Here is a 56,075-nt window from a genome sequence, read left to right as displayed (position 1 = left end):
GGTGATCGACCGCATGATCGCGTAGAGGTACAGCGACCCCATCCGCTCGCCGCTGTTGGGGTGGCGTTCCCGCACCAGCTTCTTGATCCGCCGGGAGATCAGCACCGAGTCGATCACCACGCCGAGCGCGAGCGCACCCCACACCACGTTGGAGGCGAGCCGGATCACCTGCGGCATCGCCGCGTTCGAGCCGATCAGCACGATCAACGCGCCGCCGAAGAACCAGGTGCCGATGGTCCGCCGGGAGTCGACCACGTTGCGGGCGAGCAGCCGTTCCGGCCCCCGGTCCCGGGGGCCACCCTCGCGGCGGAACTCGGCGGCGGCCTCGGTGCGCGCCTTGCGACGCTGCTCCCGGGCCTCCTCCTTGGTCAGCGGCCGGGTCGGGCCGGCCGGCCGGCGGCCGGCGACCGGCCGCTTCGGGGTCTCGACGCCCAGTTCCTTCTTGCTCGGGGTGTAGCCCCGGGGGCGCGCGGCGGGTGGCTCCTCGGTCACCACCGGGGCGGTGGCGGAGGAGTCGGAGTCGGCGGACTTGCGGCGAAACAGCGACGGCACGAGGTGAAGGGTAGCCATACGACGGCGCCCGGTGCACATCACGGGTGCACCGGGCGCTCGGTGGAGCGGGTCGGCCGGGCCGACGGCAGGGGTCGGGGCCCGTCGGGGGACGCGGCTGGTTACGGCCGCTCGACGTGCGCGCCGAGGTTGGCCAGCTTGGCCTCGAAGTCCTCGTAGCCCCGGTTGATCAGGTCGACGCCGTACACCCGGGAGGTGCCCTCGGCGGCGAGTGCCGCGATCAGGTGGCTGAACCCGGCCCGCAGGTCCGGGATGACCAGGTCGGCGGCGTGCAGCTTGCTCGGGCCGGCGATCACCGCGGAGTGCTTGAAGTTGCGTCGGCCGAACCGGCAGGGGGTGCCGCCGAGGCAGTCGCGGTAGACCTGGATGTTGGCGCCCATGGTGTTCAGCGCCTCGGTGTAGCCCAGGCGCTGCTCGTAGACCGTCTCGTGGACGATCGACAGCCCCCGGGCCTGGGTCAGCGCCACCACGAGGGGCTGCTGCCAGTCGGTCATGAAACCGGGGTGCACGTCGGTCTCCAGGGCCACCGCGTTCAGTTCGCCGCCCGGGTGCCAGAAGCGGATGCCGCCCTCCTGGCCCGGGTCGCCGAGCTTCGGCGGGCGGGCGTCGGTGACCTCGTACTCGCCGCCGACGGAGCGGAAGACGTTCAGGAAGGTCATCATGTCGGCCTGCTGCGCGCCGAGCACCTCGACGTGGCCCCGGGTGGCCAGCGCCGCCGCCGCCCAGCTCGCCGCCTCGATCCGGTCGGGGATCGGCCGGTGGGTGTAGCCGTGCAGCTTCTTGACGCCCTGGATCTCGATCACCCGGTCGGTGTGCACCTTGATGATCGCGCCCATCTTCTGCAGGATGCAGATCAGGTCGATGATCTCGGGCTCGACGGCGGCGTTGCGCAGCTCGGTGACGCCCTCGGCCATCACCGCGGTCAGCAGCACCTGCTCGGTCGCGCCGACGCTCGGGTACGGCAGGGCGAACTTGGTGCCGTGCAGCCCGTTCGGCGCGGACAGGTGCAGACCCTCGGGGGTCTTGTCGACCGTCGCGCCGAACTCGCGCAGCGCCTGCAGGTGGAAGTCGATCGGGCGGGGGCCGATGTGGCAGCCGCCCAGGTCGGGGATGAAGGCGTGGCCGAGGCGGTGCAGCAGCGGGCCGCAGAACAGGATCGGGATCCGGCTGGACCCGGCGTGCACGTTGATCTGGTCGGTGCTGGCGCTCTCGACGTTGGACGGGTCGAAGACCAGCTCGCCGTCCTCGGTGCCGTCGGTCACCTTCACGCCGTGCAGGCCGAGCAGCCCGCGGACCACCTCGACGTCACGGATCTTGGGGACGTCGAACAGCCGGCTGGGCGAGTCGCCCAGCAGGGCCGCGACCATCGCCTTGGAGACCAGGTTCTTCGCGCCGCGCACGCGGATCCGCCCTTCGAGCGGGGTACCTCCGTGTACGACCAGGACGTCGTCCGTCAACGCAAACCTCCAGCGCGCGTCGGGTGGTGCGGGGTGAGTCGATGATGGGGCATGCTGTCCAGCTGTCCGGTACGAGCTGTCCAGGTACCCGGAGCGGGGCCGGCCCAAAACGGTCCCCGCGGTACGTCGCCCCGGCAGCATAGCCCTCCGTGACGAAATGCCAATTGGTCACCGCGCCGGTACGGGAACGAACCGGTGAATCCGGTACGTTCCCGTACTTCGACGGTGACTTCGGGTAATCAGGCGGTGGCGGGCGGCGGGGTGTCGGCCCCCGGCAGCGCGAGCATCTGGTCCAGCGCCACCCGGGCGTGGTGCGCGGTGTCCGCGTCGACCGTGATCTGGTTGACCACCCGGCCGGCGACCAGCTCCTCCAGCGCCCAGACCAGGTGCGGCAGGTCGATCCGGTTCATCGTGGAGCAGTAGCAGACCGCCTTGTCCAGGAACATGATCTGCTTGTCCGGGTGGGCCAGCGCCAGCCGGCGTACCAGGTTCAACTCGGTGCCGACCGCCCACGCCGAGCCGGCCGGGGCCGCCTCGATCGCCTTGATGATGTATTCCGTCGAACCGACCTGGTCGGCGGCGGTGACCACCTCGTGCCGGCACTCCGGGTGCACCAGCACGGTCACCCCGGGCACCCGGGCCCGGACGTCCTGCACGCTGTCCAGGGTGAACCGGCCGTGCACCGAGCAGTGCCCCCGCCAGAGGATCATCTTCGCGTCGCGGACCTGCTCGGCGGTGAGCCCGCCGTTCGGCTTGTGCGGGTCGTAGAGCACACAGTCGTCGAGCGAGTAGCCCAGCTCCAGCACGGCGGTGTTGCGGCCGAGGTGCTGGTCGGGCAGGAACAGCACCTTCGAACCCTGCGCGTACGCCCAGTCCAGCGCCCGCTTCGCGTTCGACGAGGTGCAGACCACGCCGCCGTTGCGGCCGACGAAGCCCTTGATGTCGGCCGAGGAGTTCATGTACGTCACCGGGACGGTGTCCGCCGCGACACCCAGGTCGGTCAGCACCTCCCAGGCCCGCTCGACCTGCGACAGCACCGCCATGTCCGCCATCGAACAACCGGCCGCCAGGTCGGGCAGGATGACCCGCTGCGCGTCGGTGGTGAGGATGTCGGCGCTCTCGGCCATGAAGTGCACGCCGCAGAAGACGATGTACTCCGCGTCCGGGCGGGCCGCCGCCTCCCGGGCCAGCTTGAACGAGTCGCCGGTGACGTCGGCGAACTGGATCACCTCGTCGCGCTGGTAGTGGTGGCCGAGGACGAACACCTTCGTGCCCAGGGCGGCCTTCGCCGCCGTCGCCCGGGCCACCAGGTCCGGGTCGCTCGGCGCCGGCAGGTCTCCCGGACACTCCACGCCACGCTCGGTGGCGGGGTCGCTGCCGCGGCCGAGGAGCAGCAGCGCGGTCGCCGTGTTGGAGGGTTCCACCCAGGTCGAAGTCACGTCCTCATGGTCCCACAACGGGGCGTTCGCACGACCGCTGCCGGTGTGGGCTGCCACACTGCCCCGCGCCGATGTGTCCTGCCACACTCGGGGCATGCGCGTGCTGCTCTGTCCGGACAAGTTCGCCGGCACCCTGGAGGCCCCGGAGGTGGCCGCCGCTGTCGCCGCCGGGTGGCGCGAGGTCGACGACGCCGTCGAGCTGCTCATCCGTCCCCTCGCTGACGGGGGACCGGGCTTCGTCACGGTGCTCGCGGGCGCGCTCGACGGCCGCCGGGTGGCGGTGCCTACCGTCGACCCGCTGGGCCGGCCCGTCACCGGTGAGATCCTGCTCACCGCCGACGGCGTCGGCTACCTGGAGAGCGCCCAGGCGTGCGGGCTGCACCTGCTGTCCGCCGCCGAACGCGACCCGAAGGCCACCACCTCGTACGGTCTCGGCGCGCTGGTCGCCGCCGCTGTCGAGCACGGAGCCCGCACGGTGGTGGTCGGGCTGGGCGGTTCCGGCACCAACGACGGCGGGGCCGGCCTGTTCGCCGCGCTCGGCGCGACCCCGCTCGACGACGCCGGCCGGGCCCTGCCGTACGGCGGGGCGGCGCTGGCCGCCGTCGCGGCCCTCGACGGGACGCCCCGGCTGCGCGACGCCACCCTGGTCGCCGCCACCGACGTGGACAACCCGCTGCTCGGCCTGCACGGCGCGAGCAGCGTCTACGGCCCGCAGAAGGGCGCCGACCGGGCCGACGTGCTGCTGCTCGACGCCGCACTGGAGCGCTGGGCGGCGGTGCTGGAACGGGACCTGCCCGGCTGCCCGCCCGGCCTGGGCACGCTGCCCGGGGGCGGCGCGGCCGGCGGCCTCGGCGCGGCGATCCTCGCCCTCGGCGGGCGCTGCGAATCCGGCATCGACCTGGTCGGCCGGGCGATCGGGCTGGAGGCCGCACTTGACGACTGCGATCTGGTGATCACCGGGGAGGGCTCGTTCGACCACCAGTCGCTGCGCGGCAAGGTGGTCGCCGGGGTGGCCGGGGCGGCCCGCGACCGGGGGGTGCCCTGCGTGGTGCTGGCGGGGCGGGTGAGCACCGGCCGGCGGGAGGCCGCCTCCGCCGGGGTGACCGAGGCGTACAGCCTGGTGGAGCACTTCGGCGGTGAGGAACGTGGCGGGGTGGCGGCGGCGATGGGCCGGCCCGCCGAGGGGCTGCGGGCGCTCGGCGCGCGGCTGGCCCGGCAGTGGAGCCGCTGAGCTGCCGGGGCGGCTCCGCCGGTGGTCCGGTGGCCGGGCCACCGCGGGCGGCGGGCGGTGGCGATCGCGCCGGCCGGGTGGGTTCCGCCGGGGCGGCGTACCATCGGAGCTGGACCACACCGGGAATCACTGGGCGACGCGTGCTGTTGGCCAGGGTGTCCGGACCCATACCGCGCAGGGAGATTTCCACGTGACCACGCCAGCGCAGACCGACTCGACCGAGGCCCAGGCCCCTACTTCCGTCGTCCTCACCGACGTCGCGGCGCAGAAGGTCAAGGCCCTGATCGAGCAGGAAGGCCGCGACGACCTGCGGCTCCGGGTCGCGGTGCAGCCGGGTGGCTGCTCCGGCCTGCGGTACCAGCTCTTCTTCGACGAGCGCTCGCTCGACGGTGACGTCGTCACCGACTTCGACGGCGTCGGCGTCGTCGTCGACCGGATGAGCGCCCCCTACCTGGCCGGGGCGACCATCGATTTCGCCGACCGGATCGACGCCCAGGGCTTCACCATCGACAACCCCAACGCGGGCAGCTCCTGCGCCTGCGGCGACTCGTTCAGCTGAGTCCCGGTCCGTCCGAGGGGGCCGTCCCGCGCCGGGACGGCCCCCTCGTCGTTCCGCCCGGACCGGTAGGCTGACCCGCGCCGTGCTCCCGACCCCGAGGGTTGACATGAAGATCGCCGTGACCGGCTCGATCGCGACCGACCACCTGATGAGCTTCCCGGGTCGCTTCGCCGACCAGCTCATCGCCGACCAGCTGCACAAGGTGTCGCTCTCCTTCCTGGTGGACGACCTGGTGCTGCGTCGGGGCGGGGTGGCCGCCAACATCGCCTTCGGCATGGGGCAGCTCGGGCTGAGTCCGATCCTGCTCGGCGCGGTCGGCGCCGACTTCGCCGACTACCGCTCCTGGCTGGAGCGGCACGGCGTCGACTGCGACTCGGTGCACGTCAGTGAAGTGGCGCACACCGCCCGCTTCGTCTGCACCACCGACACCGACATGTGCCAGATCGCCTCGTTCTACGCGGGCGCGATGAGTGAGGCCCGCAACATCGAGCTGGGCCCCGTCGCGGACCGGCTCGGCGGCCTCGACCTGGTCCTGGTCAGCGCCAACGACCCGGAGGCGATGATCCGGCACTCGGCCGAGTGCCGGGACCGGGGCTACGCCTTCGTCGCCGACCCGTCCCAGCAGCTCGCCCGGATGGACGGCGCGGACGTGGTCTCGCTGATCGACGGTGCCGAGTACCTGATGACCAACGACTACGAGAAGTCGCTGCTGCAGAGCAAGGCCGGCCTCACCGACGCCCAGCTCCTGGAGCGGGTGAAGGTCCGGGTCACCACCCTCGGCAAGGACGGCGTCGAGATCGCCACCCGGGACGGGGAGTCGTTGCGGGTGCCGATCGTCCGGGACGCGCGGGCCGTCGACCCGACCGGGGTCGGCGACGGCTTCCGGGCCGGTTTCTTCGCCGCCCTGTCCTGGGGTCTCGGCCTGGAACGCGCCGCCCAGGTCGGCTCGCTGCTGGCCGCCCTGGTGCTGGAGACCGTCGGCACCCAGGAGTACGACGTGCGCCGCGACGTGTTCGTCAAGCGGCTGGCCGACTCGTACGGGGACGCCGCCGCCGAGGACGTCCGGTCGCACCTGGTGCCATGACGCAGCTCCTGGTCGTCTTCGCCGGCCTGCCGGGGGTAGGCAAGAGCACCCTCGCCGGGCAGGTCGGCGTGGCGCTGGGCGCGGCGGTGCTGACGGTCGACCCGATCGAGCGGGCGCTGGCCCGGCACGGGCTGACCGGCCCCGGGTCGGGCCAGGCCGGCTACGACGCGCTGGCCGGGCTGGCCGAGGTGCAGCTGGGGCTGGGCACCAGCGTGGTGGTCGACGCGGCCAACCCGGCAGCCGGCACCCGGGGGCTCTGGTTCGAGCTGGCCGAGCGGGCCGGGGTGCCGCTGCGGCTGATCGAGGTGTACTGCGGCGACGAGGCGGAACTGCGCCGCCGGGTCGAGGCCCGGCACGCCGCCGACCCGCTCGCCCCGACCTGGGAGCAGACCCGGCAGCGCGGCACGGGGTACGAACCGCTGATCGGCCCCCGCCTGGTGGTCGACACCACCATCCCGATCGACCCCCTCCCGGCGATCCTCCGCTACCTCACCTGATCCCGGCCCGACTGGCGGTCCCGGTCCGGGCACCTGGCGTGCGGCCGGTTCGGCCGGCGGTCGGTTTCGGGGAAGGCGGCCCGCGTCGGGCGAGGTCAGCCGGCCTGACCGGGGGAGCGGGCCGGGGTGGCGGCGGCGAACGCCGCCCACTGACGGGCGGGGAAGATCAGCACCGGGCCGGAGGGGTCCTTGCTGTCCCGCACCGCCACCCCGTCGGGCAGGACGGCACACTCGACGCAGTCGCCGTTGTTGGCGCTGCGGCTGCTGGTGAACCAGCGGGCGGTGGTGAGGTCGGGGGTGCGCACGGTGGCCTCCGAGGGGCGCTAGGCCGCGCCGGCCAACTCCCTGATCAACGCGCGCGACTCGGCGGGCGAGAGGGCGACCTGGCGCAGGTTGTCTGCCACCATGCTATAGGTGCGTACCCCGTCCGGGTCCTGCACGTACATCGCCCCGTCCAGCACCTCGGTGTAGGCGATCGGTCGGACCTGCGCGAACTCCAGCAGGACGAACTTGCCCAGTGGTGTCGCCGCGTGCGGGCCGTCCTCGGGGCGGAGCACCTGCCTGGTGACGTTCGGCAGCTCGGACATGGTGGCCAGGTGGGCGAGCTGGGCCCGTCGGGTCTCGTCGCCGTTGACCCGTAGCCGCAGCGCCGCCTCGCCGATCACCGCGTGCAGGGTGAGCGGGTCGTCGTCGGTGAGCCGCCGGGCCCGGGTCTGCCGGAACGACACGAAACGCTCGGCGTGGTCGGGGCGGACGAACCCGGTGCCCAGGGTCAGCGCCTGGGCGTACTCCTCGGTCTGGAGCAGACCGGGGATGACCATCGACTCGAACACGAACGCCCCGTCGGCCAACCCTTCCAGCCCGACGTACGTCTTGAACCAGTCCGGCATCACCGCGGCCCAGGGTGCCCACCAGGTTTTGGCGTCGGAGCGGCCGGCCAGCGTGGTCAGCCGGTCGATCGCGGGCTGGTCGGCCCCGCAGGCGCGGAGCACGGCCGCGATGTCCTCGGGAAACTGCTGGTAACGGCCGGTCTCCATGTGGCCGAGCTTCGGCTTGCCGATCCCGGTGCTGGCCGACAGCTCGGTCAGCGTCATCGGTGCCTCGCGGCGGTACCGACCCAGCTCGGCACCGATCAGCCAACGCAGCGCCGAAGGATCTGTTCGCCTGCCCATGTATCGCCTCCACCACTCGTACCGACGAAGAACATCATGCCGTCGAGTCTTCCGAAGAGCAAGGATAGGAGCTATACGTATAGCAACGACTCTTGGAGGTGGTCATGCCTGACCCCGCGCCGCTCGGCACGCCCGAGGAGTTCCACCTGATGCTCGTCGACCTGGCGAACGAGTTCGCCCCACGCCGGTTCGCGCTCTGCGAGGAGTACGGCGACCGCCTCGACGGCGGGGTCTTCGCCTGGGGCCTGGCCTTCCCCGACAGCGCCCTGCTGCGCCACGACGGGAGAACGTCGACCGGGCACTTCGCCACCGCCGAGAGCGCGCTGCGGCTCTTCACCCGCACCGGCCGCCGCCTCCACCTGATCTGGATCGACACGCCCACCCCCGCCCGTGTCGATCATGGAGTTGTGGTGCCTTCGAACCGGCAGTAATGCCGCATATCGACCACCACAACTCCATGATCGACGGAGTGGGGCGGGGTGGGGCGGGGCGGGGCTGGGTGAGGCGGGGTGGGGCGGGGTGGGTCAGTGGGTGCGGCGGATGTCGTAGCCCGGGCCCTCGGGGGTGGTGGCGACGAACTCCTGGGCGCGCATCCGGCACCAGGCGGGGATGTCGACGGCGGCGGCCGGGTCGTCGGCGAGGACCCGCAGGACCGTGCCGACGGGCAGCTCGGGCAGCCGGCGGGCCAGCGCGATCACCGGCAGCGGGCAGCGCTGCCCCCGACAGTCCAGCACCTCCACCGGCCCGGCCCCGTCACCGCCCGGTCCCGCCTCGCCGCCGCCCGGCCCGGTCGGGAGGCCGTCCGCGCCGGTTCGGCGGCCGTCCGGCCCTGGCGGGGTGGTCACAGGCCGACCACGCCGGCGTCGGCGCGCAGATCGGCGACGATCCCGGGCAGCTCGGCGAGGAACCGCCGCACATCGGCCTCGGTGGTCTCCCGGTGCAGCGACACCCGGACGTTGCCGTGCGACAGCACCCCCATCGCCTCCAGCACGTGCGACGGGCGCAGTGTGGAGGAGGTGCAGGAGGAGCCGGAGGAGACGGCGAAGCCGCGCCGGTCCAGCGCGTGCAGCAGCACCTCGCCGTCGACGTAGAGGCAGGAGAACGTCACCAGGTGGGGGAGCCGGTCGACCGGGTCGCCGACCACCTCCACGTCCGGCACCTCGGCGGCGACCCGGGACCGGATCAGGTCCACCAGGGGCGTCAGCCGGGCCGCCTCGGCCGCCGCGTCGGCCGCCGCCGCGCGCAGGCTCGCCGCCGCCGCCACCGCCGCCGGCAGGTTCACCACCCCGGGGGTACGCCCGAACTCCCGTTCGTCGGCCGGCCACGGCGACTCCCAGCGGGTGCCCTTGCGGACCACCAGCAGCCCGACCCCCGGCGGACCGCCCCACTTGTGCGCGCTGGCGGTCAGCACCGACCAGCCGGCGGGCACCGGCACCCGGCCGACGAGCTGGGCCGCGTCGACGTACAGCGGCACCCCGGCGGCGGCGCAGGCGTCGGCCGCCCTGGTGACCGGCTGCACGGTGCCCACCTCGTGACTGGCCCCGATCAGCGTCGCCAGCGCCACCCCGGGGGAGCGCACCGCCGCCGACCAGGCATCCAGGTCGAGCCGTCCGAGCCGGTCCACCGGTACGGAGGTGGCGGTCCCACCGGCCGCCACGTGCCGCTGCGCGGCGTGCAGCACCGCGGAGTGCTCGATCGCCGAGTGCACCAGCGTCGCCCCGGCCCGCTGTCGTCCGACCAGGCCACCGAGCACGGCGGAGTGCGCGGCGTGCGTACCGCTGGGGGTGAAGGAGACCTCGTCGGGGCGGACGCCGAGGGTGGCGGCGGTGGCCTCGCGGGCGGCGTCGAGGAGTTGCCCGGCGCGGCGGGCCCGGCTGTAGAGGCGGGCGGGGTCGGCCCAGCCGTCGTCGAGGGCGGCCAGCAGCGCCTGCCGGGCCACCGGGTGCAGCGGCGCGGCGGTGGCCGCGTCCAGGTAGACCGGGTGGGCACTCACGACCGCAGACGCTATCGCGTCGAAGGCGGACGGCACCCCCCGATGGGGGCGGACACTGACCCCAAGACCGTCGAGCCCGCCATGGTCGAGTAATCTGCGACCGTCGGTGACGCCTTTGCCGTCGGTGCTGATGGAATACCCCACCGCGGCGCGCTAGGGAGGCAGGACCAGGTGGTCGCAAGGAGTTCGGAGGTACGGCCGTCGGCCGTACGGCACGGTGCTTCCCCCGGAGCCGGTGTGCGTCGGCGGCGTGGTGCTGGCCGGCTCGCCGGGCTCGGTCTCGGCGGAGCTGCGCTGCTGGTTCTGCTCACCGGGTGTGACGTCGGCCGCTCGGTCGACGGCTTCGGCTGGCCGCAGGGCGGCATCACCCCCGAGTCGCACCGGATGTACGACCTGTGGATCGCCTCCTGCATCGCCGCCCTGGCGGTCGGTGTCTTCGTCTGGGGCCTGATCTTCTGGTGCGTCGTGCGTTACCGCAAGCGCGGCAACGAGCTGCCGGTGCAGACCCGCTACAACCTGCCGATGGAGTTCCTCTACACCATCGCGCCGATCCTGATCGTCTCCGTGCTCTTCTACTACACGGCGGTGGTGCAGACCGACGTGGTGCGCACGACGAAGAACCCCGACGTCACCGTCGAGGTCGTCGCCTTCAAGTGGAACTGGCAGTTCAACTACCGCGACGGCCAGGGCACCGAGGCCAACACCGTGGCGTCGGTGCTGGGCACCAGCGAGGTCATCCCGGTGCTGGTGCTGCCGACCAACCGGTCCATCCGGTTCGAGGAGACCAGCCGCGACGTCATCCACTCCTTCTGGGTTCCGGAGCTGCTGTTCAAGCGCGACGTGATGCCCGGCAAGATCCGTAACGTGTTCGAGGTCTCCAAGCTGGAGTCCGAGGGCGCGTACGTGGGTCGCTGCGCCGAGCTGTGCGGCAGCTACCACGCCTTCATGAACTTCGAGCTGCGGGTGGTCTCCCCGGAGGCGTACGACCAGTTCCTCGCGGCCAAGCGGGACGGCAAGTCGACGCAGGAGGCGCTGACCGCCATCGGTCAGGACCCGTACGCGAAGACCACGCAGCCCTTCGACACCCGTCGTACGAAGGACAACTTCAACCCGGACGACGCGTCCGCGAGCGCGGGAAACTGAGGTATCCGGCATGAAGACCGAGTGGCGTATCTTCCTGATCATCGCCGTGTTCCTGCTCGGCGCGACGGCCCTCTACGGCGCGTGGACGTACGGCGACGGCGGCCAGGTCGAGTGGGTCGGCACGGTGGCCCTGCTGCTGTCCTTCCTGCTCTGCGCGATGTGCGGCGGCTTCTTCTGGTTCGTCTCCCGCCGCATCGACCTGCGTCCGGAGGACCGGCCGGACGGTGAGATCGCCGACGGCGCGGGCGAGATCGGCTTCTTCAGCCCCGGCAGCTACTGGCCGTTCGGGCTGGCGCTGGCCGCCGCGGTCGCCGGTCTCGGCCTGGTGTTCTGGCAGTTCTGGCTGCTCGGCCTGGGCCTGGTGATGGTCATCTTCGCCGCCTGCGGCCTGCTCTTCGAGTACTACTCCGGCACCCGGCGTACCGCCGAGCACTGATCCGACGACGACGGGCCCGTCTCCCCACCCGGGAGGCGGGCCCGTCGTCGTCGGGTGATCGACTCCAGCGGGCCGAAGTAGCGGTATCGCCGCGACCTGATACCGCTGTTTCGGCTCGATGGTGGATCACGTGGGCCGGGGGATCAGGCTGGCTCGGGCCAGACGGGTCCCTGGTCGGTCCAGGTGACACCCCGGTTGCGGCAGAGGCAGAAGGGGTGGCCGACGGGGTCGGTGTAGACCCGCCATCCGTAGCCTTCGGGGCCGACGAAGTCCTGCGCCAGGGTCGCGCCGAGGGCCAGGACGCGGCGCTGTTCGGCCTCGATGTCGTCGACCTCGAAGTCGAGGTGGAACTGCTTGGGGTGCTCGCCGTCGGGCCACCGTGGGGCGCGGTAATCCGCCACCCTGATGAAGGCCAGCTCGATGTCGCCGAACCGGATGCCGGCCCACTCCTCGTCGCTGCCCTCCTTGACCGGGCGACCCGTCACCGCGGCGTAGAAGGCCGCCAGCCGCATCGTGTCCGGGCAGTCGATGATGAAATCCGTGAGTCGGAGCATCGGGTGATCCTGTCATGCCGCTCAGCGGGCCGGATCCCGCGACGGGACCTCCGGGCGGCGTCCCGCAGAGGTCAGGCCGCGTGACGGTCGGCTGACGGACGGCGGCGACGGTCGGCCAGGCGGGTGGGCTGGAAGGCGAAGGTCGCGATCAGCACCGCCGCGCCGCAGCCGGTGCAGAGCAGCTCGGGGCAGTCGGCACCGTGGCCGTCGGCGCACGGTGGCACCTCGAACGGCCGAACGCCCTCGCAGGTGTCGCAGTAGAGCTCGCGGTCCGACACGGGCGTCTCCTCTCGCTCCGGAACCCGCCGATGGACATCGCCGCCATCGTCGGAAACGGAAGAACTACTCCCGTGTAGTTTCCCACGCCCCTCCGACACCAGCCCACCAGCCCCGCCAGTCCACCAGCCCCGTCAGCAGTCCATGCCCGGCGCGCCGCCCGGCCCGGGGGGCGGGTCAGAGCGGCCGGGCGGAACGGCGGGTCAGAGGGAGCGGGCGACGTCGACCCAGCGGTCCAGGACGGCCGCCGCCGCCCCCGAGTCGACGGACTCGGCGGCCCGGGCCAGGCCGGCGCGCACCGCCTCGGTGAGGTCACCGTCCAGCGGGGTCTGGGTGGCCAGGGCGACGGCCGCGTTGACCAGGACGGCGTCGCGGACCGGACCGGTCTCGCCGGCCAGCAGCCGGTGGGCCACGGCGGCGTTGTGGGCCGCGTCGCCGCCCCGCAGGTCGGCCAGGGTGGACCGGGGTACCCCGAGGTCGGCCGCGTCCAGCAGTGCCTCGCGTACGGTGCCCTGCTGGGCCACCCAGACCCGGGTCGGCGCGGCGGTGGTGAACTCGTCCAGGCCGTCCTCGCCGCGCATCACGATCACCGAGTCGCCCCGACGGGCGAAGACCTCGGCCATCACGGAGGCCATCCGGGCATCGAAGCAGCCGACCGCGCCGGCGTGCGGCCGGGCCGGGTTGGTCAGCGGGCCGAGGAAGTTGAACGCGGTCGGCACGCCGATCTCCCGGCGGACCGGGCCGGCGTGGCGCATCCCCGGGTGGAACCGGGGCGCGAAGCAGAAGCCGATCCCCGCCTCGGCCACGCACCGGGCCACCTGCTCCGGGCCCAGATCCAGCGGTACGCCGAAGAACTCCAGCAGGTCGGCGGTGCCGCACAGCGAGGACGCGGCCCGGTTGCCGTGCTTGACCACCCGGACCCCGGCACCGGCCACCACCAGCGCGGTCATCGTGGAGATGTTGACCGTGTGGGCGAGGTCACCCCCGGTGCCCACCACGTCGACCGAGGTGCGCCGCAGCTCCTCCGGCAGGGGCACCGGCACCGCGTTGCCGAGCATCGCCTCGACCAGGCCGGCCAGTTCGGCCGGGGTCTCGCCCTTGGCGCGCAGCGCGACCGCGAAGCCGGCGATCTGCGCCGGGCCGGCGGCACCCGCCATGATCTCGTTCATCGCCCAGGCGGTGTCGGCGGTGGACAGCTCGTCGCCGCGCAGCAGCGCGTTGAGCAGGTGCGGCCAGGTCCGTTCGCCCATGGTGGGCCTCCCGAGCGGGCGTGGGGTGCGGGTGGACGGGTGCGCCCGTCACCCCGGGCGCCAGGGACGCCGCCGAGTGCGTCCGACTCAGGCGGCGGCGTGCGTACGCAGCAGCTCGGCGACCGTGGTGCCGGTGGTCACCGGGTCGAGCGGGTGCATCAGCACGCCGTCGACCTGCGCGTACGAGGCGAGCCATCGGTCGGCGGCGCGGGCGATGACCACGCACGTCGGCGGGGCGTCGTCCCGGTCGTCCTTGATCTGGCGGGCGATGCCGAGGCCGCCGCCGGGGCTGGCCTCGCCGTCGAGCAGCATCAGGTCGATCTCGTAGTCGTCGACCAGCCGGACGCAGCCGAAGTAGTCGGACGCCTCGACGAACTCGATCTGGATGCCCGGCGCGGGACGGGTGCCGACGGCCAGTCGCATCCGGTCCCGGACCTGCGCGTCGTCGCTGTAGAGCAGGACGGTGCAGAGACGCTCGCTCATGCCGACACTCCGCTTCGCTCCGTGCCGTGATGAGGCACCGTCGCACTGAGCCTGACTCGCTCGCTGCGCTCACTCATGGGCTGTACTCCTCGTTGCTGCCCGTTGATCGTACCGGGCGGTGTGGCGTACCCGACATCCCGCCCGCCGGCCCCCGTCAGGGCGGGTGTCGCGGCAGCTCAGGACGGGGTTCCGGGGGCTGCGGCGGGGGTGGCGGGCGGACCTGCGGGGGCGGTGGCCGCGGCGTCGGAGGCGGGGACAGCGGCGGCCTCGGCGGCGCGGTCGCGGGCCTCCTGCCGGTCCAGCTCGCGGTCCACCCGGCGGGCCTCCCGCTCGGACTGCTTGATCCACTGGACCACCAGTACCGCGATCATCGTCACGCTGACGAACTCGCCACCGGCCCACAGGATGCCGCCGGCGACCACCTGGTCGTTCCATGGGTCGGACCAGGCCAGGTTGAGCGAGGGGTACCAGTCGCCGCCGAACAGCGTGGTGCTCTGCATGACGGTGAGCCCGAGCACGGTGTGGAACGGCACCGACAGCAGCATCAGCAGCGCCCGTGCCGGGTACGGCCAGCGGCCGGGCAACGGGTCGAGCCCGAGCAGCGGCCAGAAGAACACGCAGCCGGTCATGATGAAGTGCGCGTGCACCAGCTCGTGCGCCCAGGCGTGTTCGAGTGTGTAGCGGTAGAGGTCGGTGAAGTAGAGCACGAACGGGTTGACCACGAAGATGGCGAACGCCACCAGCGGAAAGCTGTAGATCCGGGCGATCCGGCTGTGCACGACGGCCAGCAGCCGCCGGCGCGGGTCGACCGGCAGGGTGCGTAGCGCCAGGGTGACCGGCGCGCCCAGGGCCAGGAAGATCGGGGAGATCATCGACAGCACCATGTGCTGCACCATGTGCACCGAGAGCAGGGCGGTGTCGTAGGCGTGCAGGCCGCTGACCGTGACCGCGGCGATACCGCCCAGGCCGGGCCCGAGGAAGCAGACCGTACGGATCACCGGCCAGCGGTCCCCGCGTAGCCGCAGCCGGTGGACCCCGTAGAGGTAGAGGCCGGCGGCGAGGACCAGGCCCAGGGCGAGCCAGCTGTCCAGCCGGGTCTCGGTGAAGACCCGGGTGATGTCGAACGGCGGTGGTACCTCGACGCCGCCGGCCGCCAGGCCGGTGGGCGGGGCCCCCGAGGTGGCGGCGAAGATCGAATCGACGTGCAGCACGCTTTTCAGGCTAGGCCAGGCGAACCGGACCGCCACGATCGGGCCATCCCCGCCCCGGGTTTGGCACCCCGCTGATCGCCCGCCCCGGTCAAGGGCAATAATGACCGCGTGACTGCGGCCCCAGCCATTGACAAGAGCCGGATCCACTCTCTGACGCGGCCCAACATGGTCAGCGTCGGGACGATCGTGTGGCTCTCCAGCGAACTCATGTTCTTCGCGGCGCTGTTCGCGATGTACTTCTCGATCCGCGCGGCGGCGCCGGAGCAGTGGGAGAAGCACACCGAGGTCCTCAACATCCCCTATGCGACCACCTTCACGGTGATCCTGGTGCTGTCCTCGGTGACCTGCCAGCTCGGTGTGTTCGCGGCCGAGAAGGGTGACGTCCACGCCCTGCGGCGCTGGTTCACGATCACCTTCGTGATGGGCCTGATCTTCGTGCTCGGCCAGGCGAACGAGTACCTGACCCTGGTGCACGAGGGCGTGAAGATCAACGAAGACGGTTACGGGTCGATGTTCTACCTGACCACCGGCTTCCACGGCCTGCACGTGACCGGCGGTCTCATCGCCTTCATCATCTTCATGATCCGCACCACCATGGGTCGGTTCACCCCGGCCCAGGCCACGTCGGCGATCGTCGTGTCGTACTACTGGCACTTCGTCGACGTCGTGTGGATCGGGCTGTACGGCATGATCTACTGGCTTCAGTGATCTTGGCGTGTCAGGTTCCGCGCCGCTGCTCCGTCCCCTGAGACAAGGTCCAACCGGTTAAGGACACAGGTCATGACTTCTGACAACGACCGCCGACGCGGTCTGCTCGCGCGCCTGCGCGGGCGGCCCGCGGCGCGCAGCAGGGGCCGCCGCCGGCTGGGCGCGGCGTTCCGGCTGATCGCCGCGTTGACGCTGGCCGGCGGCGCCTACACCGTCTTCGCCCCCGGCGTGCAGGCGCAGGAAAACCCGCCGCTCACCGGCGCCGCGGCCGAGGGCAAGGCGCTGTTCGACGTGAGCTGCGTGACCTGCCACGGCCGCAACGCCCAGGGCGTCGAGGGTCGTGGCCCGAGCCTGATCGGGGTCGGCTCCGCGTCGGTCGAGTTCCAGGTCGGCAGCGGTCGGATGCCGATGGCCCGGCAGGAGGCGCAGGCCATGCGCAAGCCGCCGGTCTTCACCGACGAGCAGGTGCGTCAGCTCGGCCAGTACATCCAGGAGCTCGGCGGGGGCCCGCAGGTCCCGCAGGGCAACCTCCGCGAGGGCGCCAACCTCGCCACCGGTGGCGAGCTGTTCCGGATCAACTGCTCGCAGTGCCACGCCTTCGGCGGTGGCGGCGGCGCGCTCTCCTCCGGCAAGTACGCCCCGAGCCTGAACCCGGCCAGCGACGCGCAGATCTACGCCGCGATGCTCAGCGGCCCGCAGAACATGCCGGTGTTCGGCGACAACCAGATCACCCCGGAGCAGAAGGCGGACATCATCGCCTACATCCAGGAGACCCTGAAGGCCGACCAGGACCAGGGCGGCTTCAACCTCGGCCGGTACGGCCCGTCCACCGAGGGGCTGGCGATCTTCCTGGTGGGCATCGTCGCGCTGGTCTTCGCGAGCCTGTGGATTGCGGGCAAGTCGTGACCGGGCGGATCGTCAACACCATTGCCGTGGTGCCGTGCGCCGGCACCGCCCGTAGCGAGGTGACGGCATGAGCACCAAGACCGAGCAGCACGCCCCGCAGGACCGGGAGCCGCTCGACGTCCACGACCCCCGGCTCTCCCGGTTCGACATCGTCACCGAGGGCGCCCGCCGGGACGACATCGAGATCGTCCACTACGAGGAGCAGGTCGTCCCGGGCAGCAAGGCCGAGCGCCGGCTGACCCGTACGGTCGCGGCGATGTTCCTGCTCACCGGCCTGGCCGCCACCGCGTTCCTGGTCGTCTACATCTGGTGGCCCTGGGAGTACGAGCCGGGTCGCGGCGGCGACAAGTGGTACACCCCGCTGCTCGGCCTCACCCTGGGCATCGCCCTGCTCGGCATCGGCTTCGGCATCCTCACCTGGGGCAAGAAGCTGCTGCCCAAGGAGGTCTCGATCCAGGACCGGCACGACGGTCCCGGTTCGGCGGAGGACCGGAAGATCACCGGCGAGACCATGCTCTACCTCGCCGACGAGATGGGGGTACGGCGTCGTCCGCTGCTCGGCGTCTCGCTGGTCGCCGGCCTGCTGCCGGTCGGCGCGGTCGCCGCGGCCCCGCTGGTCGGCGGGCTGATCTCCAACCCGCACAAGAACAACCAGATGTTCACCACCGGCTTCGCCCCGCAGGACGGGAAGAAGATCCGGCTGGTCCGCGAGGACGGCCGGCCGATCCGCCCGGCCGACGTCAGCGCCGGTGGCCAGCTCACCGTGTTCCCGGGCATCGAGCACGGGGTGAGCAACAAGCACGCCGACTCGCCGACCCTGCTGATCCACCTGCGGGAGACCGACGCGGAGAAGTCCCGGCAGGCCAACTCGCGGGTCGGCCACGGTGACTACATGTGGGGCAACTACGCGGCGTACTCCAAGATCTGCACCCACGCCGGCTGCCCGGCGAGCCTGTACGAGCAGCAGACCAACCGGCTGCTCTGCCCGTGTCACCAGAGCCAGTTCCTGATCACCGACAACGCCCGGCCGGTCTTCGGCCCGGCGAGCCGGCGGCTGCCCCAGCTGCCGATCGAGGTGGACGAGGACGGCTTCTTCGTGGCGAAGTCCGACTACACCGAAACCGTCGGCCCCGACTTCTGGGAGCGGCCATGAAGCGCCGAAAGTTTGACGTAGCAGCGGTGCCGGGCAAGGCCGCCGGGGGAGTGGACGACCGCTTCCAGGTAGCCACCCCGCTGCGCAAGCTGCTCAACAAGGTCTTCCCGGACCACTGGTCGTTCCTGCTCGGCGAGATCGCGCTCTTCTCGTTCGTCGTGCTGCTGCTCACCGGGGTCTTCCTGACCTTCTTCTACGAGCCGGCGATGACCGAGGTGGTCTACAACGGCAGCTACGCCCCGCTGCGGGGCACCCCGATGTCGGCCGCGTACGCCTCCAGCCTGGACATCTCGTTCGATGTCCGGGGTGGCCTGATCATGCGGCAGATGCACCACTGGTCCGCGCTGCTGTTCATGGCCGCGATCGTGGTGCACATGATGCGGGTCTTCTTCACCGGCGCGTTCCGCAAGCCGCGGGAGACCAACTGGATCATCGGCTCGCTGCTGTTCTGGGTCGGCTTCCTGGCCGGCTTCACCGGCTACTCGCTGCCGGACGACGGCCTGTCCGGCACCGGTCTGCGGATCGCCTCCGGCATCATGCTGTCGATCCCGGTGATCGGCTCCTGGGTCACCTCGTCGGTCTTCGGCGGCGAGTTCCCCGGCGAGATCATCATCAGCCGGTTCTTCATCGCCCACGTGCTGCTGATCCCGGGCCTGCTGGTCGCGCTGATCAGCGCCCACCTGGGCCTGGTGTTCAAGCAGAAGCACACCCAGTGGCCCGGCCCCGGCCGGACCAACGAGAACGTGGTCGGCGAGCGGATGTTCCCGCGCTACGCGCTCAAGCAGGGCGGCTTCTTCATGGTCGTCTTCGGCGTGATCGCGCTGATGGGTGGCCTGTTCCAGATCAACCCGATCTGGTACTTCGGCCCGTACGAGGCGTGGGTGGTCTCGGCGGCCAGCCAGCCCGACTGGTACGTCATGTTCCTCGACGGCTCGACCCGCCTGATGCCCGCCTGGGAGATCAACATCCCGATCGGCAACGGGTACGTCATCCCGCCGCTGTTCTGGCCGACGGTCGTGCTGCCGGGCATCCTGGTCGGGCTCTCCACGCTCTACCCGTTCGTGGAGGCCCGGCAGCTCAAGGACTACCGGCACCACAACCTGCTGCAGCGCCCCCGGGACGTCCCGGCCCGGACCGCGGTGGGCGCGATGGCCGTCGCCTTCTACATCGTGCTGACCCTCTCCGGCGCCAACGACGTGATCGCCGACAAGTTCCACATCAGCCTGAACGCGATGACCTGGGCGGGCCGGATCGGGCTGCTGTTCATCCCGCCGCTGGCGTACTACGTCACGTACCGGATCTGCCTGGGTCTGCAGCAGCACGACCGGGAGGTGCTGGCCCACGGCGTGGAGACCGGCATCATCCGCCGGCTGCCCGACGGCCGGTTCGAGGAGGTCCACCAGCCGCTCAGCGCCGGTGACGGCCACGGGCACGGCGAACTGGACTACGTCGGCTGGGTGGTGCCGAAGAAGATGAACCGGCTCGGGGCGCTCGGCCCGGCGATCCGGGGCTTCTTCTACCCGATCGAGAAGCCGGTCGAGGCACCGGTCTCGCCGGGGCACCCGCCGGTGGAACCCCGCCCCGAGCGGGAGGAGATCGGCAGCGGGGATTCCCGCCGCTGACCTCCCCGTAGCACTGCACCGAAGCGCCCGCCGGAGTCCTCCGGCGGGCGCTTCGTCCGTTCCGGTGGCTGTCCGCCGGGCGGTCGGTGGGCGGCGTGACCGGCCCCCAACGGGTGGAAAGCGCAGGAATAACCCGCGCCAGCCGGGTATCCGTGCGGTCCAACGAAAACGGGGAGGGAACATGGTGGGTATCAAACGCCTGGGACTGCTGGCCACGCTGGTGCTGGTCGGCCTGGCCCCCGCGGCTGCCGCGCAGGCCGCCGCGCAGCCGTCGGCGCAGGACACCCAGTACCTGCAGGCGGTGCACCAGGTCAACCTGGCGGAGATCGTCACCGGGAACCTGGCCCAGAAGAAGGGCCAGAACGAGCAGGTCAAGCAGTTGGGGCAGCAGTTCGTCACCGATCACACCCAGCTCGACCAGACGGTGAAGAGCACCGCCCAGCAGCTGAACGTGACCCTGCCGAACGCGCCGACGGCCGACCAGCAGAAGGTGATCGACAAGCTCAACGGTCTCAACGGCGCCGCGTTCGACAAGGCGTGGGTGACCGCTGAGCTGGCCGGTCACGTGCAGGCCATCCAGGCCACCCAGACCGAGATCTCGCAGGGCTCCGAGCAGTCGGTGGTCCAGCTCGCGCAGGACGCGCTGCCGGTGTTGCAGGCGCACTACGACGCGCTGGTCGCCCTGGCCCAGGAGCTGGGCATCCCGGTCCCGCAGACCAGCGCCAGCGGCACCGCGAGCCCGGGTGGCAGCGGTACGCCGGCACCGGGTGGCACGACCGAGTCCCCGGCCCCGGGCGGCACCACGGAGTCGCCGGAACCGGGTGGCACCACCGAGACGCCGGCTCCGGGTAACAGCTGACGTCCCGCACCACCTGACGGTGGCCGGTCCCCGACGGGGCCGGCCATCGTCGCCTGTCCGGCGCGGCGGTCAGTCGGCGCTGGCCAGGCCGATCGCGAACGCCTCCTCCAGGTCGTGCTGCGAGTAGGCGCGGAAGGCGATGTGCGACTCGGTGTTGAGCACGCCGGGGACCTTGGAGATGCTGCCGGCGATGACCTTGGCGATCTGCTCGAACTCCCGGACCCGGACGATGGCGATCAGGTCGACGTGCCCGGCCACCGAGTAGACCTCGCTGACCCCGGGCAGGTTGGCCAGGTTCTCGGCCACCTCGGGGATCGAGTCGGTGGCGCAGTCGATCAGGACGATCGCGGTGATCACTGACGATTCTCCGTTCGTCGTGCCGGGCGCGACGCCGGCCTGGCGTCGCTGACCATGCTAGTGCCGCTTCTGTCCGCCCCCGGGCCGCCGGGGTGGGGGCTGTCGCAATGTCGCTGATCCAGCGGTGTCCGGCCGGGCGGAGGCCGCAACATCGGCGATGTCGCGGTGACCAGGACCGACCGGCGGCACGGGTCAGAGCAGCATGGTGCGGGGGTCGGCGGCCATGGCGCGCAGCCAGGCGGCCGCCTCCGGGGCCCCCGGGCAGCGGGCGGTGTCCAGCGCGGCGGCCAGGGCGTACATCTCGGGCGGCGGGATGAGCAGGCTCTCCTTGCTGCGCAGCCCCAGCTTGACCGTGCCGGTGTCGGTGGTGACGGTGAGCACCGGGGTCCGGGTGACCGCGCCGGTGGCGACCACCGAGCCGTCGCTGGCGACGCCGGTGTGCGCGACGGCCGTGGCCTGCAACGTCACCGACCGGGCGGCCCGCAGGTCGACGCTCTTCGTGGTGAGCCTGACCACGGTGAGCCGGGAGCCCTCCAACCAGGCGTTCGTCCGCACGACGCTCGTGACCAGCAGACCGACGAAGACGATGACCAGCCCGGCCGACAGGAGCGCGACGAGGGCCGGCACCGCCCCGCTGCCCGAGGTGCCCTGACCGGTCGTCGCGTTCAGGACGGTCCCGAGGATGGCACCGACACAGCCGCAGGTCACCGTGAGGAGGACACCCAGCACCACCAACGAGACGACCCGACCGGTACGGCTCGACCGGTAGCCGATCGACAGGGGGATCCGGGGCACGGAGGGCTGCATGCTGGTGATTCTGACACCGACGATCAACGTCCGCCCGGTACGGCCGCCACGGTGAGCCCGTCCGCGGCCCGGATCACGTCGCGGAGCCGTTCGTGGCGGCCGACCGTCGCGCCGGGCCAGACCACCACGCGCTCCACGTCACCGCGTACCACCGCGCCCGCGCCGACCACCGCGTGCCGGGCGTGGCCGGTGACGGTGGCGTCCGGGGCGATCAGCGTGCCGTCGCCGGCGGCGTGCAGGTTGGCCGCCAGGTAGTCGGCGGGCGTGCCGGTGTCGAAGAACGTGCCCGGGTACGGCACCACGGTCAGCTCGCCGGCCGCCTCCGCCGGCCGCCACACCGTGCGGACCAGGTCACCGAAGCTCGCCGGCAGCTCCCGCACCCGGTGCCAGGGCAGCAGCGAGAAACCGGTGAAGACGTGCCCGTCGAAGGTGCCGGGGGCGCGCGGATCGGGTGCCGGCCGGCCCAGCAGGCGTACGGACCGGAAGTCCCATCCGGCCAGCAGCGCCGCGACGTCCGGGCCGGGGGCGGCACCCGGATCGGCCAGGTACGCGTCGGCGTTGCCGACCAGCACCCCCCGCCCGGCGATCCAGTCCCGCAGGTTGCCCAGGCCGCCGGCGGTGCCCAACGGGTCACCCGGCTCCACCGACAGGTGTGCCCGGTCGCCGACGTGCGTCACCACCTGGTCGGCCAGGTAGCAGGCGTTCACCGCCACCCGCTGCGGCCCGGTCAGACCCAGCCCCGCCAGCCGGTGCAGGGCCCGGTCCAGCAGCGGCACGTTGCCGACCGGGCAGAGCGCCTTGGGCACCCGGGTGGTCAGCGGGCGCAGCCGGGTGCCCTCACCGGCGGCGAGCACCACCGCGCACAGGCCGTCCGGGGCGGTCACGTCGTCGGCTGGCCGGCCTGCGGCCCGATGCCGTAGTGGCCGAGCAGGTTGGCGGTGGCCCGGCTCAACCGGGGCAGGTCGTCCAGCGGGTGCCAGGCCGCCTCGAAGACCTCCGCGCCGTCCACCTTCAGCGGCGTGGTGGCGGCGGGCACCTCCGCCTCGAAGACCATGTCCACCCAGCCCCGGGTGTGCACCACCGCGTTCGGCACGGCCGGACGGAGCTGTTCCGGGGCGAGCCGGACGCCGGACTCCTCGTACAGCTCGCGGGCCGCGCCGACGACCGGGGCCTCCCCGCGCTGGAGCAGGCCGGCGGGCAGCGTCCAACTGTGCCCGGGGGGCTGGCGCAGCAGCAGCAGCAGCCGGCCGGCCCCGTCGGCCCCGCTGTCCCGGACCAGGGTCACCGCGCCGACGACGTACTTGGGCCCGGCGAGCCGGACCAGGCGACGACGCACCGAGACCGGCAGCCGGTAGAAGACCTTGTACGCGACGGCCCGGCCGGTGGCGCGGGAACGGAGGATCATGGCCTCCAGGCTAGGCCGTCGGTGCGCTGCCGTGGGGTGCGGGGCGACCGGTCACCCGGCCAGGGCCTCACTGTCGATGGTCGACCAGGTCGATGAGCTGGCGGACCACGGTGTCCGGTTCGACGGCCCGGTCGAAGACCGCGACCAGCAGGGTCTCCAGGTCGGGATAGCCCAGTTCTTCCGACAGGCGCAGCAGCGGCAGGTCGCTGGCCAGGCCCCGGTCGTGCTTGCGTAGCGCCAGGCCGATGGTGGCCCGCCCGAGGCGGACCTTGTCGGCGATGGAGATGCCGGGCTCGGTGTGCTCGGTGAACCAGCGGCTGATCTGCATCTGCGCGTGCGGCGACTTGACGAAGTCGAGCCACTCGCGGCGTGGCCCACGGGGGGCGACGTCCGCCTCGAAGCCGCTCTCCGCGTCGCTCTCGGTGTAGATCTCCACCACGTCGCCCTCGTCCAGTTCGGACGCCAGCGGCGCGAGCCGGCCGTTGATCCGCGCCGCGAGGCAGTGGTCGCCCCGCTCGGTGCCCAGCTCGTAGGCGAGGTCGACCGGGGTCGCCCCGGCCGGGAGCACCACCTGCCGGCCGTCGGCGACCACCTGGATCTGCGCCTCGGCGAGGTCGCACCGCAGCGACTGGAGGAACTGGGCCGGGTCGGGCGCCTCCTGCTCCCAGTCGAGCACCCGGCGCAGCCAGGAGAGCTGGTCGGTGTTGCTGGACCCGGTGGCGGCCCGGGGGAAACGGAAGTCGGCGGCCACCCCGTACTCGGCGCAGCGGTGCATCTCCCGGGTGCGGATCAGCACCTCGACCGTGCGCTCCTGCGGGCCGCAGACGCTGGTGTGCAGGGAACGGTAGAGGTTGTTCTTGGGGGAGGCGATGAAGTCCTTGAACCGGCCGGGGATCGGCCGCCAACGGCCGTGCACCGCGCCGAGGGCGGCGTAACAGTCGGTGGCCGGGCCGTCCACCACGATCACGATCCGGGGCAGGTCGTACGGCACGGCGTGCCCGCCGGCCACGGTGTCCTTCCAGATCGAGTAGAGGTGCCGGGGGCGGACGCTCACCTCGGCGTCGACCCGGCTGCGGCGCAGCGCCACCCTGGCCTGGGCCACCACGTCGTCGAGGTAGGCGTCCCAGCCGGGCCGGTCGTGCACGTGCCGGGCCAGCCGGGCGTGCTCGTCGGGTTCCAGGTGCAGCAGCACCACGTCGTCCAGGTCGCGCTTGAGGGTCTGGATGCCGAGCCGGTCGCAGAGCGGGACCAGCACCTCCTGGGTCTTGCGGGCGATCCGCTCCCGGGAGGCGGCCGAGCGGACCCCGAGGGTACGCATGTTGTGCAGCCGGTCGGCCAGCTTGATGATCAGCACCCGGACGTCCTTGCCGGCCGCGATGATCATCTTGCGGATCGTCTCCGCCTCGGCGGCCTTGCCGTAGAACGCCTTGTCGAACTTCGTCACCCCGTCGACCAGGTGCGCCACCTCGGGCCCGAAGTCCTCGCTGAGCGCCTGGAGGGTGTAGCGGGTGTCCTCCACCGTGTCGTGCAGCAGCGCCGCGACCAGGGTGGTGGTGTCCATCCCGAGGTCGGCGCAGATCTGGGCGACCGCCAGCGGGTGGGTGATGTACGGCTCGCCGCTCTTGCGGAACTGGCCGCGGTGCATGTTCTCGGCGATCGTGTACGCCCGACGCAGCACCGAGGCGTCCGCGCTCGAATGGATGCCGCGGTGGGTGCGGACGAGCTGGGTCACCGGGTCGGCGTCGTTGGCCGGCCAGCTCAACAGGGACCGGAGCCGCCGGGTCAGGGGCAACTCGCCCGGCTGGGCCGGGAGCGCACCCCCCAGGGCGGCGCCGTGTCCGGCGTCGACGTCCACGAGGGACACCTCCTCACCCCGGCTCCACGGTCACCGTCGCCGGCAACCGGAAGCAGGCCCACGAAACGGGCAGGACTGCACTCCCTTAACAGACTAAGCGAGGCGGGGTCGTCCGATCGGACACTTGCTCATGAGCGTTCGGTCGAGAGTTGGTGGGACCCGCCGCCCTCGGCCTTCTCCAGCAGGTCACGGAACCGTCCCGCGCCGGCCGCCGGGGACGACCAAACGGAGGTCATCTCCACCAGCCGGGTCTCCGGTCGTTCCAACCAGGACAGGATGCGTTCGGTCTCCTCGGCGGTGGCCCGGGGCACGGGCCCGTGCCCGTCCGGCTCCACCGTCTCCGCGGTGGCCCGGATCGCGGTGATCGTCGGTCGGGGGTGGACGCCCGGCGGGGACACCCCCGCCCCGGCGAGCCGCCCGTACCGGACCAGCGCCAGCTCCCAGCCGCCCCCGGCGGCGGGCCGGGCGGCGGCCAGCTCGGCGATCCGGGTCAGCCCGGCCAGCCGCTGCATCCGGACGGTGGCCCGCAGCACCGCCGCCAGCCGGGAGCGCACCACCGCCGCCTCCTCGTAGCGCTGCGCGGACGCCAACGCCTCGATCCGGGCCAGCAGGGCGTCCACCACCACCTGCGGGTCGCTGGTGGTGGCGGTGCGGAACGGGGCGACCGCGCGGTCGTCGTACTCCTGCGGGGTGATCCGGTGCTCGCAGGGCGCCGGGCAGCGGCCCAGCTCGGCCAGCGCGCAGGCCGGCGTGACCGTGCGCAGCGACAGCCGGTGGGTGCACTGGCGCAGCGGCACCGCGTCGTGGAACCCGGCGGCGGCCAGCTCGGCGGTCCGGGTGGAGCGGAACGGGCCGAGGTAGGCGGTGTCGCCGGGGGCCAGGCCGCGCACCACCGACAACCGGGGGTACGGCCCGCCGGTGAGCTTGAGCCACACCATCCGCTCCGGATACTTTGACCGCCTGTTGTACGGCGGCGCGTGCGCGGCGATCAACCGCAGCTCCCGGACCTCCGCCTCCAGCGGGTGGGCGCACTCCACCGCCTCCACCCGCTCGGCGGCGGCCAGCATCTCCGACATCCGGGCCCGCTTTTCGGCGGCGGTGAAGTAGCTGCGGACCCGGGTGGCGATGTCGCCGGAGGTGCCGACGTAGAGCGGCCGGTCGTCGGCGGCCCGGAAGATGTAGACCCCGGGCCCCCGGGGCAGCCCGTCGGCGAGGTGCCGCTTGCGCCGCTGGGTGGGGCTGACCGCGCGGGAGAACTCGATCGCCTCGCCGACGGTGTCGACCCGGTGCCCGCCGAGCCGGGCGATCAGGCCGTGCAGCACGTCCACCGTGGCCTTGGCGTCGTCGAGCGCCCGGTGGGTGGGCTGGGTGGTGGTGCGGAAGTAGGCGGCCAGGGTGCCCAGCTTGCGGTTGGGCACCTCGTCGCGGGTGAGCACCCGCCGGGCCAGCGCCGCCGTGTCCAGCACCCGGGGGTTGGGCCAGCGGTAGCCGTGCTTCGCGCAGGCGGCCTTGAGGAAACCCACGTCGTAGGGGGCGTTGTGGGCCACCAGCACGGCGTCGGCGACGAACTCCAGGAAGCTCGGCAGCACCTGCTCGATCGGCGGGGCGGGCAGCAGCATGGCCTGGGTGATGCCGGTCAGCACGGTGATGAACGGCGGGACCGGCACCCCCGGGTTGACCAGGGTGGCGAGCACCCCCAGCTCCTCGCCGCCGCGCACCTTCACCGCGCCGATCTCGGTGATGCCCCCGCCGTCGGGTGAGCCGCCGGTGGTCTCCAGGTCGACCACCACGAACGTCGTCGCGTACAGCGGCAGGGCCGGATCGACGCCGCCGGCCGGCCGGTCCAGACCGGCCAGGGTCTGCTGGACGTACTCCCCAGGTGCCACGGGCGGCAGGCTAACCGTTCGGTCCGACACTCCCGTCACCGCAGCCCCAGGGGCCCCTGGCGGCGTAGGATGAGAGATCGGCTCACTCAACCGGCGGTGGGCCCGGTCGCGGTGGGAGACTTGCCCCATGCCCCTCACCGACCCGCACGACGACCACCTCCCGCTGGAGGGGTCGTCCACCGCCGCGCCCGGGGCCGGCGGGGACCTGGGTGCGGGGGCACCCGAGCCCGGGGCCACCCTTCCCCCGCCCGACGGATCCGACGCCGGTGAGCCGGTGGACGGGCTGCCGGAGCCGGAGCCCGTCCTGCCCGAGCCGGTCCGGCAGCGGATCGTGGCGCTCACCGCGGCGGTCCTGCCCGGCCTGCCCGCCGACGAGGTGCCGGTGCCGCTGCGCCGGGTGGCCAAGTTCGCCCCCAACCGGCGGGCCCGGCTGGGTGGCTCGGTGATCGCCGCCCAGCTCACCGCCGACCCGCTGTTCCGGCAGCGGGTCACCGCCCGGGTGCTGACCGACGCCGGTGACCTCGGCGCGGCCGTGGTCGAGGGCACCGCGCCGGCCGCCGCCGACCCGGTCGAGGTGGCCGCCCTGGCCTACCTGGTCCGCCCCCGGGGCTGGCGGGAGCTGATCGACGCCAGCGGCGCGGCGGTCCGCGCCGAGGTGGACAGCGCGGTCGTCGCGGAGCTGGTCCGCGAGGCCGAGCAGCGGGCCACCCGGGCCGAGCACGACCGGGCGGTGGCCCGGGTCGAGGCGGACAAGCTCCGCGACGAGCTGGCCCGCGTCCGCGAGGAACTCGGCCAGCTCCGGGAGGAGAACCGCCAGCTCCAGCGCGGCCTGCGGGAGACCCAGGCCCGGGAACGCCGGGCCACCGAACTGCTCGCCACCGAGCGTGGCCGGGCCGCCCGCGCCGCCGCCGACAGCGACGCCGAGCTGCGTCGGGCGCGGGCCCGGCTGGCCGAGGCCGAGGCGGCGGCCGGCGTGGCCAAGGCCAGCGCCAAGGAGGCCCGTTCGGTCGACGACGCCCGGCTGTGGCTGCTGCTGGAGACGATCGGTCAGGCCGCCGTGGGGCTGCGCCGTGAACTGGCCCTGGACCCGGTGGACAAACTCCCCGCCGACTTCGTGGCCGACGCCTTCACCGACGCCCCGGCCGCCGCCCAGGGCGGGCCGGCCGCCCGCGCCCGGGACACCGACGACCCGGCCCGGCTGGACCAGCTCCTCGCCCTGCCGAGGGCGCACCTGGTGGTGGACGGCTACAACGTCACCAAGCGCGGGTTCGGCGAGATGTCCCTGGAGCAGCAGCGCAAGCGGCTGATCACCGGGCTGGGTGGGATCGCCGCGCAGACCGGCGACGAGGTGACCGTGGTCTTCGACGGGGCGGAACGGATGCACGGCCTGCCGCCCACCCCGCGCGGGGTGCGGGTGCTCTTCTCCCGCAAGGGCGAGACCGCCGACGAGCTGATCCGCCGGCTGGTCCGGGCCGAGCCGCCCGGCCGCCCGGTGGTGGTGGTCTCCTCCGACCGGGAGGTCGCCGACGGGGTGCGCCGGCACGGGGCGTACCCGCTGGGTGCCGACTCGCTGCTGCGCCGGCTGGCCCGCTCCTGACGTGTTGATCACCGGTTGTCCGGTTGTGTCGTACCCGATGGTTAGTGTCCGACCTGACCGACGGTGCTCGGGTGGTGACGAGGGTTTCCGCCCGACGCCGCACTGCGTCAGGAGGCACGATGCTCATCGACTGCGACGGCTGCCGGGTCCGGGGTGCGAGCTGCGCCGGCTGCCTGGTGACGGCCCTGCTCGACACCGACTCCCCGGCCGCCGGCCTGGGTGCCGCCGAGCACCGGGCGATCGAGGTGCTCACCCGCTCCGGCTTCGAGGTGGAGGTCCTGGCCCACGAGACCGCCCGTCCCGCCCGCCGCCGGGTCGCCTGACCGCCGCCGCGCCGCAGTGGCGGCTGGTGGACACCACGGCGGGGCCGCGCCGGCGGGCCATAGGATGGGCGCTCACGGCGGGAGGAGCGGCGGCATGACACGGGTACGACGCCACGCCCGCAGACCCGTACCCGGGGTGCCCCGGTGAGCCCGCGCGGCTGGGCGGTGCTCACCCTGGCGGCGCTGGTGCTGGCCCTGGTCGTCCTGGGTGCCCTGCTGGTCCCGTGGAGCCGGCCCCCGGCCCCCCGCGCCGACCAGCTCGCCGCCCTGCGTGACCTGCCCGCCGACCAGGTCGCCCGGGGGCGCGCGTTGCAGGCGGCCCTGCGCCCCGGCCGCTACACCGGGCTCGCCGTCGGCCTGCTGGTGGCCCTGCTGCTCGGGCTGACCCCGCTCGGGGCGAGGCTGGTCGAGCTGGCCGGCCGGCCGTTCGGCGACCACTGGATCGCCCGCGCGGTGCTCGGCGGGATCGCCGTGGTGCTCGTCGCCGACCTGCTCACCCTCCCGTTCGCCGCCTGGCGGCAGTCGGTGCTGACCCGGTACGGGCTCGCCACCCAGGGCTGGGGCGGCTGGACGGTCGACCTGCTCAAGTCGTACGCCCTCAGCGCGGTGCTCGCCGCGGCCGTGCTGCTCGGCTTCTACACCGTCACCCGGCTCGCCCCGCGCTGGTGGTGGGCGTTCGGGGCGGCCGGCGCGGCCGGGCTGGTGGTGCTGCTGTCCTTCGTGCTGCCGGTGCTGGTGGAGCCGGTGTTCAACCGGTTCACCCCGATGGAGCAGGGGCCGCTGCGCACCGAGCTGACCGCCCTGGCCGCGCGGGACGGCGTACCGGTGCGGGACGTGCTGGTCGCCGACGCCTCCCGCCGCACCCGGGCGGTCAACGCGTACGTCTCCGGTCTGGGGCCGACCCGGCGGGTGGTGGTCTACGACACCCTGCTGCGCGAGGCCACCCCGGCCGAGGTGACCAGCGTGGTGGCGCACGAGCTGGGCCACGCCAGGGACCGTGACGTCTGGACCGGCACGCTGACCGGTGCGCTCGGGGCCGCCGCCGCGGTCGTCGCGCTCTACCTGGTCGGCTCCTGGACGCCGCTGCTGCGCCGGGCCGGCGTCGACTCGATCGCCGAGCCCCGGGCGTTCGCGCTGCTGATCGCCCTGGTGACGGTCGTCGGGCTGGTCGCCGGCCCGGTGCAGGCGCTGGTGTCGCGCCGGATCGAGGCACGGGCCGACGCGCACGCCCTGGCGCTCACCGGTGACCCGGCCACCTTCGAGGCGATGCAACGCCGGCTCGCCGGGGTCAACCTGGCCGATCCCGACCCGCCCCGGGCGGAGTACCTCTGGTTCGCCTCGCACCCGTCCACGGTGGAGCGGATGGCCGCCGCCCGCGCCTACGCCCGGGAGGCCGGCCGGTGACCCGGACCCTGCTGATCACCAACGACTTCCCGCCCCGCCCCGGCGGCATCCAGTCGTTCGTGCACCACCTGGCGGTCCGCCAGCCGCCCGGCTCGGTGGTGGTCTACGCCTCCAGTTGGCGCGACACCGCCGGGTTCGACGCCGCGCAACCCTTTCCGGTGGTCCGGGACGCGACCCGGGTGCTGCTGCCCACCCCGCGGGTCGCCCGCCGGGCCGCCCGGCTGGCCCGGGAGCACGACTGCGACACGGTGTTGTTTGGTGCCGCCGCGCCGCTGGGCCTGCTCGCCGGCGGACTGCGCCGCCGGGCCGGCATCCGCCGCGCGGTGGCGCTGACCCACGGTCACGAGGCCGGCTGGGCGACCCTGCCGGGGGCCCGCGCCGCGCTGCGCCGGATCGGCCGGGACACCGACGTGGTCACCTACCTCGGCGACTACACCCGGGTACGGCTGGAGCGCGCCCTGCGCGGCGTCACCGAGCTGCACCGGCTCGCCCCCGGGGTCGACGTGGACACCTACCACCCCGGGGTGGACGGCGCGCCGGTACGGGCCCGGCTCGGGCTGGCCGACCGGCCGGTGGTGGTCTGCGTCTCCCGGCTGGTCGCGCGCAAGGGCCAGGACATGCTGATCCGGGCCCTGCCGGCGATCCGCCGCCGGGTGCCCGACGCGGCGCTGCTGGTGGTCGGAGGCGGGCCCTACCGGGCGACGCTGGAGAAGCTGGCCCGGTCCACCGGCGTGGAACGTGACGTGGTGTTCACCGGCTCGGTGCCGTGGGAGGCGCTGCCCGCCCACTACGCGGCCGGTGACGTCTACGCGATGCCCTGCCGTACCCGCAACCGGGGGCTGGACGTCGAAGGGCTCGGCATCGTCTACCTGGAGGCGTCGGCGACCGGGCTGCCGGTGGTGGCCGGTGACTCCGGCGGCGCACCGGACGCGGTCCGCGAGGGCGAGACCGGGTACGTCGTCCCGGGGCGTGACGTCGCCGTGCTCGCCGACCGGGTGGCCACCCTGCTCGCCGACCGGGACCTCGCCCGGCAGCTCGGCGCGGCCGGGCGGGCCTGGGTGGAGAAGGAGTGGCGCTGGGAGACCCAGGCCCGTCGCCTGACGGACCTGCTCACCGGCACCGCCGCCCCCGGCTGAACCGCCGACCGACCCGCCGGTGAACAGGGTGGCGGGGTGGTCGCCGGCGGTGGGTCAGCGGATCTGTTCGAGGATGCGGGCGGCGGGGGCGGGCTTGCCGAAGTGCCAGCCCTGGCCGGTGTCGCAGCCGATGGAGCGCAGCAGGTCGGCCTGGTCGGCGGTCTCCACCCCCTCGGCGGTGACCGTCAGGTCCAGCGCGTGGGCCAGCGACACCAGCGAGGCCAGGATCTGCTCGTCGTTGCGGCTGGCCGGGTCGACCTGCGGGCTGCGTAACCTGGTCACGAACTCGCCGGCCACCTTCAGCTCGGTGACCGGCAGGTCCCGCAGGTAGACCAGATTGCTGTAGCCGGTGCCGAAGTCGTCGATGGCGATCCGGACACCCAGGTCGTTGAGCATCCGCAGGGCCCGGACCGGGTCCTCCCCGCCGGTGCTCATCATGGTGCTCTCGGTGATCTCCAACTGGAGTCGTTGCGGCGGCAGGCCGGTCTGCGCCAGCAGCCCGCGCACCTCCTGCACCAGGCCGGGACGGTGGACCTGCCGGACGGCGAGGTTGACGCTGACGAACGGTGCCTGCCCGCCGCCGGCGGCCCAGCTCTCCGCCTCCCGGCACGCCTCGGCGAGCACCCAGCCACCGAGCCGGACGATCAGCCCGGTCTCCTCGGCCAGCCCGATGAAGCTGTCCGGGCCCAGCACCCCCAGCTCGGGGTGCCGCCAGCGGACCAGCGCCTCCACCCCGACCACGGTGCCGTCCCGCAGCGACGTCAGCGGCTGGTAGTCCAGGAAGAACTCGCCCCGGTCCAGGGCGGCGGGGATGGCCGCCGACAGGGCGTACCGGGCCAGCTCGGTGCGGTGCCGGGCCGGGTCGAACAGCGCCCAGCGGGCGCCGCCGGCCGCCTTGGCCCAGTGCAGGGTGCTGTCGGCGGCCCGCATCAACTCACCCGGGGTGGTGCCGGCCACCGGCCGTTCCACGATGCCGGCGCTTGCGGTGACGGTCAGCTCGTGCCCCTCGACCAGGGCCGGCTCGGCGACCGCGGCGAGCGCCGCCTCCGCCACCTTCACCACGTCGTCGGTGCCGTCGGTGCGCTCGACGAGGATGACGAACTCGTCGCCGCCGAGGCGGGCCACCAGGTGCTCGCCGAGGGCCCGGCTCAGCCGCTGCGCCACCTGCACCAGCAGGGCGTCGCCGAGCTGGTGACCGAGGGAGTCGTTGACCACCTTGAACCGGTCGAGGTCGAGGAAACACACCCCCACCCGGGCGGAACCCCGCCCCGGGACGGTGAGGGCGGTGGCGAGCCGTTCGGTGAACAGGGTGCGGTTGGGCAGGTCGGTGAGCGGGTCGTGGGTCGCCTGGTGGCGGAAGCGGGACTCACTGTCGCGCAGCGCCCGTTCGGCCTGGGCGCGGGCCACCATCGCCGCCCGCCGGATGGACTCCTGCTCGTCGAGGGTCCGGTCGCGCAGCGCGCGGGCGTACCCGGTGGTGATGGTGGCGAGCAACCGGGCCAGCCGGTCGGAGATGTCGTCGCCGACCAGGCCGAGGTCGCGCAGCAGGCGGAGCTGGACGACCTCGACGGTCCGCCCCAGCCCCTCCGCCGAGGCGATGTGCGCGGCCACCAGCTCCGCGCCCACCTGGTGACCGACCCGCGGGTCGAACGGCTCGGCCCGCAGCGCGGCCGCCAGTCGTACGGTGAGCCGTTGCAGCAGCTCCTCCAACTGGGCCTGGGTCATCGGCAGGTAGCTGGTGCCGGAGACCGCCTTGGCCCAGGCGCGGGCGAACGTACCCGGGCAGGACGCCCGGGGGCCTGTCGGCTCACCCATCGAGACGCCCGACGCCGCCGAGGAAGACGGCCTGTTCGGCGTTCTCGGCGCTCTCCGGCGTCTCGGGCCGCCACTGCGGCACCCAGACCACCCCGGGGTCGACGATCGTGAAGCCGTCGAAGAACGCGGTCAGCTCGGCCCGGCTGCGGATGCACAGCGGGTTGTCGGTACGCCGGTAGACCCGTTCCGCCTCGGTCCGCTCGGCCCCGCCCCGGGTGTCGTCGCTGGCCTGGGAGAGGACCAGGTAACTGCCCGGGGCGAGCGCCGCGCGCAACGTCCGCAGGATGTCCTCGGGATGATCGGCGTGCGGGATGAAGTGCAGCACCGCCACGATCATCACGGCCACCGGCTGGGAGAAGTCGATCAGCCGGGTGACCTCGGGGTGCGCCAGGATCGCCTCGGGCCGGCGCAGGTCCTCCTGCACGACGGCGGCGGCGGGGTTGCCGGCGAGGATCTCCTGGCTGTGTGCGACGGCGACCGGGTCGACGTCGACGTAGACCACCCGGGCCCGCGGGTCGGCCCGCTGGGCGATCTCGTGCACGTTGCCGACGGTGGGGATGCCGGAGCCGATGTCGAGGAACTGGCGGATGCCGGAGTCGACCAGGTGCTGCACCACCCGGCGCAGGAAGGCCCGGTTGGCCTGGGCCATCAGCGGCGCGTCGGGAACCGCCTCCACCATCGCGCGGGCGGCGACCCGGTCGGCGGCGAAGTTGTGCGAGCCGCCGAGGTAGTAGTCGTACATGCGGGCGACGCTGGGGCGTTCGATGTCGATGTCGTCGGGTGCCCAGTTCGGTCGCTGCATCCCCAACCCCTTTGTCGAGTACCACCGCAAACATGGTCGACCGTGCGGTTCACCCGGGTATTCTGCCTGTCCACCGCCCACGTGCAAAGACCGCGATCAGTGCGCGACCGGTCGCTCACCGGGCGCAGTCGAACCGGTGGTGTGCCGACGGCAGGCCCGGGTCCGGGGTGGACCCGGGCCTGCCGGCCCGGCGGGGTGGCCCCGCCTCAGAACTTCGGGGCGTCCGGCGCCTCGAGCAGACCCAGCCGCAGGGCGGTCATCAGCGCCTGCGCCCGGTTGGCCGCGCCCAGCTTCTCGTAGAGCTTCGAGATGTGGGTCTTGGCGGTGGACTCGCTGACGAACAGCTGCTTGGCGATGCCGGCCACGCTCATGCCGTCGGCGAGCAGCCGCAGCACCTGACCCTCGCGGGGGGAGAGCTGCGGGCCGGACGGGGCCAGCCGGCGCTTCATCGCCTCGGCCAGGTCGGCGGCGGTGAACGCGCTGGGCGAGGAGGCGGCGTGCCGGGCGGCGGCCACCACCTCGTCGGCCGGCGCGGTCTTCGGCACGAAGGCGCTCGCCCCCGCCTCCAACGCACCGAAGAGCTGGTCGTCACCGGCGTACATGGTGAGCACCACGATGCCCATCGACGCGCTGGACTTGCGCAGCGCCCGGGTGGCCTCCAGGCCGCTGCCGTCGGGAAGCCGCAGATCCATGATCACGACGTCCGGTTGCAGCGCGCCGGCCTGGCGCACGCCCTCCGCCGCCGTGGCGGCCTCGCCGACGACCTCGAACTGACGGTCCCGCTCGAAGGCGTGCCGCAGCCCCTTGCGGATCAGATCGTGATCGTCGACAAGGAGGACCTTGGTACGGGTGGCCGGTGTCGGGCTTGTGGTCATCCTCGAATTACTCCACTTCTGCTGCTGCGCTGCCACGCACGTTATCGCGCCGGGGCGACGAACCCACCACCACCGCCACGGTCGTACCACTGGGTTGCCGGGGACTGATCTCCAACCGGCCCCGGATACGTTCCGCCCTCTCCGCCATGATCGCAAGGCCGTAGTGACCGTCGGTGCGCTGGTCACCGATGCCGTGACCGTCATCCGACACTTCAATTTGCGCGTACGGGGGGTCCACCTCGCAGGTGACCCAGAGATTCGACGCCCCGGCGTGCTTGCGGGCGTTGGTCACCGCCTCCTGGGCGATGCGCAGCAACTCGGCCTCGGTGGCGGCCGGCAGCCGGGCGGTCGACTCGTCGAGCGACAGGTGCACCCGCAGGCCCCCCGACGCGCCGACGGTGCGGGCGTACTCGGCGATCGCCGCTGCCAGGCCGCCGTGCCGGTCGACCTCGCTGCGCAGCTCGAACAGGCTCAGCCGCAGCTCGGTGATCACCCGGGTCACCTCACCGCGCAGGGTGCGCAGCGCCTCGGCGGTCTCCTTCGGGTCCTCGTCGACGTAGGCCAGCGCGTTGTCGATGCCGTAGCCGACCATCACCAGTTCCTGCGCCACCCCGTCGTGGATCTCCCGGGCCAGCCGCTGCCGCTCCTCGTTGGTGGCCAGCGACCGCACCTCGTCGAAGAGCAGCGCCGCCTCCAGGCGCAGCGCCGCCGGGCCGGTCAGCGCGGTCACCCGGGACACCACCGGCGGCGGGTAGGCGTGCGCCGCGTCCGCCTCCAGCACCACCAGGCCGACCGTACGCACCCCGGCGACGAGCGGCACGATCAGCGCCGAGACGTCCCCGCCGCTGTGCGAGCGGGCCTGCGACCGGGCCGAGGTCTGCGGCTGCTGGCTGGCCCAGGCGTCGGCGATCGCCGAGTCGGCGTCCAACGTCGTCTCCCAGTCGACCCGGTCGACGCCGACCTGGGCGAGGACCACGAGCCGCCCGCCGCCGCTTGCCGACAGCACCGCGCCCCGGTTGCCGGGGGCGACGGTACGCAGCTCCTCCAGCAGGTGTTCGGAGATGCCGCCCGGGTCGAGGGTGGCCCCGGGCAGCTGCCGGGCGACCGTCCGCAGCTGGGTCAGCAGCCGGGTCGCCTCGGCGTACGGCTGGGGCTTGCCGTCGGCCCGGACCCGCATCACCTGGTGCAGCGTGCCGGCGGCGTAGAGGCCGAGCCCGGCGAGGATCAGCCACTGCGCGCAGACCGCCAGGTAACCGGCCTGGCCGAGCTGCCGCCCACCGGCGACCTCGGTGAAGGCACCCGCCACCAGCAGGGTGGCCGCGGTGACCCCGAGCAGCACCGCGCCCTCGCGGAACTGCCGGCGCAGCGCGGTGACGGTCACCGGCACCGCCAGGTAGGGCAGCACCGCCGAGGCGCCCAGCCCGCCGACCGACGAGCCGAGGGCGGAGGAGACGGCGACCTGGCTGGCGGCCAGCCCGATCACCACCGCCTCGGCGAGCCGGCTCAGCGGGCCGATCAGCCGGTGCTCGGGGGCGAGCAGGGCGGGCGCTCCGGCGACCGCCAGCAGGGCGATCCACCAGAGCTGGGCGGGATCGCGGGTGGCGACCAGGGTCAGTACGCCGACCAGCGCGAGCATCACCGCTCGCGCGGCGGCGGCGACGGGACGCGTCTGGGGGCGGGCGGCTGTGGAGGCGGGCACGTGACGGATCGTAGTCAGCCTTGGTAGATGTCCGCGATCTCGGCCGCGTACGTCTTGTGGACGACCTGCCGCTTGACCTTGAGTGAGGGGGTCAACTCGCCGGTCGCCTCGGTGAAGTCGCGGGGCAGGATGCGGAACACCTTGATCGCCTCGGCCTTGGAGACGGCCAGGTTGGCGGTGTCCACCGCGCCCTGGATCTCGGCCCGCAGCGCGTCGTGCGCCACGAGCTGCGCGACCGGGGTGTCCTCGGGCATCCCGTGGGCGGCCAGCCACTTCGGCAGCGCCTCCTCGTCGACGGTGACCAGCGCGGCGATGAACGGCTGCCGGTCGCCCACCACCACGCACTGGCTGACCAGCGGATGTGCCCGGACCTGGTCCTCCAGCACCGCCGGGGCGACGTTCTTGCCGGCGGCCGTCACGATGATCTCCTTCTTGCGGCCGGTGATGCTGAGGAAACCGTCGTCGTCGAGGTGCCCCAGGTCGCCGGTGCGGAACCAGCCGTCGGCGAGCGCCTCGGCGGTGGCCGCCTCGTTCTTCCAGTAGCCCTGGAAGATCAGGTCACCGGCGATCAGGATCTCGCCGTCGTCGGCGATCCGGATCGTCACGCCGGGCAGCGGCCGGCCGACCGTGCCGATCTTCGTGCCGGTGGGCAGGTTGGCCGCGGCGGCGGGCGAGGTTTCGGTGAGGCCGTACCCCTCGCAGATGGTCACCCCGATGCCCCGGAAGAAGTGCCCGAGCCGGGCGCCGAGCGGGGCACCTCCGGAGATCGCGTCCCGGCACCGGCCACCGAGGGCGGCCCGCAGCTTGCGGTAGACCAGCCGGTCGAAGACCGCGTGCTGGGCGCGCAGCGCGAACCCGGGACCGCCCGGGGTCTCCTGCGCCTCGCTCCAGGCGATGGCGACCTTCTCGGCCCGGTCGAAGATCGCGCCCTTGCCGTCGGCCTCGGCCTTCTGCCGGGCGCCGTTGTAGACCTTCTCGAAGACCCGCGGCACCGAGAGCACGAACGTCGGCCGGAACTCCTGGAGCTGGGCGACCAGGTCCCGGGTGTCGGCGCAGTGCGCCATCGTGGCCCGCGCCTGCACCACCCCGATCTGGATGAGCCGGGCGAAGGCGTGCGCCAGCGGCAGGAAGAGCAGGGTCGAGGCGCCCGGGCGGAACAGGTTCGGCAGCACCGGCACCGCGTTGGCGATGTCGGCGTACATGTTGCGGTGGGTCAGCACGCAGCCCTTGGGGCGGCCGGTGGTGCCGCTGGTGTAGATGATCGTGGCGACGTCGGCGGCGCGGACCGAGGTGCGGCGGCGCTCGATCTCCTCCGGGTCGACCGAGGTGCCGGCGGCGACGATCTCGTCGACCCCGCCCAGCTCGATCTGCCAGACGTCGCGCAGCTCGGGCAGCCGGTCGCGGACCCCGGCGACCAGGGTGGCGTGGCTGTTGGTCTCCACCACCACGGCGACCGCGCCCGAGTCGCCGAGGATCCAGGCGGCCTGTTCGGCGCTGGAGGTCTCGTAGATCGGTACGGTGACCGCGCCGGCCGCCCAGATGGCGTAGTCGAGCAGGGTCCACTCGTAGCGGGTGCGGCTCATCAGGGCGACCCGGTCACCGGGGGAGACCCCCGCGCCGGCCAGCCCCCGGGCCACCGCGACCACCTCGTCGCGGAACTGCCGGCAGGTGACGTCGACCCCGGCGCGGCCCTCGACGGCGGGCCGGACGAACTGCACCGCGTCCGGCGCGGCCTCGGCGTTGTCCCAGACCGGGTCGGTCAGGTTTGCCGCGTCGCCGATGGTGACGATCGGCGGGACGGAGAACTCGCGCACCTGCACTCCCTCGTGCTCGCACTGGCCGGGCCGACCACGGGCCGGCATGGTCGAAACCTACCCGGCCGGCCGGGCGGACGCCCCAGCCAGGTTGCCCGGCCCCTGCCCGGGGGGTGGAGCGGGGCATCCGTCGGGCGCGCCGGGTAGCCTCCCCCCATGGCGGACTCCTCCACCCAGTCGATCGTCATCGGCGCGTCACCGGACCGGGTCGCGGCGGTCGTGTGCGACTTCGCGCGCTACCCCGAGTGGACCGAGGCGGTGCGCCGGACCGAGGTCGTCGAGGAATACGAGGACGGCTACGCCAGCCAGGTCCGGTTCACCATCGACGCCGGGGTGATGGCCGACGAGTACGTGCTGGCCTACGAGTACGCCGAGGACCTGTCCCGCATCGAGTGGCACCTGGTGTCGCCCTCGACGATGCAGAAGTCCCAGCGTGGCTCGTACGACCTGGTCGGCAATCCGGACGGCACCTGCACGGTGACCTACACGCTGGAGGTCGAGTTGTCGGTGGGCATGCTCGGCATGTTTCGCCGCAAGGCCGAGAAAATGATCATGGATACGGCGTTGAAGCAGCTCAAGCGCCGGGTAGAAGCAACCGGTGCGGCGTAGCGACGCGACGGCCGGCGACACGACGGAGGAGCCGACCATGGGCGCAACGGAACCGGGCTCGGCCCGGGAGGAAGCGGAACGGCTGGTCGCCACGCTGCTCGCGACGGCCCGGCTGGCCTCCGCCGGCTCCGGGTCGGCGTCGGGGCCGTGGGGTCCGCTCGGTGGGATCGTCTCGGGTGTCCTCGGTCACAGTGCCACCCCGTCCCGGTCTGCCGGCGGCGGCCACCGCGCGCAGGGTTTCGCCACCGGATCGGCCGAGTGCTGCGTCTGTCCGATCTGCCGGGCAGTCGCCGCCCTACGCGATCCCAGTCCCGAATTCGCCGAGCGGCTCGCCACCGGCGCGGGGGATCTGGCGGCCGGCGTCGCCAGCCTGATGCGCGCGTTCGCCCCGCCCGGAGCCGGGGAAGCACCCCCCGGTGACGCCGGTGACGCCGCCGCGCCGACCGGCCCGTCCGATTCCGGAGCCGATCATGTGTGGCGCGAGGCCACCCGCACCGGGCATGATTCTGCGTCGGCGCCGGAGCGGGACGTCTGGTCCGCCGCCACCCGGGCGGAGGACGCGGTCGAACCGGCCGCCGCCGCACCGCCCGTCGACGACGCCGGGCCGGCCGCGCCGGCCCAGCAGGTCCGGCCCGCGGCCGACGGTCCCGTGGTGCCCGCCTCGCGCGCGCCGGCCGGCGCGGACGGGGACGCACCAGGCGACGGGGCCTGACCACCGGACATCCCGGCAGCGTACGGCCGGTTTCGGCCGATGTCGGGCAGCACAGCAGAGGGGAGTGGCCGCGGTGACGCTGACCATCGGAGTCGACGTCGGTGGCACGAAGGTGGCCGGCGGTGTCGTGGACGACACCGGCAGGGTGCTCGTGCAGGCCCGGCGGGACACCCCCGCGGACGACGTCGGCAAGACCCGCGACGTCATCATCGAACTGGTCACCCAGCTCGCCACCGGCCACCAGGTCGACGCGGTGGGGATCGGCGCGGCCGGCTGGATCGACGCGTCCCGCTCCACCGTGCTGTTCGCCCCCAACCTGGCCTGGCGCGACGAACCGCTACGTGACTACGTCAGCGCCGCCACCGGCCTCCCGGTGATCGTCGAGAACGACGGCAACGTGGCGGCCTGGGCCGAGTTCCGGCACGGCGCGGCCCGCGACGCCGACGACTCCATGGTCATGTTCACCATCGGCACCGGTGTCGGCGGCGGCATCGTCCTCGGCGGCGAGCTGGTCCGCGGCGCCCACGGCATCGCCGCCGAGCTGGGACACATGCTCACCGTCCCCGACGGCCACCAGTGCGGCTGCGGCCGGCTCGGCTGCATCGAGCAGTATGCCAGCGGCAGCGCCCTGGTCCGGTTCGCCCGCGCCGGGGCCCGGCAGGAACCGCAGCGCGCCACCGCCCTGCTGGAGCTGGCCGGCGGCGAGGCCGAGGCGATCACCGGCCCGATGGTCACCACCGCCGCCCAGGCCGGCGACCCGATCTCGGCCGAGGCGTTCGCCCAGATCGGCCGCTGGCTCGGCACCAGCCTCGCCGACATGGCGCAGATCCTCGACCCGCAGGTGCTGGTGGTCGGCGGCGGCGTGGTCGACGCCGGTGACCTGCTGCTCGGCCCGACCCGGCGGTCCTTCGCCGACGCGCTGGCCCAGCGCAGCCGGCTCCCGGTGGCCGAGGTGCGCCCCGCCGAGCTGGGCAACAGCGCCGGCGTCATCGGTGCCGCCGACCTGGCCCGCCGCCGATGAGCGCCGCGCCGACGGGGCCGCGCCCGGACGCCCCCGCGCCCGCCCACACCGCTGCCACGCCGCCGGCACCGGCCCCGACGGGAACGGCCGGGGCCGGCCCGGCCGGGGCCGGGCGGGTGCCGCTGCGGGTGGTGTCGTACAACATCCACAGCCAGCGCGACGACACGGCGGCGCTGGCCAGCGTGGTCCGCGAGGCCGCCCCCGACGTGGTGATCGTGCAGGAGGCGCCGCGCCGGTTGCGGTGGCGGCAGAAGTCCGCCACGCTGGCCGACTCGTTCGGCCTGGTGGTGGCCGCCGGCGGGCTGCCGTCGCTGGGCAACCTGCTGCTGACCAGCCTGCGGGTCCGGGTGACCGGGACGCACTGCCAACGGTTCCCGCTGACCCCGGGCCGGCACCTGCGCGGCGCGGCGTACGCCCGCTGCCAGGTCGGCGGGGCCCGGTTCCTGCTGGCCGGCTCGCACCTGTCCACCGACCCGGCCGAGCGGCCCGGCCAGGCGGCGCTGCTGCGGCGGGAGCTGTCGGCGAGCGACCTGCCGGTGGTCTTCGGGGCCGACCTCAACGAGGGCCCGGACGGCCCGGCCTGGGGCACCGTCGCGAGCGGACTCGTCGACGCCGCGATCGCCGCCGACGCGGCCGACCGGCACACCTACTCGTGCACCAACCCGCGCCGCCGCATCGACGCCCTCTTCGTCGACCCCCGGGTCGAGGTGGTCGGCTACGACGTGGTGGACACCCCGACCACCCGCCGGGCCAGCGACCACTTCCCGGTCCTGGTCGACCTGCTGCTGCCGGTCGTCGACTGATCGGCCGGCACGTCCCCGGGCCGGCCGTCACGGCCGCCCGGGGGTCGTCCCGCGACGCGTCACGACACCTCCGCGAGCCGGGCTGGACAACGGGTCGGGGGCCCGGAAGGATGCCGGTCGAACCGGCGTACCTGGCCGCACATAAGGAGATTCCCGGTGTCCCCCTCCACCGAGCACGGCCGGCCCGAACCGGAGCCCACGACGCTCCCTGCGAACCCGGACGGCCGCCCGGTCTCCGACCGGGGCGACACGGTCTGCGTGATCGGGGCCGGGGCCAGCGGCCTCACCGCCGTCAAGAACCTCACCGAACACGGCTTCGGCGTCGACTGCTACGAACGGGAGACCGGCGTCGGCGGCGGCTGGAACTGGCGGCACGACCGCAGCCCGGTGTACGCCAGCACCCACCTCATCTCGTCGCGGCCGTTCACCCAGTTCCCCGACTTCCCGATGCCGGACTCCTGGCCGGACTACCCGCACCACGGTCAGGTGCTGTCCTACTTCGAGCGGTACGCCGACCACTTCGACCTGCGCCGGCACATCTGGTTCGGCACCGAGGTGGTACGGGTGGAACCCGTCGACGGCGACCGGTGGGACGTCACCACCCGCAGCACCGGCGGGTACGGCCCGGAACGCACCTCCCGGTACGCCGCCGTGCTGGTCGCCAACGGGCACAACTGGTCGCCGAAGCTGCCCCGCTACGAGGGGCTGGAGGAGTTCCGGGGCGAGGTCATGCACGCCTCGTCCTACAAGGACCCCGCCCAGCTACGCGGCAAGCGGGTGCTGGTGGTCGGGGCCGGCAACACCGGCTGCGACCTGGCGGTCGAGGCGGCCCAGCAGGCGTCCCGCTGCTGGCACTCCACCCGCCGCGGCTACTGGTACGCCCCGAAGTACGTCCTCGGCCGTCCCGCCGACCAGGTCAACGACGCGCTGCTGGCGCTGCGGGTGCCGCTGCGGCTGCGGCAGTGGCTCTACCACTGGACGCTGCGGCTGACCGTGGGTGACCTCACCCGGTTCGGGCTGCCGAAGCCGGACCACCGGGTCTACGAGACGCACCCGATCGCCAACAGCCAACTGGTCTACTACGTCGGCCACGGCGAGATCACCCCCGTGCCGGAGCTGGCCCGGTTCCACCCCGGCGGGGTGACCCTCACCGACGGCCGGGAGATCGACCCGGAGCTGGTCGTCTTCGCCACCGGCTACCTGCCCCGCTTCGAGTTCCTCGACCCGGGCGTCCTCGGCGACGCCGACGGCTCGGGCCGCCCCCGGCTGTGGCTGCACGCGTTCCCGCCGGGCCACCCGACGCTGGCGGTGGCCGGGCTGTTGCAGCCCGACTCGGGGCTGTTCACCCTGGCGCACTGGCAGACCGTGCTCTTCGCCCGGTCGCTGCGGCTGCGCCGGGAGCAGCCACAGCGGGCCGCCGCGTTCGCCTCGCGGGCGGCGGCCGGCGCGGGGGAGCGGTACGCGGGGAAGGTCAAGGACAGCAGCCGGCACTGGTTCGAGGTGGGCCACGTCGACTACCTGCGCGCGGTGCAGCGCGCCCTCGACGACCTGGAGGGCAAGTGACCGGCACGACCGATCAGCGGGTCCGGATCATGCGGGGCCGGGAGTGGGCCCACCCGGTCCGTCCGGCCCGCCGCGAGGTGCTCGGCGTCGACCCGGAGCTGGAGGAGGGACGTCCGCCGCTGCTGTTCGTCCCCGGCTTCGGGCACGGGGCGTGGGCGTTCGCCGAACACTGGCTGGAGTACGCCGCGTCGCGCGGTTTCCCCGCGTACGCGATGAGCCTGCGCGGGCACGGCGGCAGCGAACCGGCGCCGGGGGCGACGCTGCGGGCGTACACCCACGACGTGGTCCAGGTGGCGGCGGGGCTGCCCCGGCAGGCGGTGCTGGTGGGGCACGGCGCGGGCGCCCTGGTGGTGTCGCACGCGTTGGCGCGGTACCCGGCCCGCGCGGCGGTGCTGGTCGCGCCGGTGCTCGGCGGTGCGGCCACGGCCGGCGCGGCGCTGCGGGCCAACCCGCTCGGCACCCTGCCCGCCCTGTTCGGTGGCGCGTTGCGGCTGCACCGTCGGCAATTGTTCAGCCGGGAGCTGCCCGAGGCGGACGCCCGCCGGCACCTGGCCCGGCTGGGTCGGGCCGGCTGGCGGGCGCAGTGGCAGCTGCTCGCCGGCCGGCCGGCGGAGCCGGCGGTGGGCCGCCCGCCGGTGCTGGTGCTGGGCAGCCCGGACGACCGGGTCGTCCCGCCGACCGCGCTGACCCGGGCGGCCCGCCGCTACGGCGCGGCTCCGTTGCTCTTCCCCGGTATGGGGCACGACCTGATGCTCGACACCCGCTGGCAGGAGCCGCTGGACGCACTCCTGGACTGGCTGGCCAAGGAGCCGGGTCGCAGCTGAGCGACCACCCGCACGGGCCGGGCTGACGTCGGCCCCCGCGCGGGTGGCCGCCGTCCGCCGTAGCCCGGCAAGTCGGTCCCGCAGCCCGGCCAGCCGTCCGTCGTAGCCCGGCCGCCGGTGTCGCCGTCCGCCGGGGTCGGGTGCGGTCAGCCGCTGCTGCTGAGCCGGGTGAGCAGCGAGCCGGTGTCGTCCAGCGCGCTGAGGTAGGAGCGCGCCCAGGCCCGGATGTCGTGCCGGTGCAGGTGGTGGCGCATCGCCCGCATCCGGTCGCCGAGGTCGGTGGGCCCGGCCCGCAGCGCCGACAACAGCCCCTGCTTGAGCCCCTCCAGGTCGTGCGGATTGACCAGGTACGCCCGGTCCAGCTCGGCCGCCGCCCCGGCGAACTCGCTGAGCAGCAACGCGCCGGTGTCGTCGACCCGGGCTGCCACGTACTCCTTGGCGACCAGGTTCATCCCGTCGCGCAGCGGGGTGACCGCCATGACGTCGGCGACCCGGTAGAGCGCCGCGAGTTCGGCCCGGTCGAAGGGCTGGGTGAGGTAGTGGATGGCCGGTTCGCCGACCCGGCCGAACTCGCCGTTGATCCGGCCCACCTCGCGTTCGATCCGCTCCCGCAGGATCTGGTACTGGCCGACGCGTTCCCGGCTCGGCATGGCGACCTGCACCAGCACCGTGTCCCGGACCTTGACGTCACCGCTGGCGAGCAGCTCGCTGTAGGCCTTCAGCCGCTGCTCGATGCCCTTGGTGTAGTCCATCCGGTCCAGGCTGAGGATGACCCGCTCCGGGTCGCCCAGGTCGTGCCGGAGCCGGCGGGCCCGCGCGGTGACGTCCGGCCGGGCGGCCAGCGCCGCCATCTCCGCCGTGTCGATCGAGACGGGGTACGCCCCGATCCGCACCACCCGGTCCTGCACGCCGATCCGCCGGTCGGTGGCCGGCAGGCCGAGCACCTTGGTGGCGAGCTGGGCGAAGTTGTGCGCCGCCTGGGCCCGCTGGAACCCGATCAGGTCGGCGCCGAGCATCCCGCGCAGCAGTTCGGCCCGGCGGGGGAGCTGCATGAACAGCTCCGGCGGCGGGAACGGCACGTGCAGGAAGAAGCCGATCCGCAGGTCGGGCCGCAGCTCGCGGAGCAGCGCGGGGACCAGTTGCAGGTGGTAGTCCTGCACCCAGACCACCGCGCCCGGGTCGGCCACCTCGGCGGTCGCCTCGGCGAACCGCTGGTTGACCCGCTGGTACGCCTCCCACCAGCGGCGGTGGTACTCGGGCTGCTCCACCGCGTCGTGGTAGAGCGGCCAGAGCGTCGCGTTGGCGAAGCCCTCGTAGTGGTCGCGCAGGTCGTCGGCGCTGAGCGGGACGGTCCGCATGTGCACGCCGTCGACGTCGGGCAGCACGGGCGCGGGCCCGGTGCCGCCGGCCCAGCCGACCCAGGTGGCCGGGGTCTGCCGGAGCAGGGGGTGCAGGGCGCTGACCAGCCCGCCGGGGCTGCGCCGCCACTCACAGGCGCCGTCGGGCGCCACGCTGTCGTCGATGGGGAGCCGGTTGGCCACCACCACCAGTGAACTCTGTCGCATCTCGGGCATTCCGATCGGCAGGGGACCGACCACGCGAGCAAGGAACAACCGGGCAGTCGGTGGGGGAAGTGACCTACAGCGGTATTCCTACTGACCGTAAGTTACACCACTGTTACGCCCGGCGTGAGGGCTGTGGTGTCCCGGGATGCGGGCGGGATGACCGCCGGCCCCGGCGGGGTGTCGCGGGGCTCAGACGACCGCGCCGTCGTCGGGGTCGTGATCCTCCTCGTCACCGGGACGCAGCCGCCAGATCAGCGTGACGAACCCGGCGAGGATGCCGGTGAAGCCGAGCAGGGTGACCACCGAGGCGTCCACGGGCAGTAACGACGGGTTGAGGAAGAGCACGAAACCGAGCACGATCCCCAGCACCCCGACCACCGCGTACTTCGAGATCCGGGGCAGCGGCGGAGGCGGCGGCGGGGTGTAGCCCTCCTCCGGGTCGTCCGGCAGGTCGGCCCCGAAGGTGTCCAGGCCGTCCAGCAGCGACGGCTCGTCCTGCTGCCGGCCCCGGGGGGTCACCGAGATGCCGGAGATGTCGGCCGCGTACGGCAACCGGCGTACGTCGGTGGCGGTCGGACCCGTCGGCTCGTCCGCCCTGGTGGTCGGGCCACCCGCGCGGGCGGCCGGATCGGCCCCGTCGTCGTCGATGTCCTCGGACGCGGGCCAGGGATGGCTGCCGGCGGCGGGCGCGGTGTGGAAGGCGGCGACGAGACGTTCCCACTCGGCGTCGACGTCCGGCTCGGCGCGGGCCGGCTCCGGCGTCGCCTCGTCGGCGAGCTGGGTCAGGTAGTCCCGGGCGGTGGTCAGGTGCGAACGGTCCACGTAGAGCCGGTCGACCGGCCGGGACGGAACGGTGGTGGTCCGGGTGATCGGGTTCAGGTCGGCGGAGGGCTGGAGGTAGGCGGCGATCCCGCCCGCGGCGAGCACGTCGAGCAGGTGCTCACCGACGCGCGGGTCGACGTCGCCCGCGACGGCGTACTCGCTCGCGTCGAGCCCGTTGTCCCGCCGTCCCCGGCGGGCGCCACCCGCTGACACCGGACATCCTCCTCCGCGCACCTGCCGGTGCGGTCGTGTCGGCGCCCCGTACGCCGTGCTCTGAATCGTGACACGTCGGCACCCGGTTCCGGGAGTGCGTTGTGGCGCGCCGCTCGTGGTTCGTCGGCTCCGCCGTCGGCGGGCGGGCCCGACGGCAGCCCTCCGGGTGACCCACCCATCACCGTCGCGACCTGCCCGGACGACCCCGGCCCGGGGTCGCCGGCGGTGGGCGGGACGGGAATCCGGTGCCGTACCGGCTGGTAGTGCCGCTGATCGGTGGTCCGCCGCACCCGGCGGGCGCACCGGTTCCGCGACGCGGGGTGCCGGAGCTGCCCGCCGACGGGCCGGTGCCCCGGGCCGGCGGCCGGCCCGCCCGCCGCCGACCGCCGCGCCCTCGCCCCTCACCCGCAAGAAGTCACATTCCACGCGAAAGCGGAATACCTCCCCGGACCCCGCCCGGGGACGTCGTCTGGGGATGATCGACTCCGGTGAGCCCGAACAGCGCTCTCAGATCTCCCGGACACCGCATCGTCGGCCCAGGTGAGTCGATCATCGATCCCCGTCAGCTCCGATCGGCCTCGCCCGGGTCGATCTCGACCCCGGTCAGCTCCCGGGCGTCACCCGGGTGGCCAGCCGGAGCAGACCGGGCATCGCGTTGCGGTCGGCGAAGTCGCGGACCCGGTCGAGGGTGGCCGCTGCCTGCGCGGGGTCGGCCACGGTCAGGGCCGGCACCGACAGCGCCGTGGTGAGCATCTGGTCGGTGGTGTCGGGCATCCGGGAGTAGCGCTCCGCCGCCGCCGCGAACAGCCGGGCCGCCCGCCGGGCGTCCCCGTCGCCGAGGGCCAGGGTGGCGTCGGCGGCCTGCCCGGCCGCCTCCACCCAGGGGGTCGTCCGGGGTGACCGGGCGAGGATGTCGTGCACCAGCCGGGCGGCGTCCGGGCCGAGCACCGCGGCGACGTGCCCCACCGCCGGCACCCACTCGGCGAACGGGATCACCCGGGTCCGGCTCCAGTCCCCGTCCAGCTCCACCAGCAGCCGCATCGCCTCCTCCCGGCGGCCCCGGACCGCCCGGCAGAGCGCCGCGTGCGCCAGCGTCGACTGCAACACCCGGTGGAAACCACTGCGCCGCGCGGCGACCACCGCCTGGGTCACCAGATCGTGATCCCCGCCGGCCTCTCCCGACCCCGCCCCCGGTGCGGAGTCGGCGCGCAGGGCCCGCATCCAGCCGGAGACCGCCACGATGTGCAGGTCCCACTCGGCGGTCGGCAGTCGGGTCGACTCGGTGCCCAGCTCCAGCGCCGCCACCCAGTCACCGGCGTAGTACGCCCGCGCCCACTGGTCGGCGAAGCTGGTCGCCAGGCTGTGCCCGCCACCCGGGTCGAGCGAACGCTGCTCGTCGACCAGCCGGGCCGACCGGGCCAGGTCACCCTCCTCCTGCGCCGCCCAGGCGAGGTTGTGCACCGCCCGGCGTCGGCTGACCAGCCGATCCACCCGGCACTGCTCGGCCACCTCGGCCAGTTCCGCGTACGCCTGCTCCTCGCCGGCCATGTAGCGGGCCACCGCCAGGGTGATCCGGGCGTTGGCCCGCACCTCGGGCAGCCGCAGCCGCTCGGCCAGCTCGGCTGCCGCGGAGGCCGCCACGCAGGCCGGCTCGGTCTCGGCGTTGAGCATCCGGACCCGGGCCAGTTCCAGCAGCGCCTCCGCCTTCTCCTCGGACTCCGGCAGCTCGGCGTAGATCGCGTTGGCCCGGTGCAGGCAGCGCAGCGTCTCGGACCGGTCGGCCCGGCTCCAGGCGGCGGTGGCGAGCAGCGTCCAGGCGCGGGCCGCGCCGGACCGGTCCCCGACGGCGGCCAGCCGTTCGGTGAGCCCGGTCAACGCCTCGGTCCCCCCGTCGACCAGGAACGCGTCCCCGTCCCGAAACAGGGCCAGTTGGGCGGCGAACAGCTCCAGCCCCGGGTCGGGTGCCCCGCCGACCTGCAGCGCCCTGCCCACCAGCCCGGCCGCGTTCTCCAGCGCGTGCAGCTCGTACGCCCGGCGGGCGGCCCGGTGCAGCGCGGTACGGGCCGCCACCGCGTACGGCATGGGGTCGAGTCCGACCGTGCGGGCGATCTCGTGGGCGGTCCAGCGGTGGTTGGCCAGCACCTCGGCCAGGTCCTGCTGGCCGGCCTGGGTGAGCTGGGCCAACCAGTCGGCGGTGCGCTGGTGGCGCAGCACCCGTTCGGCCCGGGGTAGCCGCTGGTAGCACACGTCACGGACCAGGATGTGCCGGAAGCGGTACTCCGGCTGACCGACCATGGTGGAGGTGGGCAGCTCGAAGACCATGTCCCGGCGCTGCAGGCGGTCCAGCGCCCGCTCCACCCACTCGACCGTCCGGCCGAGGGCGGCGGCCACGGGCGCCGGCCAGAACTGGACCCCGACCACGGCGGCGGCCTGGAGGACCGCCCGGTCGGCCGGGTCGAGCAGGTCGAGCCGGTTGGCGATGACCGCCTGGACGGTACGCGGCATGTCGGTGGTGCCGGCCGGATCGAAGGCGGCGCTGGGCTCCAGCAGCCCGCCGTCCATCAGCATCCGGGCGTACTCCTGGGCGTAGAGCGGGTTGCCGTCGGCGAACTCGATGAGCGGTGCCCGCGACGCCGCCGGCAGGGTGGCCTGACCGAGCAGCAGGGAGTAGAGGGTGTCGATGTCGGCGTCGTGCATCGGCGGGACCGAGATGGACATCGCGCCGCTGATCGTGCCCGTCCAGGCCGGCTGCCGCTCCCGCAGCTCGGGCCGCGCGGTCGCCACCACCAGCAGCGGTACGCCCCGGGCCGCCGCCCCGAGCTGCTCGACGAAGGTGAGCATCGCCTGGTCGGCCCAGTGCATGTCCTCGAAGACCAGCACCGTCGGGCCCCGCCCGGCGAGGGTGAGCAGGAACCGCCGCCAGGCCGCCTCGGTCTCACCCGGGTTGAGTCGTTCCCCGGTCATCCCCAGCAGCGGCCCGAGCGCGCCGGCCAACCGCATGGCGTGCGGGTCGTCGAGCTGACGCAGCCGGTCGCGGAGCCGGTCACGCAGCGGTTCCGGGTCGTCGGTGTCCGGCGCGCCCAGCCACCCCTTGACGATGTCCGCCAGCGCGGCGTAGGTGACGTTCTCGCCGAACGGCGGGCACTGCCCGACCAGCCAGGTGACCCGGTGGCCGGGCAGGTTGGCGGCGTGCCGGGACAACTCACGCAGCAGCCGGCTCTTGCCCACCCCGGCCGGGCCGAAGACGGTCACCAGCTGGGAGGTGCGTTCGGTGACCGTCCGGTGCAGGGCGCTGACCAGCAGGCCCCGTTCGTGTTCCCGGTCGACCATCGGGGTCAGTTCGGCGGCCTGCGGGTCGGTCCGGGGCCGGGCCCGCACGGCGAGCCAGATCCGGCTCACCGTGGAACGTCCCCGCAGGGTGACCGGCGGCCGGTCGACGTAGTCCAACTCGTGTCGGGTGGCCGACCAGGTGCTCTCGTCGACGACGACTCCGCCGGTGGGGGCCAGCGCCTGCAACCGGGAGGCGGTGTTCACCACGTCGCCGGTGACGAACGCCTGACCGCCGTCGCGGGTGGCGGAGAGGTCGACGAGCGCCTCACCGGTGGCCACGCCGACCCGGAAACCCAGCGGCGGGTGTGGGCCGGCGGCCTGCCGGGCCAGGTTGCGTTGCAGCTCCAAGCCGGCCCGTACGCAGCGCAGCGCGTCGTTGTCGGTGGCGACCGGGGCACCGAACAGCGCCATCACCGCGTCGCCGATGTACTTCTCCACCACCCCGCCGTACTGGTGGACCAGCTTGCGGACGGTGGCGAAGTACGCCTGCTGGAGGCTGCGCGCCTGCTCCGGGTCGGCCCGTTCGGCGTACGTGGTGAAGTCGACGATGTCGATGAACAGCACGCTGACCTGACGGCGGTCCTCCTGCACGGTGACCGCGTGGTCGCGCAGCGGCTGCCCGCAGCTGGTGCAGAAGTTGGCCTCGGGACTGTTGCCGTGCCCGCAGGAGGCACAGTTGAGCGTCAGCGCCTGTCCGCAGCCGCCGCAGAAGCGGTCGTCCGGTCCCGCCGCCCGTGAGCAGTGTCCACACTTGAGGTCGATGACGAACTCCGTACGTGAGGAGATCCCATTATCGCGCCGCGGAGGGCCAGTCGGGTACCCGACGTGCGGGCGGACCCTGCGGCTGGTCGGCCGCCACTAGTGTTCCTCACGAGGAAAACTCACTGTCAGGAGAGTGCCGTGCAGGTGCGATTGTCCGCCTACTGGACCGACCCGGACGGTACCGTCCGGTCCCCCGGGGAGACGGTCGACGTCGACGCGGTCACTCTCGCCAGAATGGAGGAGCAGGGCATGGTCGAGAATCCCGACAGCAAGACGACTTCGGACGCCGGCACTACCACGACCACGACGCCGAAGCCACAGAAGATCGGGCCGGGGCCGGGTACACCGCCGGACCAGATCGGACCTGGGCCGGGCGCCCCGCCGGCCGACGACAGCGGCAAGTGAACGACCGGCGCGGCCGGCGGACCTCGGTCCGCCGGCCGCGCCGGTGTGGCGTTCCCGCTCACCCGCCGGGCGTCACCGCCCGGGAAAGTCCCTGGTCAGCGGTCGCTCATGCCGGCGCGTCGGCGCAGCGCCGCCACGTCGGTGACCACGATCCGACGACCTTCGGTACGCAGCCAGCCGCGGCTGGCGAAGGAACCGATCGCCTGGTTGACGCTCTGCCGGGAGCCACCCGCCATCTCGGCGAGCTGGCTCTGGTTCAGCTCGATGGTGATCATCGGGGCCTGGCTCTCACCGGCCAGCCGGACCAGCGTCTTGGCCACCCGACCGGGCAGGTCGAGGAAGACGTGGTCGGCGTTCTGCTCGGTGAGCCGCCGGATCAGGCCACCCAGCGAGCGCATCACCGCGTCCAGGATGCGTGGGTTGGAGTGCACCAGCTCCATGAAGGCCGGGCGGGACAGGGCGAGCGCCGCACAGTCCTCGATCGCCTCGGCCGAGGCGGAACGGGTGGAGGCGTCCAGCAGGGACACCTCGCCCAGCACGTCCGGTGGTCGGATGACCGACAGCACCGCGCGTTCCCCGGTCGGCGCGGTGCGGAACACCGCCACCGCCCCCCGGCGGAGCACGATCAGCGACTCGCCGGGATCGTTCTCGACGAAAAGCAACTGACCTTTGCGATAGGTGCGCGGCACGGCCGCGGCGATCACCCGCTGGCGCACCTCCGGCTCCAGCCCGGCGAACATCTCCACCCCCGTGAGGGCGTCACCCGGCTCCGGCAGGCGCATTTCCACAGCCCCACCCCTCCCCGGTCACGGACCACAATTTTCGCTCACCGGGTGAACCCTGACGGCCCCGCAAGAGGTGAACTGACACCGCTTCGGCGTCCGGTAGCGGTACACATCAGATCATGACGGCCCAGTCGCTTGCTGTACACCCCTGTAAACCTTTCCGTGACCCTCCGCGAGCTGCGACGGACCACCGGGTCGGGGGCGGCGGGGGTCCGTGCGGCCGACGGCGCCGGTGCCCGCCCCGCCCGTCGACGGTCACCGACGGTGGGTGAGGATGGACGGCGATGGTCTACCGCTATTTCTACGACTGTGAATTCATCGAGGACGGCCGGCTGGTCGACCTCGTGTCGATCGGCGTCGTCGACGAGTACGGCCGCGAGTTCTACGCGGTCTCCACCGAGTTCGACGACTCCCGCGCCGTGCCCTGGGTCCGCCGCAACGTGCTGGACAAGCTCCCCTCGCCGGCCGACCGGGCCTGGCGTTCCCGGGCCCGCATCCGCGACGACCTGCACGAGTTCCTGCTGGAGCCGATCCGGGACCGGCCGGGCGAGCAGCTGGAGCTGTGGGCCTGGTACGCCGCGTACGACCACGTGGTGCTGGCCCAGCTCTGGGGGGCGATGCCGGCGCTGCCCCGGGAGATCCCCCGGTTCACCAAGGAGCTGCGGCAGCTCTGGGACGACCTCGGCCGGCCCCGGCTGCCCGAGGCGGCGGCCGACCGGCACGACGCGCTGGTCGACGCCCGGCACAACCTGGCCCGCTGGCAGGCGATGACGGCCCGTCGGGGCTGATCCCGGCGTCGGCGGCCCGTCCGGGCTGGTCCCGGTGTCGGCGGCGCGGTGTCGGCGGGGTCCGCCGGCGGTGACGACAGCCCGTGACGATCGGCAGGTTTGACCGGTCCCGTCGGGGGCACCGGATGCGGGCGAGCCGATCCGAGGGAGTGCGCCATGGCCGACGACGCGACCACCATCACCGACGCCCGGCGGCGGGTGACCGAGCTGATCCGGGACGCCCGGATCTGCATGTTGACCACCATCGGGGTCGACGGCCGGATGCTCAGCCGGCCGATGGGGCTGCAGGCGGCCGAGTTCGACGGGGACCTGTGGTTCTTCGCCTACGCCGACTCGGCCAAGATGCGTCAGGTCCGGGTCAACCCGGAGGTCAACGTCGCCTTCTCCGACCAGCGTCACCACGCCTGGGTATCGATCTCCGGCACCGCCCAGGAGGCGTACGACCGGGCGCGGGCCGAGCAGCTGTGGAACCCGGTGCTCACGGCGTGGTTCCCGGACGGGCTGGACACCCCCGGGCTGACCCTGCTCAAGGTGCACGCCAGCTCGGCCGAGTACTGGGACTCCCCGGGCGGCACGGTGGTCAACCTGCTCGGCTTCGCCAAGGCGGCGGTGACCGGGACGCCGCCGAAGCTGGGGGAGAACCACGAGGTGAGCTACTGACCGGTAGCCGCCCGGGTGGGCGGGACCGGCCGGGGCGCGGTGTCGGCGTGCACCTGAGCCGACTACAGTGCGCACTGACGGCCCGCCCCGGGCCGGCAACGACGCCGATGGTCTGAGCGGACACATATCCTGGGGCTTATCCGGGCTTCACCTGACGTTCCAGGAGGATGAGCAGATCATGCGTATCGGCGTGCTCACCGGCGGCGGCGACTGCCCAGGTCTGAACGCGGTCATTCGGGCGGTGGTCCGTAAGGGCGTCGCTACTTACGGTCACGAGTTCGTGGGTTTCCGGGACGGGTGGAAGGGGCCGCTGGAGGGCCTGTCCAAGCCGCTCGGCATCCCCGAGGTGCGGGGCATCCTCCCGCGCGGTGGCACCATCCTCGGGTCGTCCCGCACCAACCCGTTCAAGATCGAGAACGGCGTGGAGCGGATCAAGGAGAACCTCGCCGCGCAGGGCGTGGACGCGCTGATCGCGATCGGCGGCGAGGACACCCTGGGCGTCGCCACCAAGCTGCACGAGCTGGGCGTCAACGTGGTCGGCGTACCGAAGACGATCGACAACGACCTGGGCGCCACCGACTACACCTTCGGCTTCGACACCGCCGTCAACATCGCCATGGAGGCGATCGACCGGCTGCACACCACCGCGGAAAGCCACCACCGCACCCTCGTCGTCGAGGTGATGGGCCGGCACGCCGGCTGGATCGCCCTGCACGCCGGCCTCGCCGGCGGCGCCAACGTGATCCTGCTGCCCGAGCGCAAGTTCGACGTCGACCAGGTCGCCGGTTACGTCGAGAAGCGCTTCCAGCACCAGTACGCCCCGATCGTCGTGGTCGCCGAGGGCGCCCAGCCGCTGGACGGCCAGATGGTCCTGCACAACCAGGAGCTGGACGCCTTCGGGCACGTCCGGCTCGGCGGCATCGGCCAGTGGCTGGCCGAGCAGCTGGAGGCCAAGACCGGCAAGGAGGCCCGCACCGTCGTGCTCGGGCACATCCAGCGCGGTGGCACCCCGACCGCGTTCGACCGGGTGCTCGCCACCCGGCTCGGCCTGCAGGCCATCGATGCCGCCCACGAGGGTGACTGGGGCAAGATGGTCGCGATGCAGAGCACGGACATCGTCCGGGTGCCGCTGGCCGAGGCCACCCGTGAGCTGAAGACCGTCCCGATCGAGCGCTACGACGAGGCCGAGGTCTTCTTCGGCAGCTGATCGCAGCCCACCCCTTCCCCTCCGCCCTGCCGGAGGGGAAGGGGCACGGGACCGGACGAACGGGACGGAAGGGTGACATGGGGTCGGCGAGGCACACCGTCGCGGTGATCGGGGCGGGAAAGATCGGCGAGCTGGTGCTCTCCGGGCTGCTGCGGTCCGGCTGGCCGGCACAGCGGCTGCTGGCGACCGCCCGCCGACCCGTCCGGGCCGAGGAACTCGCCACCCGGTACGGCGTACGGGTGGTCGACAACCTGACCGCCGTCGACGAGGCGGCCGTGCTGGCGATCGCGGTGAAACCCCAGGACGCCGGCGTCCTGCTCGACGAGATCGGCCCCAAGGTGCCGGCCGACAAGCTGGTCGTCTCGCTCTGCGCCGGGCTGCCCACCAGCTTCTTCAGCCGCCGGCTGCCCGAGGGCACCCCGGTGGTGCGGGTGATGACCAACACCCCGGCCCTGGTCGACCAGGCGATGAGCGCCATCTCGGCCGGCGCGCACGCCACCGGCGAACACCTGGCCCTGGCCGAGGAGATGTTCGCCCCGCTCGGGGCGACCCTGCGGGTGCCCGAGTCGCAGCAGGACGCGGTCACCGCGCTCTCCGGCTCCGGCCCGGCCTACTTCTACCTGCTGGTCGAGGCCATGATCGACGCCGGCATCCTGCTCGGCCTGCCCCGACAGGTGGCGCACGAGCTGATCGTGCAGACCGCGATCGGCTCGGCCGTGATGCTGCGCGACTCCGGCGAACACCCGGTCAAGCTCCGCGAGGCCGTCACCTCCCCGGCCGGCACCACCATCTCCGCCGTCCGCGAGCTGGAGAAGCACGGGGTACGCGCCGCGCTGCTGGCCGCGCTGGAAGCCGCCCGCGACCGCGCCCGCGAACTCGCCGCCCAGGCCGACTGACCCGCCGTACGTCGGCGGAGTGGCGGGGACTGACGGGCCGGTGTGAGTGGGCTTGTCGGGTTTCCGATCTCATGTCTGGCGATTGGACGCTTGACCTGTGCCCGGACGGGCCTGAATGGTCCACCGCTCGGGTCACGTCGAGGTCCGGGGCGCACCGGGGACGCGTAATCGGGGTGTGGGAATGGTTGAATCACCCTGCAATGGTGGGGGCCTGAGGAGTACAAATGGATGTCTTCGATGTGCGTGATCGACTCATCGGGGACTACCGGGAGTTCACATCGAGCTTCGTCGACCCTCGGGACCCGGAGATCAGAAGGCATGTCGAACGGCTCGCTGCCTCCGGTTACCAGTGGCCCGCGCCCTACCTGTCACTGAATCCGAATTTCGCCTCCGGTGGCACCGTCGACGCTCTCGTCGCGGCGGGCCTGCTGCATCCGGACAACGAGCGGATCTTCCGCCTCAAGGATCACCCGCGTGACCCGGGTGGTCAGCCGTTGCGGCTGCACCAGCACCAGCGGGAGGCGATCGCGACGGCCCGTGCCGGGCACAGCTATGTCCTGACCACCGGCACCGGCTCGGGCAAGAGCCTGTCCTACATCGTGCCGATCGTCGACCGGGTGTTGCGGGCCAAGGCAGATGGCAGCTATCGGCCCGGAGTGAAGGCGATCATCGTCTATCCGATGAACGCGCTGGCCAACAGTCAACTGCACGAGTTGGAGAAATTCCTCCGGT

Annotated in this window: 55 protein-coding genes (2 of these 55 cut by a window edge); 28 read left to right on the top strand and 27 right to left on the bottom strand. The window is 73.2% G+C overall.

The genetic code is table 11. The annotated features are described in order from the left end of the window. The 3 genes from JQX11_RS27600 to nadA all read right to left on the bottom strand — a co-directional run. Positions 1-570, bottom strand: partial view of a DUF3043 domain-containing protein gene (locus JQX11_RS27600; protein WP_204927851.1) — the 5' portion only. The gene continues 54 nt to the left of window position 1, outside the view; the window shows 570 of its 624 coding nt (coding positions 1-570); the start codon lies at positions 568-570; the stop codon falls past the left edge of the window. 101 nt (positions 571-671) lie between these two features. Beyond that, a complete protein-coding gene (murA, locus tag JQX11_RS27595; protein WP_204927850.1) occupies positions 672-2,027 on the bottom strand; it encodes a UDP-N-acetylglucosamine 1-carboxyvinyltransferase in 1,356 nt (451 codons plus the stop codon). 239 nt (positions 2,028-2,266) lie between these two features. Beyond that, positions 2,267-3,466: a quinolinate synthase NadA gene (gene nadA, locus JQX11_RS27590; protein ID WP_204927849.1), complete on the bottom strand. Its 1,200-nt coding sequence runs from the start codon at positions 3,464-3,466 to the stop codon at positions 2,267-2,269. Positions 3,467-3,560: 94 nt separating this feature from the next. On the opposite strand from nadA, the gene JQX11_RS27585 reads away from it, so the two are divergent. The 4 genes from JQX11_RS27585 (at position 3,561) to JQX11_RS27570 (ending at position 6,837) form a co-directional block, all read left to right on the top strand. Next, positions 3,561-4,697, top strand: coding sequence for a glycerate kinase family protein (locus tag JQX11_RS27585; protein WP_204927848.1), 1,137 nt, complete (start codon positions 3,561-3,563; stop codon positions 4,695-4,697). 190 nt (positions 4,698-4,887) lie between these two features. Continuing rightward, complete coding sequence (gene erpA, locus JQX11_RS27580) at positions 4,888-5,256, top strand: iron-sulfur cluster insertion protein ErpA (protein ID WP_067314213.1); 369 nt, start codon at positions 4,888-4,890, stop codon at positions 5,254-5,256. Positions 5,257-5,362: 106 nt separating this feature from the next. Continuing rightward, positions 5,363-6,340 (top strand): carbohydrate kinase family protein, encoded by a 978-nt coding sequence (locus JQX11_RS27575; protein ID WP_204927847.1) that lies wholly within the window; start codon positions 5,363-5,365, stop codon positions 6,338-6,340. After that, the gene (locus JQX11_RS27570) at positions 6,337-6,837 is read left to right on the top strand and encodes a P-loop nucleotide/nucleoside kinase family protein (RefSeq protein ID WP_204927846.1); all 501 of its coding nucleotides are present in this window, start codon (positions 6,337-6,339) and stop codon (positions 6,835-6,837) included. Before JQX11_RS27575 ends, JQX11_RS27570 begins: the two co-directional genes overlap by 4 nt. A gap of 95 nt (positions 6,838-6,932) precedes the next feature. Here JQX11_RS27570 and JQX11_RS27565 read toward each other — a convergent pair whose 3' ends face one another. Together JQX11_RS27565 and JQX11_RS27560 are read right to left on the bottom strand one after the other, a co-directional pair. Beyond that, positions 6,933-7,142, bottom strand: a complete 210-nt coding sequence (locus tag JQX11_RS27565) for a DUF397 domain-containing protein (RefSeq protein ID WP_204927845.1) — start codon at positions 7,140-7,142, stop codon at positions 6,933-6,935. An 18-nt stretch (positions 7,143-7,160) separates the two neighbouring features. Next, entirely contained in the window at positions 7,161-8,009 is an 849-nt protein-coding gene (locus JQX11_RS27560) for a helix-turn-helix domain-containing protein (protein WP_204927844.1), read from the bottom strand. Between the two features lie 104 nt (positions 8,010-8,113). Here JQX11_RS27560 and JQX11_RS27555 point away from each other — a divergent pair, with 104 nt between their 5' ends. Further along, positions 8,114-8,440 carry a hypothetical protein gene (locus JQX11_RS27555; RefSeq protein ID WP_204927843.1) on the top strand — a complete coding sequence of 109 codons (327 nt, stop codon included), beginning with the start codon at positions 8,114-8,116 and terminating at the stop codon, positions 8,438-8,440. A gap of 93 nt (positions 8,441-8,533) precedes the next feature. Here JQX11_RS27555 and JQX11_RS27550 read toward each other — a convergent pair whose 3' ends face one another. After that, complete coding sequence (locus tag JQX11_RS27550; protein ID WP_204927893.1) at positions 8,534-8,749, bottom strand: sulfurtransferase TusA family protein; 216 nt, start codon at positions 8,747-8,749, stop codon at positions 8,534-8,536. Positions 8,750-8,850: 101 nt separating this feature from the next. Beyond that, a complete protein-coding gene (locus JQX11_RS27545) occupies positions 8,851-10,002 on the bottom strand; it encodes a cysteine desulfurase family protein (protein ID WP_204927842.1) in 1,152 nt (383 codons plus the stop codon). 171 nt (positions 10,003-10,173) lie between these two features. Here JQX11_RS27545 and ctaC point away from each other — a divergent pair, with 171 nt between their 5' ends. After that, positions 10,174-11,145: an aa3-type cytochrome oxidase subunit II gene (gene ctaC / locus JQX11_RS27540; protein WP_088644664.1), complete on the top strand. Its 972-nt coding sequence runs from the start codon at positions 10,174-10,176 to the stop codon at positions 11,143-11,145. Between the two features lie 10 nt (positions 11,146-11,155). Next, positions 11,156-11,581 carry a cytochrome c oxidase subunit 4 gene (locus JQX11_RS27535; protein ID WP_204927841.1) on the top strand — a complete coding sequence of 142 codons (426 nt, stop codon included), beginning with the start codon at positions 11,156-11,158 and terminating at the stop codon, positions 11,579-11,581. A 143-nt stretch (positions 11,582-11,724) separates the two neighbouring features. On the opposite strand, the gene JQX11_RS27530 is transcribed toward JQX11_RS27535, so the two are convergent. From JQX11_RS27530 to JQX11_RS27510, 5 genes are all read right to left on the bottom strand, one after another. After that, positions 11,725-12,135, bottom strand: coding sequence for a VOC family protein (locus JQX11_RS27530; RefSeq protein ID WP_204927840.1), 411 nt, complete (start codon positions 12,133-12,135; stop codon positions 11,725-11,727). A gap of 71 nt (positions 12,136-12,206) precedes the next feature. Further along, positions 12,207-12,413 (bottom strand): hypothetical protein, encoded by a 207-nt coding sequence (locus tag JQX11_RS27525; RefSeq protein ID WP_204927839.1) that lies wholly within the window; start codon positions 12,411-12,413, stop codon positions 12,207-12,209. 201 nt (positions 12,414-12,614) lie between these two features. Further along, complete coding sequence (gene trpD, locus JQX11_RS27520) at positions 12,615-13,661, bottom strand: anthranilate phosphoribosyltransferase (RefSeq protein WP_204927838.1); 1,047 nt, start codon at positions 13,659-13,661, stop codon at positions 12,615-12,617. A gap of 87 nt (positions 13,662-13,748) precedes the next feature. Next, entirely contained in the window at positions 13,749-14,144 is a 396-nt protein-coding gene (locus JQX11_RS27515; RefSeq protein ID WP_204927837.1) for a hypothetical protein, read from the bottom strand. 176 nt (positions 14,145-14,320) lie between these two features. Beyond that, positions 14,321-15,355, bottom strand: coding sequence for a cytochrome c oxidase assembly protein (locus JQX11_RS27510; protein WP_204927836.1), 1,035 nt, complete (start codon positions 15,353-15,355; stop codon positions 14,321-14,323). 108 nt (positions 15,356-15,463) lie between these two features. Here JQX11_RS27510 and ctaE point away from each other — a divergent pair, with 108 nt between their 5' ends. The 5 genes from ctaE (at position 15,464) to JQX11_RS27485 (ending at position 20,603) form a co-directional block, all read left to right on the top strand. After that, entirely contained in the window at positions 15,464-16,063 is a 600-nt protein-coding gene (gene ctaE / locus JQX11_RS27505) for an aa3-type cytochrome oxidase subunit III (RefSeq protein WP_088644671.1), read from the top strand. Between the two features lie 72 nt (positions 16,064-16,135). Beyond that, on the top strand, positions 16,136-16,969 hold the full coding sequence (gene qcrC, locus JQX11_RS27500) for a cytochrome bc1 complex diheme cytochrome c subunit (protein ID WP_204927835.1): 834 nt from the start codon (positions 16,136-16,138) through the stop codon (positions 16,967-16,969). A 67-nt stretch (positions 16,970-17,036) separates the two neighbouring features. Next, complete coding sequence (qcrA, locus tag JQX11_RS27495; RefSeq protein WP_204927834.1) at positions 17,037-18,122, top strand: cytochrome bc1 complex Rieske iron-sulfur subunit; 1,086 nt, start codon at positions 17,037-17,039, stop codon at positions 18,120-18,122. Then, the gene (gene qcrB / locus JQX11_RS27490; protein ID WP_088644674.1) at positions 18,119-19,744 is read left to right on the top strand and encodes a cytochrome bc1 complex cytochrome b subunit; all 1,626 of its coding nucleotides are present in this window, start codon (positions 18,119-18,121) and stop codon (positions 19,742-19,744) included. The genes qcrA and qcrB overlap by 4 nt, the downstream gene beginning before the upstream one ends. Positions 19,745-19,925: 181 nt before the next feature. Next, positions 19,926-20,603, top strand: a complete 678-nt coding sequence (locus JQX11_RS27485) for a DUF4142 domain-containing protein (RefSeq protein WP_204927833.1) — start codon at positions 19,926-19,928, stop codon at positions 20,601-20,603. A 69-nt stretch (positions 20,604-20,672) separates the two neighbouring features. On the opposite strand, the gene JQX11_RS27480 is transcribed toward JQX11_RS27485, so the two are convergent. The 6 genes from JQX11_RS27480 to JQX11_RS27455 form a co-directional block, all read right to left on the bottom strand. Beyond that, the gene (locus JQX11_RS27480) at positions 20,673-20,960 is read right to left on the bottom strand and encodes an Lrp/AsnC family transcriptional regulator (RefSeq protein ID WP_088644676.1); all 288 of its coding nucleotides are present in this window, start codon (positions 20,958-20,960) and stop codon (positions 20,673-20,675) included. Between the two features lie 192 nt (positions 20,961-21,152). After that, positions 21,153-21,767, bottom strand: coding sequence for a hypothetical protein (locus JQX11_RS27475; protein ID WP_204927832.1), 615 nt, complete (start codon positions 21,765-21,767; stop codon positions 21,153-21,155). A gap of 23 nt (positions 21,768-21,790) precedes the next feature. Further along, positions 21,791-22,651, bottom strand: a complete 861-nt coding sequence (locus JQX11_RS27470) for a sugar phosphate nucleotidyltransferase (RefSeq protein ID WP_204927831.1) — start codon at positions 22,649-22,651, stop codon at positions 21,791-21,793. After that, positions 22,648-23,172, bottom strand: coding sequence for an NUDIX domain-containing protein (locus tag JQX11_RS27465; RefSeq protein ID WP_204927830.1), 525 nt, complete (start codon positions 23,170-23,172; stop codon positions 22,648-22,650). The genes JQX11_RS27470 and JQX11_RS27465 overlap by 4 nt, the downstream gene beginning before the upstream one ends. Positions 23,173-23,239: 67 nt before the next feature. Next, positions 23,240-25,027 (bottom strand): RelA/SpoT family protein, encoded by a 1,788-nt coding sequence (locus JQX11_RS27460; RefSeq protein WP_204927892.1) that lies wholly within the window; start codon positions 25,025-25,027, stop codon positions 23,240-23,242. Positions 25,028-25,155: 128 nt separating this feature from the next. Further along, on the bottom strand, positions 25,156-26,913 hold the full coding sequence (locus JQX11_RS27455; RefSeq protein ID WP_204927829.1) for a DEDD exonuclease domain-containing protein: 1,758 nt from the start codon (positions 26,911-26,913) through the stop codon (positions 25,156-25,158). Between the two features lie 127 nt (positions 26,914-27,040). Between JQX11_RS27455 and JQX11_RS27450 the strand changes: the two genes are divergently transcribed. From JQX11_RS27450 to JQX11_RS27435, 4 genes are all read left to right on the top strand, one after another. Beyond that, positions 27,041-28,510, top strand: coding sequence for an NYN domain-containing protein (locus tag JQX11_RS27450; RefSeq protein ID WP_204927828.1), 1,470 nt, complete (start codon positions 27,041-27,043; stop codon positions 28,508-28,510). Between the two features lie 119 nt (positions 28,511-28,629). Further along, positions 28,630-28,833, top strand: coding sequence for a hypothetical protein (locus JQX11_RS27445; RefSeq protein WP_204927827.1), 204 nt, complete (start codon positions 28,630-28,632; stop codon positions 28,831-28,833). Positions 28,834-28,977: 144 nt separating this feature from the next. Beyond that, positions 28,978-30,237 carry a M48 family metallopeptidase gene (locus tag JQX11_RS27440; RefSeq protein WP_204927826.1) on the top strand — a complete coding sequence of 420 codons (1,260 nt, stop codon included), beginning with the start codon at positions 28,978-28,980 and terminating at the stop codon, positions 30,235-30,237. After that, positions 30,234-31,373 (top strand): glycosyltransferase family 4 protein, encoded by a 1,140-nt coding sequence (locus JQX11_RS27435; RefSeq protein ID WP_204927825.1) that lies wholly within the window; start codon positions 30,234-30,236, stop codon positions 31,371-31,373. Before JQX11_RS27440 ends, JQX11_RS27435 begins: the two co-directional genes overlap by 4 nt. Positions 31,374-31,427: 54 nt before the next feature. Here the strand turns inward: JQX11_RS27435 and JQX11_RS27430 are convergent, their stop codons facing one another. The 5 genes from JQX11_RS27430 to JQX11_RS27410 all read right to left on the bottom strand — a co-directional run bounded on the left by JQX11_RS27430 (position 31,428) and on the right by JQX11_RS27410 (position 38,378). Continuing rightward, positions 31,428-33,188: a putative bifunctional diguanylate cyclase/phosphodiesterase gene (locus JQX11_RS27430; protein WP_204927824.1), complete on the bottom strand. Its 1,761-nt coding sequence runs from the start codon at positions 33,186-33,188 to the stop codon at positions 31,428-31,430. Continuing rightward, a complete protein-coding gene (locus JQX11_RS27425) occupies positions 33,181-33,990 on the bottom strand; it encodes an SAM-dependent methyltransferase (RefSeq protein ID WP_204927823.1) in 810 nt (269 codons plus the stop codon). The genes JQX11_RS27430 and JQX11_RS27425 overlap by 8 nt, the downstream gene beginning before the upstream one ends. Positions 33,991-34,196: 206 nt before the next feature. Next, on the bottom strand, positions 34,197-34,865 hold the full coding sequence (locus JQX11_RS27420) for a response regulator transcription factor (protein WP_007072219.1): 669 nt from the start codon (positions 34,863-34,865) through the stop codon (positions 34,197-34,199). 7 nt (positions 34,866-34,872) lie between these two features. Then, on the bottom strand, positions 34,873-36,564 hold the full coding sequence (locus JQX11_RS27415) for a GAF domain-containing sensor histidine kinase (RefSeq protein WP_204927822.1): 1,692 nt from the start codon (positions 36,562-36,564) through the stop codon (positions 34,873-34,875). 14 nt (positions 36,565-36,578) lie between these two features. Continuing rightward, positions 36,579-38,378 (bottom strand): AMP-dependent synthetase/ligase, encoded by a 1,800-nt coding sequence (locus tag JQX11_RS27410; protein WP_204927821.1) that lies wholly within the window; start codon positions 38,376-38,378, stop codon positions 36,579-36,581. 156 nt (positions 38,379-38,534) lie between these two features. Between JQX11_RS27410 and JQX11_RS27405 the strand changes: the two genes are divergently transcribed. From JQX11_RS27405 to JQX11_RS27380, 6 genes are all read left to right on the top strand, one after another. Continuing rightward, complete coding sequence (locus tag JQX11_RS27405; RefSeq protein WP_204927820.1) at positions 38,535-38,987, top strand: SRPBCC family protein; 453 nt, start codon at positions 38,535-38,537, stop codon at positions 38,985-38,987. Between the two features lie 37 nt (positions 38,988-39,024). Continuing rightward, positions 39,025-39,699 (top strand): hypothetical protein, encoded by a 675-nt coding sequence (locus JQX11_RS27400; RefSeq protein ID WP_204927819.1) that lies wholly within the window; start codon positions 39,025-39,027, stop codon positions 39,697-39,699. Positions 39,700-39,772: 73 nt separating this feature from the next. Next, entirely contained in the window at positions 39,773-40,720 is a 948-nt protein-coding gene (locus tag JQX11_RS27395; RefSeq protein WP_204927818.1) for an ROK family glucokinase, read from the top strand. A 116-nt stretch (positions 40,721-40,836) separates the two neighbouring features. Continuing rightward, a complete protein-coding gene (locus JQX11_RS27390) occupies positions 40,837-41,523 on the top strand; it encodes an endonuclease/exonuclease/phosphatase family protein (protein WP_204927891.1) in 687 nt (228 codons plus the stop codon). Between the two features lie 156 nt (positions 41,524-41,679). Beyond that, complete coding sequence (locus tag JQX11_RS27385) at positions 41,680-43,086, top strand: flavin-containing monooxygenase (protein ID WP_204927817.1); 1,407 nt, start codon at positions 41,680-41,682, stop codon at positions 43,084-43,086. Positions 43,087-43,115: 29 nt separating this feature from the next. Next, positions 43,116-43,910, top strand: a complete 795-nt coding sequence (locus JQX11_RS27380) for an alpha/beta hydrolase (protein WP_204927890.1) — start codon at positions 43,116-43,118, stop codon at positions 43,908-43,910. A 146-nt stretch (positions 43,911-44,056) separates the two neighbouring features. Here the strand turns inward: JQX11_RS27380 and JQX11_RS27375 are convergent, their stop codons facing one another. The 3 genes from JQX11_RS27375 to JQX11_RS27365 all read right to left on the bottom strand — a co-directional run bounded on the left by JQX11_RS27375 (position 44,057) and on the right by JQX11_RS27365 (position 50,602). After that, on the bottom strand, positions 44,057-45,475 hold the full coding sequence (locus JQX11_RS27375) for an alpha,alpha-trehalose-phosphate synthase (UDP-forming) (protein ID WP_204927816.1): 1,419 nt from the start codon (positions 45,473-45,475) through the stop codon (positions 44,057-44,059). 189 nt (positions 45,476-45,664) lie between these two features. Then, complete coding sequence (locus JQX11_RS27370) at positions 45,665-46,510, bottom strand: DUF308 domain-containing protein (RefSeq protein WP_204927815.1); 846 nt, start codon at positions 46,508-46,510, stop codon at positions 45,665-45,667. A 603-nt stretch (positions 46,511-47,113) separates the two neighbouring features. Further along, positions 47,114-50,602: an AAA family ATPase gene (locus tag JQX11_RS27365; RefSeq protein ID WP_204927889.1), complete on the bottom strand. Its 3,489-nt coding sequence runs from the start codon at positions 50,600-50,602 to the stop codon at positions 47,114-47,116. Positions 50,603-50,740: 138 nt separating this feature from the next. On the opposite strand from JQX11_RS27365, the gene JQX11_RS27360 reads away from it, so the two are divergent. Next, positions 50,741-51,007 carry a hypothetical protein gene (locus JQX11_RS27360; RefSeq protein WP_204927814.1) on the top strand — a complete coding sequence of 89 codons (267 nt, stop codon included), beginning with the start codon at positions 50,741-50,743 and terminating at the stop codon, positions 51,005-51,007. A 95-nt stretch (positions 51,008-51,102) separates the two neighbouring features. Here JQX11_RS27360 and JQX11_RS27355 read toward each other — a convergent pair whose 3' ends face one another. Next, positions 51,103-51,795: a Crp/Fnr family transcriptional regulator gene (locus tag JQX11_RS27355; protein WP_043967208.1), complete on the bottom strand. Its 693-nt coding sequence runs from the start codon at positions 51,793-51,795 to the stop codon at positions 51,103-51,105. Positions 51,796-52,076: 281 nt separating this feature from the next. Here JQX11_RS27355 and JQX11_RS27350 point away from each other — a divergent pair, with 281 nt between their 5' ends. From JQX11_RS27350 to JQX11_RS27330, 5 genes are all read left to right on the top strand, one after another. Then, positions 52,077-52,580, top strand: coding sequence for a polyadenylate-specific 3'-exoribonuclease AS (locus tag JQX11_RS27350; protein ID WP_204927813.1), 504 nt, complete (start codon positions 52,077-52,079; stop codon positions 52,578-52,580). Between the two features lie 156 nt (positions 52,581-52,736). Next, positions 52,737-53,240: a pyridoxamine 5'-phosphate oxidase family protein gene (locus JQX11_RS27345; RefSeq protein WP_204927812.1), complete on the top strand. Its 504-nt coding sequence runs from the start codon at positions 52,737-52,739 to the stop codon at positions 53,238-53,240. Positions 53,241-53,418: 178 nt separating this feature from the next. Further along, entirely contained in the window at positions 53,419-54,447 is a 1,029-nt protein-coding gene (locus tag JQX11_RS27340; protein WP_088644698.1) for a 6-phosphofructokinase, read from the top strand. A gap of 77 nt (positions 54,448-54,524) precedes the next feature. Further along, positions 54,525-55,343, top strand: a complete 819-nt coding sequence (gene proC / locus JQX11_RS27335) for a pyrroline-5-carboxylate reductase (protein WP_088644699.1) — start codon at positions 54,525-54,527, stop codon at positions 55,341-55,343. A gap of 224 nt (positions 55,344-55,567) precedes the next feature. Then, positions 55,568-56,075 carry the 5' end (the start) of a DEAD/DEAH box helicase gene (locus tag JQX11_RS27330; protein WP_204927811.1) on the top strand. It continues 725 nt past the right edge of the window, so only the first 508 of its 1,233 coding nucleotides appear in the window; the start codon lies at positions 55,568-55,570; its stop codon lies beyond the right edge, outside the window.

Origin of the sequence: Micromonospora humida, assembly GCF_016901255.1 — a bacterium.
Lineage (GTDB): Bacteria > Actinomycetota > Actinomycetes > Mycobacteriales > Micromonosporaceae > Micromonospora > Micromonospora wenchangensis.
The sequence above is the reverse complement of the archived record's forward strand: the minus strand, read 5'-3'. Positions and strand labels throughout refer to the sequence as shown.

What these genes read in the sequence shown, in the direction of transcription:
- JQX11_RS27585 (WP_204927848.1), top strand. Translation starts at nt 3,561, where the DNA reads ATGCGCGTGCTGCTCTGTCCGGACAAGTTCGCCGGCACCCTGGAGGCC.
- JQX11_RS27575 (WP_204927847.1), top strand. Translation starts at nt 5,363, where the DNA reads ATGAAGATCGCCGTGACCGGCTCGATCGCGACCGACCACCTGATGAGC.
- JQX11_RS27570 (WP_204927846.1), top strand. Translation starts at nt 6,337, where the DNA reads ATGACGCAGCTCCTGGTCGTCTTCGCCGGCCTGCCGGGGGTAGGCAAG.
- JQX11_RS27560 (WP_204927844.1), bottom strand. Translation starts at nt 8,009, where the DNA reads ATGGGCAGGCGAACAGATCCTTCGGCGCTGCGTTGGCTGATCGGTGCC.
- JQX11_RS27555 (WP_204927843.1), top strand. Translation starts at nt 8,114, where the DNA reads ATGCCTGACCCCGCGCCGCTCGGCACGCCCGAGGAGTTCCACCTGATG.
- JQX11_RS27535 (WP_204927841.1), top strand. Translation starts at nt 11,156, where the DNA reads ATGAAGACCGAGTGGCGTATCTTCCTGATCATCGCCGTGTTCCTGCTC.
- JQX11_RS27530 (WP_204927840.1), bottom strand. Translation starts at nt 12,135, where the DNA reads ATGCTCCGACTCACGGATTTCATCATCGACTGCCCGGACACGATGCGG.
- trpD (WP_204927838.1), bottom strand. Translation starts at nt 13,661, where the DNA reads ATGGGCGAACGGACCTGGCCGCACCTGCTCAACGCGCTGCTGCGCGGC.
- JQX11_RS27515 (WP_204927837.1), bottom strand. Translation starts at nt 14,144, where the DNA reads ATGAGCGAGCGTCTCTGCACCGTCCTGCTCTACAGCGACGACGCGCAG.
- qcrC (WP_204927835.1), top strand. Translation starts at nt 16,136, where the DNA reads ATGACTTCTGACAACGACCGCCGACGCGGTCTGCTCGCGCGCCTGCGC.
- qcrA (WP_204927834.1), top strand. Translation starts at nt 17,037, where the DNA reads ATGAGCACCAAGACCGAGCAGCACGCCCCGCAGGACCGGGAGCCGCTC.
- qcrB (WP_088644674.1), top strand. Translation starts at nt 18,119, where the DNA reads ATGAAGCGCCGAAAGTTTGACGTAGCAGCGGTGCCGGGCAAGGCCGCC.
- JQX11_RS27485 (WP_204927833.1), top strand. Translation starts at nt 19,926, where the DNA reads ATGGTGGGTATCAAACGCCTGGGACTGCTGGCCACGCTGGTGCTGGTC.
- JQX11_RS27475 (WP_204927832.1), bottom strand. Translation starts at nt 21,767, where the DNA reads ATGCAGCCCTCCGTGCCCCGGATCCCCCTGTCGATCGGCTACCGGTCG.
- JQX11_RS27465 (WP_204927830.1), bottom strand. Translation starts at nt 23,172, where the DNA reads ATGATCCTCCGTTCCCGCGCCACCGGCCGGGCCGTCGCGTACAAGGTC.
- JQX11_RS27450 (WP_204927828.1), top strand. Translation starts at nt 27,041, where the DNA reads ATGCCCCTCACCGACCCGCACGACGACCACCTCCCGCTGGAGGGGTCG.
- JQX11_RS27445 (WP_204927827.1), top strand. Translation starts at nt 28,630, where the DNA reads ATGCTCATCGACTGCGACGGCTGCCGGGTCCGGGGTGCGAGCTGCGCC.
- JQX11_RS27430 (WP_204927824.1), bottom strand. Translation starts at nt 33,188, where the DNA reads ATGGGTGAGCCGACAGGCCCCCGGGCGTCCTGCCCGGGTACGTTCGCC.
- JQX11_RS27425 (WP_204927823.1), bottom strand. Translation starts at nt 33,990, where the DNA reads ATGCAGCGACCGAACTGGGCACCCGACGACATCGACATCGAACGCCCC.
- JQX11_RS27420 (WP_007072219.1), bottom strand. Translation starts at nt 34,865, where the DNA reads ATGACCACAAGCCCGACACCGGCCACCCGTACCAAGGTCCTCCTTGTC.
- JQX11_RS27405 (WP_204927820.1), top strand. Translation starts at nt 38,535, where the DNA reads ATGGCGGACTCCTCCACCCAGTCGATCGTCATCGGCGCGTCACCGGAC.
- JQX11_RS27400 (WP_204927819.1), top strand. Translation starts at nt 39,025, where the DNA reads ATGGGCGCAACGGAACCGGGCTCGGCCCGGGAGGAAGCGGAACGGCTG.
- JQX11_RS27380 (WP_204927890.1), top strand. Translation starts at nt 43,116, where the DNA reads ATGCGGGGCCGGGAGTGGGCCCACCCGGTCCGTCCGGCCCGCCGCGAG.
- JQX11_RS27375 (WP_204927816.1), bottom strand. Translation starts at nt 45,475, where the DNA reads ATGCGACAGAGTTCACTGGTGGTGGTGGCCAACCGGCTCCCCATCGAC.
- JQX11_RS27350 (WP_204927813.1), top strand. Translation starts at nt 52,077, where the DNA reads ATGGTCTACCGCTATTTCTACGACTGTGAATTCATCGAGGACGGCCGG.
- JQX11_RS27345 (WP_204927812.1), top strand. Translation starts at nt 52,737, where the DNA reads ATGGCCGACGACGCGACCACCATCACCGACGCCCGGCGGCGGGTGACC.
- JQX11_RS27340 (WP_088644698.1), top strand. Translation starts at nt 53,419, where the DNA reads ATGCGTATCGGCGTGCTCACCGGCGGCGGCGACTGCCCAGGTCTGAAC.
- proC (WP_088644699.1), top strand. Translation starts at nt 54,525, where the DNA reads ATGGGGTCGGCGAGGCACACCGTCGCGGTGATCGGGGCGGGAAAGATC.